Annotated in this window: 54 protein-coding genes, 1 tRNA gene and 1 pseudogene (1 of these 56 only partly in view); 32 read left to right on the top strand and 24 right to left on the bottom strand. The window is 59.0% G+C overall.

Annotation, left to right across the window (positions count from 1 at the left end; translation table 11 throughout):
• Positions 1-422: 422 nt before the first annotated feature.
• The 3 genes from ACP7E0_RS29325 (at position 423) to ACP7E0_RS29335 (ending at position 1,825) form a co-directional block, all read left to right on the top strand.
• A complete protein-coding gene (locus tag ACP7E0_RS29325) occupies positions 423-1,106 on the top strand; it encodes a lysozyme (protein ID WP_426130222.1) in 684 nt (227 codons plus the stop codon).
• Positions 1,103-1,387, top strand: coding sequence for a hypothetical protein (locus tag ACP7E0_RS29330; RefSeq protein ID WP_426130223.1), 285 nt, complete (start codon positions 1,103-1,105; stop codon positions 1,385-1,387). Before ACP7E0_RS29325 ends, ACP7E0_RS29330 begins: the two co-directional genes overlap by 4 nt.
• Before the next feature lie 102 nt (positions 1,388-1,489).
• A complete protein-coding gene (locus ACP7E0_RS29335) occupies positions 1,490-1,825 on the top strand; it encodes a DUF1515 family protein (RefSeq protein WP_426130225.1) in 336 nt (111 codons plus the stop codon).
• Positions 1,826-2,030: 205 nt separating this feature from the next.
• On the opposite strand, the gene ACP7E0_RS29340 is transcribed toward ACP7E0_RS29335, so the two are convergent.
• The 9 genes from ACP7E0_RS29340 to ligD form a co-directional block, all read right to left on the bottom strand.
• Positions 2,031-2,453, bottom strand: coding sequence for a hypothetical protein (locus ACP7E0_RS29340; protein WP_426130227.1), 423 nt, complete (start codon positions 2,451-2,453; stop codon positions 2,031-2,033).
• A 322-nt stretch (positions 2,454-2,775) separates the two neighbouring features.
• The gene (locus ACP7E0_RS29345; RefSeq protein ID WP_426130229.1) at positions 2,776-3,012 is read right to left on the bottom strand and encodes an Arc family DNA-binding protein; all 237 of its coding nucleotides are present in this window, start codon (positions 3,010-3,012) and stop codon (positions 2,776-2,778) included.
• Positions 3,013-3,652: 640 nt separating this feature from the next.
• Complete coding sequence (locus tag ACP7E0_RS29350) at positions 3,653-3,895, bottom strand: hypothetical protein (RefSeq protein WP_426130231.1); 243 nt, start codon at positions 3,893-3,895, stop codon at positions 3,653-3,655.
• Positions 3,892-4,164: a hypothetical protein gene (locus ACP7E0_RS29355; RefSeq protein ID WP_426130233.1), complete on the bottom strand. Its 273-nt coding sequence runs from the start codon at positions 4,162-4,164 to the stop codon at positions 3,892-3,894. Before ACP7E0_RS29355 ends, ACP7E0_RS29350 begins: the two co-directional genes overlap by 4 nt.
• Positions 4,165-4,218: 54 nt before the next feature.
• Complete coding sequence (locus ACP7E0_RS29360; protein ID WP_426130235.1) at positions 4,219-4,422, bottom strand: hypothetical protein; 204 nt, start codon at positions 4,420-4,422, stop codon at positions 4,219-4,221.
• A gap of 9 nt (positions 4,423-4,431) precedes the next feature.
• Complete coding sequence (locus ACP7E0_RS29365) at positions 4,432-4,809, bottom strand: response regulator (protein WP_426130237.1); 378 nt, start codon at positions 4,807-4,809, stop codon at positions 4,432-4,434.
• Positions 4,810-5,139: 330 nt separating this feature from the next.
• Entirely contained in the window at positions 5,140-5,430 is a 291-nt protein-coding gene (locus ACP7E0_RS29370; protein WP_426130239.1) for a hypothetical protein, read from the bottom strand.
• Positions 5,427-5,624, bottom strand: a complete 198-nt coding sequence (locus ACP7E0_RS29375; RefSeq protein ID WP_426130241.1) for a hypothetical protein — start codon at positions 5,622-5,624, stop codon at positions 5,427-5,429. The genes ACP7E0_RS29370 and ACP7E0_RS29375 overlap by 4 nt, the downstream gene beginning before the upstream one ends.
• A 1,112-nt stretch (positions 5,625-6,736) precedes the next feature.
• The gene (ligD, locus tag ACP7E0_RS29380) at positions 6,737-7,777 is read right to left on the bottom strand and encodes a non-homologous end-joining DNA ligase (protein ID WP_426130243.1); all 1,041 of its coding nucleotides are present in this window, start codon (positions 7,775-7,777) and stop codon (positions 6,737-6,739) included.
• A gap of 163 nt (positions 7,778-7,940) precedes the next feature.
• Between ligD and ACP7E0_RS29385 the strand changes: the two genes are divergently transcribed.
• The 3 genes from ACP7E0_RS29385 (at position 7,941) to ACP7E0_RS29395 (ending at position 10,018) form a co-directional block, all read left to right on the top strand.
• Positions 7,941-8,270, top strand: a complete 330-nt coding sequence (locus ACP7E0_RS29385) for a hypothetical protein (RefSeq protein ID WP_426130245.1) — start codon at positions 7,941-7,943, stop codon at positions 8,268-8,270.
• Entirely contained in the window at positions 8,267-8,512 is a 246-nt protein-coding gene (locus ACP7E0_RS29390) for a hypothetical protein (protein WP_426130247.1), read from the top strand. Before ACP7E0_RS29385 ends, ACP7E0_RS29390 begins: the two co-directional genes overlap by 4 nt.
• Before the next feature lie 822 nt (positions 8,513-9,334).
• Positions 9,335-10,018, top strand: coding sequence for an SOS response-associated peptidase (locus ACP7E0_RS29395; RefSeq protein WP_426130248.1), 684 nt, complete (start codon positions 9,335-9,337; stop codon positions 10,016-10,018).
• Between the two features lie 583 nt (positions 10,019-10,601).
• Here the strand turns inward: ACP7E0_RS29395 and ACP7E0_RS29400 are convergent.
• Both ACP7E0_RS29400 and ACP7E0_RS29405 read right to left on the bottom strand, forming a co-directional pair.
• On the bottom strand, positions 10,602-10,907 hold the full coding sequence (locus ACP7E0_RS29400; protein WP_426130250.1) for an XRE family transcriptional regulator: 306 nt from the start codon (positions 10,905-10,907) through the stop codon (positions 10,602-10,604).
• Positions 10,908-10,988: 81 nt separating this feature from the next.
• Complete coding sequence (locus ACP7E0_RS29405; RefSeq protein WP_426130252.1) at positions 10,989-11,141, bottom strand: hypothetical protein; 153 nt, start codon at positions 11,139-11,141, stop codon at positions 10,989-10,991.
• Positions 11,142-11,331: 190 nt separating this feature from the next.
• On the opposite strand from ACP7E0_RS29405, the pseudogene ACP7E0_RS29410 reads away from it, so the two are divergent.
• Positions 11,332-11,543, top strand: a pseudogene (locus ACP7E0_RS29410) (MgtC/SapB family protein); the annotation flags it as partial.
• Positions 11,544-11,828: 285 nt separating this feature from the next.
• Entirely contained in the window at positions 11,829-12,797 is a 969-nt protein-coding gene (locus tag ACP7E0_RS29415) for a GlxA family transcriptional regulator (RefSeq protein WP_426130254.1), read from the top strand.
• Positions 12,798-13,268: 471 nt separating this feature from the next.
• Here the strand turns inward: ACP7E0_RS29415 and ACP7E0_RS29420 are convergent.
• Positions 13,269-13,344 (bottom strand) — tRNA-Lys (locus ACP7E0_RS29420).
• Positions 13,345-13,534: 190 nt separating this feature from the next.
• Between ACP7E0_RS29420 and ACP7E0_RS29425 the strand changes: the two genes are divergently transcribed.
• Complete coding sequence (locus tag ACP7E0_RS29425; RefSeq protein WP_426130360.1) at positions 13,535-14,284, top strand: cytochrome c biogenesis CcdA family protein; 750 nt, start codon at positions 13,535-13,537, stop codon at positions 14,282-14,284.
• Positions 14,285-14,314: 30 nt separating this feature from the next.
• Positions 14,315-15,292: an AEC family transporter gene (locus tag ACP7E0_RS29430; RefSeq protein ID WP_426130256.1), complete on the top strand. Its 978-nt coding sequence runs from the start codon at positions 14,315-14,317 to the stop codon at positions 15,290-15,292.
• Here ACP7E0_RS29430 and ACP7E0_RS29435 read toward each other — a convergent pair.
• Positions 15,260-16,465, bottom strand: coding sequence for a UbiH/UbiF family hydroxylase (locus ACP7E0_RS29435; protein ID WP_426130258.1), 1,206 nt, complete (start codon positions 16,463-16,465; stop codon positions 15,260-15,262). The genes ACP7E0_RS29430 and ACP7E0_RS29435 overlap by 33 nt on opposite strands.
• 278 nt (positions 16,466-16,743) lie before the next feature.
• On the opposite strand from ACP7E0_RS29435, the gene pcsA reads away from it, so the two are divergent.
• The 12 genes from pcsA (at position 16,744) to ACP7E0_RS29495 (ending at position 30,267) form a co-directional block, all read left to right on the top strand.
• The gene (gene pcsA, locus ACP7E0_RS29440) at positions 16,744-17,469 is read left to right on the top strand and encodes a phosphatidylcholine synthase (protein WP_426130260.1); all 726 of its coding nucleotides are present in this window, start codon (positions 16,744-16,746) and stop codon (positions 17,467-17,469) included.
• 9 nt (positions 17,470-17,478) lie between these two features.
• On the top strand, positions 17,479-18,456 hold the full coding sequence (locus ACP7E0_RS29445; RefSeq protein ID WP_426130261.1) for a quinone oxidoreductase family protein: 978 nt from the start codon (positions 17,479-17,481) through the stop codon (positions 18,454-18,456).
• Between the two features lie 52 nt (positions 18,457-18,508).
• Positions 18,509-20,083, top strand: a complete 1,575-nt coding sequence (locus ACP7E0_RS29450; protein ID WP_426130263.1) for an ABC transporter ATP-binding protein — start codon at positions 18,509-18,511, stop codon at positions 20,081-20,083.
• Positions 20,073-21,167: an ABC transporter permease gene (locus tag ACP7E0_RS29455; protein WP_426130264.1), complete on the top strand. Its 1,095-nt coding sequence runs from the start codon at positions 20,073-20,075 to the stop codon at positions 21,165-21,167. The genes ACP7E0_RS29450 and ACP7E0_RS29455 overlap by 11 nt, the downstream gene beginning before the upstream one ends.
• Positions 21,167-22,087, top strand: a complete 921-nt coding sequence (locus ACP7E0_RS29460) for an ABC transporter permease (RefSeq protein ID WP_426130266.1) — start codon at positions 21,167-21,169, stop codon at positions 22,085-22,087. Before ACP7E0_RS29455 ends, ACP7E0_RS29460 begins: the two co-directional genes overlap by 1 nt.
• 38 nt (positions 22,088-22,125) lie before the next feature.
• Complete coding sequence (locus ACP7E0_RS29465; protein WP_426130267.1) at positions 22,126-23,196, top strand: BMP family ABC transporter substrate-binding protein; 1,071 nt, start codon at positions 22,126-22,128, stop codon at positions 23,194-23,196.
• A 163-nt stretch (positions 23,197-23,359) separates the two neighbouring features.
• Positions 23,360-24,322, top strand: coding sequence for a galactofuranose ABC transporter, galactofuranose-binding protein YtfQ (gene ytfQ, locus ACP7E0_RS29470; protein ID WP_426130269.1), 963 nt, complete (start codon positions 23,360-23,362; stop codon positions 24,320-24,322).
• 183 nt (positions 24,323-24,505) lie between these two features.
• Complete coding sequence (ytfR, locus tag ACP7E0_RS29475) at positions 24,506-26,029, top strand: galactofuranose ABC transporter, ATP-binding protein YtfR (protein WP_426130271.1); 1,524 nt, start codon at positions 24,506-24,508, stop codon at positions 26,027-26,029.
• On the top strand, positions 26,026-27,051 hold the full coding sequence (locus tag ACP7E0_RS29480) for an ABC transporter permease (protein ID WP_426130273.1): 1,026 nt from the start codon (positions 26,026-26,028) through the stop codon (positions 27,049-27,051). Before ytfR ends, ACP7E0_RS29480 begins: the two co-directional genes overlap by 4 nt.
• Positions 27,048-28,016: a galactofuranose ABC transporter, permease protein YjfF gene (yjfF, locus tag ACP7E0_RS29485; RefSeq protein ID WP_426130274.1), complete on the top strand. Its 969-nt coding sequence runs from the start codon at positions 27,048-27,050 to the stop codon at positions 28,014-28,016. Before ACP7E0_RS29480 ends, yjfF begins: the two co-directional genes overlap by 4 nt.
• A 12-nt stretch (positions 28,017-28,028) precedes the next feature.
• On the top strand, positions 28,029-28,793 hold the full coding sequence (locus ACP7E0_RS29490) for a FadR/GntR family transcriptional regulator (protein WP_426130276.1): 765 nt from the start codon (positions 28,029-28,031) through the stop codon (positions 28,791-28,793).
• Positions 28,794-28,989: 196 nt separating this feature from the next.
• Positions 28,990-30,267 (top strand): hemolysin family protein, encoded by a 1,278-nt coding sequence (locus tag ACP7E0_RS29495; protein WP_426130278.1) that lies wholly within the window; start codon positions 28,990-28,992, stop codon positions 30,265-30,267.
• Between the two features lie 161 nt (positions 30,268-30,428).
• Here the strand turns inward: ACP7E0_RS29495 and ACP7E0_RS29500 are convergent, their stop codons facing one another.
• The 6 genes from ACP7E0_RS29500 to ACP7E0_RS29525 form a co-directional block, all read right to left on the bottom strand.
• The gene (locus ACP7E0_RS29500; RefSeq protein WP_426130364.1) at positions 30,429-30,581 is read right to left on the bottom strand and encodes a hypothetical protein; all 153 of its coding nucleotides are present in this window, start codon (positions 30,579-30,581) and stop codon (positions 30,429-30,431) included.
• Positions 30,582-30,668: 87 nt separating this feature from the next.
• On the bottom strand, positions 30,669-31,880 hold the full coding sequence (gene glp, locus ACP7E0_RS29505; RefSeq protein WP_426130279.1) for a gephyrin-like molybdotransferase Glp: 1,212 nt from the start codon (positions 31,878-31,880) through the stop codon (positions 30,669-30,671).
• Positions 31,880-32,374, bottom strand: coding sequence for a cyclic pyranopterin monophosphate synthase MoaC (gene moaC / locus ACP7E0_RS29510; protein ID WP_426130281.1), 495 nt, complete (start codon positions 32,372-32,374; stop codon positions 31,880-31,882). Before moaC ends, glp begins: the two co-directional genes overlap by 1 nt.
• Positions 32,374-33,189, bottom strand: a complete 816-nt coding sequence (gene trpC, locus ACP7E0_RS29515; RefSeq protein WP_426130283.1) for an indole-3-glycerol phosphate synthase TrpC — start codon at positions 33,187-33,189, stop codon at positions 32,374-32,376. The genes moaC and trpC overlap by 1 nt, the downstream gene beginning before the upstream one ends.
• An 11-nt stretch (positions 33,190-33,200) precedes the next feature.
• Positions 33,201-34,214: an anthranilate phosphoribosyltransferase gene (gene trpD, locus ACP7E0_RS29520; RefSeq protein WP_426130285.1), complete on the bottom strand. Its 1,014-nt coding sequence runs from the start codon at positions 34,212-34,214 to the stop codon at positions 33,201-33,203.
• Positions 34,215-34,230: 16 nt separating this feature from the next.
• Positions 34,231-36,126: a SurA N-terminal domain-containing protein gene (locus ACP7E0_RS29525; RefSeq protein ID WP_426130287.1), complete on the bottom strand. Its 1,896-nt coding sequence runs from the start codon at positions 36,124-36,126 to the stop codon at positions 34,231-34,233.
• A 383-nt stretch (positions 36,127-36,509) separates the two neighbouring features.
• Here ACP7E0_RS29525 and ACP7E0_RS29530 point away from each other — a divergent pair, with 383 nt between their 5' ends.
• Positions 36,510-38,156, top strand: a complete 1,647-nt coding sequence (locus ACP7E0_RS29530) for a Na/Pi cotransporter family protein (RefSeq protein WP_426130289.1) — start codon at positions 36,510-36,512, stop codon at positions 38,154-38,156.
• 3 nt (positions 38,157-38,159) lie between these two features.
• Here ACP7E0_RS29530 and ACP7E0_RS29535 read toward each other — a convergent pair whose 3' ends face one another.
• Positions 38,160-39,923 (bottom strand): hypothetical protein, encoded by a 1,764-nt coding sequence (locus ACP7E0_RS29535; protein WP_426130291.1) that lies wholly within the window; start codon positions 39,921-39,923, stop codon positions 38,160-38,162.
• 179 nt (positions 39,924-40,102) lie between these two features.
• Here ACP7E0_RS29535 and glmU point away from each other — a divergent pair, with 179 nt between their 5' ends.
• The 4 genes from glmU to ACP7E0_RS29555 all read left to right on the top strand — a co-directional run bounded on the left by glmU (position 40,103) and on the right by ACP7E0_RS29555 (position 44,673).
• On the top strand, positions 40,103-41,461 hold the full coding sequence (glmU, locus tag ACP7E0_RS29540) for a bifunctional UDP-N-acetylglucosamine diphosphorylase/glucosamine-1-phosphate N-acetyltransferase GlmU (RefSeq protein WP_426130293.1): 1,359 nt from the start codon (positions 40,103-40,105) through the stop codon (positions 41,459-41,461).
• 160 nt (positions 41,462-41,621) lie between these two features.
• Complete coding sequence (gene glmS / locus ACP7E0_RS29545; RefSeq protein WP_426130362.1) at positions 41,622-43,448, top strand: glutamine--fructose-6-phosphate transaminase (isomerizing); 1,827 nt, start codon at positions 41,622-41,624, stop codon at positions 43,446-43,448.
• On the top strand, positions 43,445-43,966 hold the full coding sequence (locus ACP7E0_RS29550) for a GNAT family N-acetyltransferase (RefSeq protein WP_426130294.1): 522 nt from the start codon (positions 43,445-43,447) through the stop codon (positions 43,964-43,966). The genes glmS and ACP7E0_RS29550 overlap by 4 nt, the downstream gene beginning before the upstream one ends.
• Positions 43,963-44,673 carry a DUF502 domain-containing protein gene (locus ACP7E0_RS29555; protein ID WP_426130296.1) on the top strand — a complete coding sequence of 237 codons (711 nt, stop codon included), beginning with the start codon at positions 43,963-43,965 and terminating at the stop codon, positions 44,671-44,673. The genes ACP7E0_RS29550 and ACP7E0_RS29555 overlap by 4 nt, the downstream gene beginning before the upstream one ends.
• On the opposite strand, the gene recG is transcribed toward ACP7E0_RS29555, so the two are convergent.
• Positions 44,660-46,762 carry an ATP-dependent DNA helicase RecG gene (recG, locus tag ACP7E0_RS29560; protein ID WP_426130298.1) on the bottom strand — a complete coding sequence of 701 codons (2,103 nt, stop codon included), beginning with the start codon at positions 46,760-46,762 and terminating at the stop codon, positions 44,660-44,662. The two genes, ACP7E0_RS29555 and recG, sit on opposite strands and share 14 nt — an antisense overlap.
• Positions 46,763-46,880: 118 nt before the next feature.
• Here recG and ACP7E0_RS29565 point away from each other — a divergent pair, with 118 nt between their 5' ends.
• Both ACP7E0_RS29565 and mfd read left to right on the top strand, forming a co-directional pair.
• Positions 46,881-47,195, top strand: a complete 315-nt coding sequence (locus ACP7E0_RS29565) for a succinate dehydrogenase assembly factor 2 (protein ID WP_426130300.1) — start codon at positions 46,881-46,883, stop codon at positions 47,193-47,195.
• Positions 47,195-50,701 (top strand): transcription-repair coupling factor, encoded by a 3,507-nt coding sequence (gene mfd / locus ACP7E0_RS29570; protein WP_426130302.1) that lies wholly within the window; start codon positions 47,195-47,197, stop codon positions 50,699-50,701. The genes ACP7E0_RS29565 and mfd overlap by 1 nt, the downstream gene beginning before the upstream one ends.
• A gap of 65 nt (positions 50,702-50,766) precedes the next feature.
• Here the strand turns inward: mfd and ACP7E0_RS29575 are convergent, their stop codons facing one another.
• Positions 50,767-51,432 carry a DsbA family oxidoreductase gene (locus ACP7E0_RS29575; protein WP_426130304.1) on the bottom strand — a complete coding sequence of 222 codons (666 nt, stop codon included), beginning with the start codon at positions 51,430-51,432 and terminating at the stop codon, positions 50,767-50,769.
• Between the two features lie 100 nt (positions 51,433-51,532).
• Positions 51,533-53,407: an extracellular solute-binding protein gene (locus ACP7E0_RS29580; RefSeq protein WP_426130306.1), complete on the bottom strand. Its 1,875-nt coding sequence runs from the start codon at positions 53,405-53,407 to the stop codon at positions 51,533-51,535.
• A 223-nt stretch (positions 53,408-53,630) separates the two neighbouring features.
• Here ACP7E0_RS29580 and ACP7E0_RS29585 point away from each other — a divergent pair, with 223 nt between their 5' ends.
• Positions 53,631-54,266 (top strand): invasion associated locus B family protein, encoded by a 636-nt coding sequence (locus ACP7E0_RS29585; RefSeq protein ID WP_426130308.1) that lies wholly within the window; start codon positions 53,631-53,633, stop codon positions 54,264-54,266.
• Between the two features lie 86 nt (positions 54,267-54,352).
• Here the strand turns inward: ACP7E0_RS29585 and hspQ are convergent, their stop codons facing one another.
• The gene (gene hspQ, locus ACP7E0_RS29590) at positions 54,353-54,682 is read right to left on the bottom strand and encodes a heat shock protein HspQ (protein WP_113312585.1); all 330 of its coding nucleotides are present in this window, start codon (positions 54,680-54,682) and stop codon (positions 54,353-54,355) included.
• A 186-nt stretch (positions 54,683-54,868) separates the two neighbouring features.
• On the opposite strand from hspQ, the gene ACP7E0_RS29595 reads away from it, so the two are divergent.
• Both ACP7E0_RS29595 and ACP7E0_RS29600 read left to right on the top strand, forming a co-directional pair.
• Entirely contained in the window at positions 54,869-55,903 is a 1,035-nt protein-coding gene (locus tag ACP7E0_RS29595) for a hypothetical protein (protein ID WP_426130309.1), read from the top strand.
• A 45-nt stretch (positions 55,904-55,948) separates the two neighbouring features.
• Positions 55,949-56,175: the beginning of a TAXI family TRAP transporter solute-binding subunit gene (locus ACP7E0_RS29600; RefSeq protein ID WP_426130311.1), read on the top strand. Its footprint extends 811 nt past the window's final position; the window shows 227 of its 1,038 coding nt (coding positions 1-227); the start codon lies at positions 55,949-55,951; its stop codon lies beyond the right edge, outside the window.

Raw genomic sequence — 56,175 nt, forward strand, 5'->3', positions numbered from 1 at the left:
GATAGCGATTCTTGCAGTCGCCGCCGTCGCCAATCCGAGAAAATGGCGCCGCGCGAGATTACGCTGATTTTGCAGGTCGTTGCCTGTCATGTCCTCTCCTTCCCGGCGTCGAGCCGGCTAAATGCACGAGGTAGATGTTGCATCCGATTGGACAAACTTGAAATAGCCCATTGGAGCATCCGTCGTAGCTCAATGTAAGTATTTTTGGGGGGGGGCGGCGCCGTCCGGGGCAGCCTGATGCCCGCAAATGCCCGGCGATGGGCAAAGACCGGACGCAAGCGGGGGACCTGCGTCCGGGGAGGCCAAACAACTCAGTGGCACGGGTGGTTTAGGCCTCGGCCGACCGGGGAATCCACTCCGCAAGCCAGCTTTCGTACAAATTACCGCATCAATTCTTTGTTCCAACATCAAAGGACATCATCATGACACGACGCATCAACGCGGCGGGGCTTTCCCACATCAAACAGTGGGAAAGCTGTGAACTCGTCGCCTACAAAGATATTGCTGGGGTCTGGACCATCGGTTTCGGCCACACCTCGGCGGCAGGTACCCCAAACGTCAAACCAGGGATGCGGATCAACGACGTTGAAGCTGAAGGTATCCTTCGCAATGACCTCGAGGTATTCGAGGCCCGCGTTGAACTTCTGGTCAAGGTGCCTCTGACGGACAATCAGTTCGCCGTGCTCGTCTCCTTCGACTTCAATACCGGCGCCCTCCACAAGTCGACGCTGCTCAAGAAGCTCAACACTGGCGACTTCGATGCTGTCCCGACCGAGCTGATGAAGTGGGTCAATGCCGGCGGCAAGAAGTCGAAGGGCTTGGTCAATCGGCGATCGGCTGAAGCTGGCCTGTGGGCCAAGGGCCAGTTCGTAGCCAGCCACACCGTAGCGGTCACGAAGGCCGTCAATAAAAAAGACGTGGCGGTCATCGTCGGCACGGGCGCGGGCGGCGCGGCTACATCGATCGTTCCCGTCCTCCCTGACGTTTTGGATGCTGTGACCAAGCAGCACGACGATTTGACAAGCGGGGAGTGGGCTCGGATCATCGTTGCGCTCGTCATCCTCTCCCTGACGATCTACGGCATCTATCGCAAGGTGCGGTCGTGATCAGCAAGGTCTCGGCCATCATCGGCGGCGTGGGCGGGCTAGTGCTCGGCTTCGTCATCGTCCAGCTCGCGAACACTCTCTGGCTCCTGCCTGCCGCTCGCGACGAGGGCAGGGACCGCATCATTGCCAAGCAGGCTGTTCAATCTCAAAAAAAAGAACTGGAACGGAAGGGCGACGATGCGAAACTTCAGCGTCTGTCTGATTTTGATTTGTGTGTTGCCTATCTTGGCAGGGTGCCCGAGTGCGACAGTCTCCGGCTGCAGCCCGTTTCTGAAAAGTAACCTGTCACCGGCCGGCACAGTTGCACTGCTGACGGCGGATCGACCAGGCGCCGAGCGCGTGATTGGCAACGATCGAGCGGGTGCGCGAAAAGGGTGCTGGGAATGAATGATGCGACGACACACCAGCAACTTGGCATGCTGATTTCGGAGGTCAAGAACCTTCGAGAGGACTTTCGCCGGTCGGAGGACAAGTCGGACGCCAGCCGCGCATCGGTTCATCGACGCATGGATGAGTTGGTTAATCGTGTCGGAAAGGTTGAAGGCGCCGTGGCGCAGGTGAAAGAGGACGTGATGGAGATGAAACCGGTGACAGACGACGTGCGAAAGTGGAAATTGATGGGGATGGGTGCGCTGGCTGTCGTTGGTCTCGGAGGCACAGCGCTGGGCGTCAGCATCGCGGGTTTCTTCGATCAGATTGCAAGGTTCTTCCGGGGGTAGGGGCGTCAAGCCCGTCCAGCCACCACACCACGATTAACAGGGTCGCAGCCACAGCGACCCCGATTGATATAAATGCTTCTGCGTTTTGGCCAACGTCCAAACCCTACCTCGTCAGGTCAGGTGAAATCGTTCTCAATCAACGACATCAGTGTCGCCATCTACCTTCGTCCACTTCCGCGACCACAATGGTGTCGTGCCAGACGTGTCAGGCTGGCAGCAGGTCAACGACCCGCATAACCGCCGCTGTGGTTCCTTTGTTGGTGGCACTTTCGTGCGTGTCCTTCCCGCAGCTGTAGACATCACCACCCTTGCATGTGAATTTCATTTCTCCTTGTGTGATCTCCAACTCTCCTTCGATCACCGTGCAAACCATGTCATTGGCCATCGCTTCATCTGGCCATGTCGATCCCGGTTGGAACACGGTGTCCGACAGTTGAACTTGTTTGTAGGCGGGGATCATGGAGTCCCGTTTGCCCAGCATTACGACCCGAACGCCCGGATGAAATTCCTTTCCGTCCTCAGGGCCATACATTGCTGCCTCGGCTGGAGTTCCGATAGTGATGAGGGGCGCGGCTGCGGCCACTGTCAAACCGAGTGCCATTGCGGACCTGCGATTCATGTCTTCCATAGCTTCCTCCCTTAAACGCGATGCGCAAAAGCACACGCTCACGTGATTCCACGCCCGGATCTTCCTGCTGTCAAATCAATTGCGGCGCGACCTAAACCACCCCGTTGCTCAATTTAGCGGGTGGAGCGCCCCTCCCAATGGCCGCTGGCCAGGTGCTTGGGCTGGTAGTCGGCCATGAGATAGCGCTCAAGGGCGCGGATATCGTGCCGTAAGTGAGCCTGCCTTCACGTTAATCCGGCAGTGGCTCAAAATACCGTGACAAAAAAAAGAGCCTCACCAGCAATGCCGGGAGCGTCCGCACCCGCCGATTACTGTTAGCGGGCTATTTTTGCCGCTTGTGCGATTGGATCAGTCTTTGTTTGAGACTGTCCATGTCGGCCAGAATGCCAAGCAACTCGGCATCATTGACGTCGCCGACGTCTTCAGGGGTAAACGACGCTTCGAGCCGTGCGACGATTTCGGCCGTCATCGATCGGCCGTTGTTCACGCCGGCCGCCCGAACCCTATCCCTGAGACTCTCGGGTATTCTTAGCCGAAAATGTAAGTCTTCTCTCGCCATGTCTTTGAAGTGGCACAAAATCTTATTGACGGATATGCCGCACCAATGCCCCACATTTGCCTATAGCCCGCTCTTAATCCATGTTTACGAATAGATAGCGGTTCGGTTTGCGACGGCGGTCATCGGCCGCTGGGCACCCCAACCATCGGGTCTAAAGGGATGTAAAAGCATGCTGCATGAAAGCGAGCGTGCTGATGGTTAGGCGAAGTCCGCTGGCGTCACTCTCAAGTCTCCGTCCAACTCGAACTTTTCATGTTTCGCTTTATCTACGGCCCTTTGCCTTACGGCATCCAGATCGTGAATAAGTAATAGGTCGGTCGAAGCTCGCACTACAACAGGACGTCCATTTAGCGTGGCTGAGAGGACTAGGTCTTCGCCTAGCCTTTCTTGCTTTCCAGTGAAGTGAAGATTGGCCAAATCTACCTCCGAGGCGGGGTTAGGTAACAACCTCAGTCTCGCCGTCAACCTTTGTCCACGTCAACGACCATTCCTCCATACTGTCGCCTTCGGGGGTAGGGGCGTCAAGCCCGCCCCAGCCACCACACCACGATCAACAGGGCCGCAGCGACAGCGATGATAAAAATATTTCTGCGGATTGGCTAACGTCCAATGCTACCTCCCAAGGTCAGCATAATTGTTCTCACTCAGTACCCTCCGTCTCGCCATCAACCTTGGTCCACGTCAGCGACCACTCGTCCATACTGCCCCCATTATCGCTATAGGTGCCGTGATCATGCACCTCGGCGTCGATCGTGACGAATTCCGGAGGGGCAACACCGTGCAGGTCGACCACACGCAGATAGTCGCGCAGCTCGTCCAGGCCACTGACCTTTTTGATATCCTGTCGGCCGGGCTTTGATATGGTCCATGCGTAAATGGTCATGGATTCGCCCCCGGCCAGTCGTTTGACGGGTCTGGGTCGCCGGAGGGGTGGGGATCGATTTCGTCCATCTCCTCGGCAGGATCAGGGTGTTCGGCATAGGCGATCCGCATATTTTTCAGGACCTCTTCCATCGCGCTGATCGTTTCGATCGTGCCCCATCCGTGTGTGTTCGCCTGATCCAGGATAATCTGCAACGGACCATCAACCTCCTCCTGACAAGCGAGATTGCGATCCTCGTGAGATACGGGATATTTCGGCTCGTTGATCATTGCGGCTCCTCCATTTCGCTGGAACCTGAGTAACGTCCAAAAAGTTCCGCAAACTTATTTTGCCGGTGGTTGAGCGGGGATTTGTTTGGAGCCCTCCGGGGTCGCCTTTCCGGCAAGTCGCAACTCTCGAAGGCGCTGGGTCTTTCGAGCATCCGCTTCGCGACGCTCCTTGATCGCCTCCTCAGCGATGGCTTTGGTCTGGTCGAAGTTTCCGAATGCAGAAGGACCCCGCTTGCGTTTCGGTTTCCGCTCTTCCATTGCAACCTCCTATGCTTGGCTGGCCACCTTTGCTTTGGCCTGTGTGAGTGCTGCGATTAGTTCCTCTGGAATGCAGGGCTTTGACACCCAAGTGGCATGGAGAAAGGCCGGACCCGCGTCCTCCCTACTTGAGCCGGAGCAAACCACGAAGGGTATGCCTCTGTTCGTCAAAACTGTTGCCACCTCGGAACAGGGACCATCCCGTAGGCCAACGTCCAGAAGGACAACGGAAGGGGTATTGGATTTGAGCCATTCGTGAGCGGACGCACAGGTGGAAAAAATCGCTACCTGCGTGAAGCCAGCCTGCCCAACAATTTCGTCATGATCCAAGGCAATGAGTGGCTCGTCTTCTAGGATAAGGATTGATTTGGCTGCTCTTGCGTCCATGAAGGCCTCCCTGATGAAGCAAAAAGTTTCGCCACCGCGAAATTAAAAATCCAAATGTCACTTCTGGCAATAAACTTTTTATATGAAATTTGCCGGGATGCCACCCGATCGGCCGCCAGGTCATTAGAGGTCGTTACCAAACAAGCGGGACCCTCGGACGGATGGGTGCAACGAAGAGCGGTAAGGCACTTCCCCCAAAAAAATCCGAGAATGACCCCGCCGAAGCGGGGCCAAGTTGACCTTGTGCCGAGGAGATATGACCGGCGTGAAAGTGGGTACGGTACAACAGGAGCAAAAAAGAGGCAAAGCGGTTGGTCGTTGCGATGACGTTCAGCCGATCTTCCCATCCAGCACAATCTTCAGCATCCGGATCATGTCGGCCATCTCCAGAAGCACTTTTTGGGCGTCCTGATGAGAGCCCTTTTCAGATTTCAGCGCCGCAATCTCCAAGTCATTGAGCGCGTCCCGCCCAGCGCCGGACCTAATGCCGGTCATGAGCCGCAATTCGCGGATAGTCCGCGCGCCGCGTACCATGAGCTTTGTGCGCTCGGCTGGCGTTAGCCTGCCAATTTCGTTTGCGGCACGGATGAGTTCGGCTATGAAATCGGTGATGGAACTCAATGGATCCTCCCTCCGGCGCGCTTGGCAAATTCAAGATTGAGCCGGGTCACCCATTTCCCAGCCTGAGCTTCGTCGAGCCTGTTCAGGACGATATCGTTCACTGCCGCCGGCTTTCCAGTAAACACGTCAAACACCGTCCAAGTGCCGCTAGGGTTCTTGCGCAGATCGAAGCGTTTTGGAGGACGTAACTTCATTGCTGAATGCTGGGTCAAGGGAGCAACAAACTTGATGTCCCCCGGGAAACGCCGACGGGATTAAGTTGGCGCTCCCCGAGGTGATCCACGCTGAGGCGAGCGAGCCCACGGCGGCGATCAAAATTTCAACTAGCAGACTACGCTAATGTTCCGACGAAAGGCAGGTGACCCAAAGAAAAAGCCGGCATTTGCCGACCTCTCCAAGCGACAGCAAGTGCGATCCGTGGTCAAATGCTGCGGGCGAGTTATGAAATGGGATATGGAGCGACTGTTGGCGGTTTCAAGTAAGGCGTCGGTCGAAGGTCAGCTGTTGCGCTCAACATCGTCTAAGGCAACTAAAAGAAGGCGCCGGAAAGCAGCAAGAAGCCGCCAACGGCCATCAAAACTAAGCCTGGCAAGTTCCTCAACCCCAAGAAACGGACGCCCTGCCGCCGCGGCTCCAATGTCGGGCGATCCTGGCCGAGTTTGTTAGGCTCACTGAGCCGGCGCTGTTCGAGCGCCTTCCAGACCAAAAGCAGCAAACCGCAGATAAATAGAAGTGCGCCAGCTGGAACTGTCCACATCGGGCCGTGCTCCCTACGCCATCTTATCGCAGTTATAACAAATAATGGCCTTCTTGTCTGGTTCCGAGTTTGATCAGCCTATTCAGATATCACCGAAAATTGGGCCTCAGTGCTTAGAGCGCCGCCGCTCCCGCCATTTCGTCGACGACTATTGCGCCGGTGTGTCTATAACTGGCGGAATTAACTCCCCGTCTTTCGGCTGCAATTCAGGATCACTCGTTTCAAACAGCGCTAGGCTAAGTACGATGACAATAAGCCCGCACAGCAAAGCCACGAATATAAGACCTGATTTATCTATCCACTTTCTCATATCTTAGAGGGTGCTGATAGATTGAGAGAAATTTGAGGCGTCGCCTCATCGTTCTCGTCGTCATGTCGCGACAAGGCGGCCTTTCAAGCGCCACACAGCAAGTGCCAGTACATCCGTGGTCAAATGCTGTGGGCGAGTTCTATGACCGAATATGAACCGATGATGTGTTGCTTTCAATCAATCGGAAGTTAGGCCGTTGCTTAAACCCGGACTGCGCTCAATTGTTCCCCTGGCGATAATCATGCGACCTCGTAAATGTCAGACGCGTCAGCCTCGTCCCGCAACCCTTTGAAAGAAGCGTGCCTCAGCTTCCCATCGTTCGTCCAAGCGCGAAACTCGATTTCGGCCACCAGTTCCGGCCTGGCATAGACGACGTTCTTTGCCTTGAGGCGTACTGGCGGATGCTCGATCGGCATTTGGTCGAGCTGCCCTTTGAGCTTTCTGGCCACGCTGTGTTTGAAGCCGGTACCGACCGAACCGACATAAACGAGGCCGTCGCCCTTGCGGCCCGCGAGCAACAGGCTGGCGATGGCGCCCGGCATCGTGGTCGAAGGCTCATATCCCACGACAACGAAGCTCTCGCTCTGGACGCACTTTATCTTAAGCCAGTCGCCTGTCCGGCCTGATCGATAGGGACGATGGCGATGCTTTGCGATGATGCCTTCAAGGCCGTGCTCGCAGGCGCTCTTCAGGAGCATCTCGCCATCGGCCTCGATCTCCTCTGAAAGTCGGATCGTTCCGCCCTTATCCGTCAGGACACTCTCAAGCAGCATCCGGCGCTCGGCCAGATCCATGCGCGTGATATCGTGGCCATCAAGGTAGAGAAGGTCGAAGACATAGAAGATTGCCGCCGCGGCGTTCCTCTTTCCTCCCCGGCCACCCAGCGCGTTCTGCAGCGCTCCGAAATCTGACCGGCCTTGGTCGTCGAGAACGACCGCTTCCCCATCCAAAATCATTGTTGCTGCGCCAAGGTCTTTCGCGGCTTGCTCAATCGCCGAGAACCGCGTCGTCCAGTCGTGCCCGCCTCGGGTTAGTATGCGAACCTTGGTCGGCTCGACATGAAGAGAAAGCCGGTACCCATCCCATTTGATTTCAAATGCCCACTCGTCGCCTTTCGGCGGCTTGGATGCCAGAAGCGCCAGGCAGGGCTCGATCCGGTCCGGCATTGGGTCGAAGGGGAGGCGAGGCTGACGGGGATCGCGCGCGGCCGGCGCCCGGCTCTTCAGCGGCTGATCGGGTTCGGTTCGCAGTCCGAGGGACTTCGGGGGAAGTTTTGCCATCCCGATATTGCGCCACAAGATTATTAAAAAGTCTTGCGAAATAGCGCCGGGAGCGGCGAATCAAAATCGGCTTTTATTATTTGTCTAGAGTCATTTGAACGAATCCACTACATTCGCGTTTGAGGAGTCTGCTTACGCCAATCCAAGATTTGGGGGGGATGCCATGAACGCCAAACTTCATATCGACGGATCATTCCAAGCGATGCGCCAAGCACTCGACGAGGCCAACAGTGCTTTTGAGAGTGGAGGGGCGGATACCCACCGGGACGCGATGCAGCGGCTCGGGCGCGTCGTGATGAATTCGATAGCGGAGATCATTGAAACCGACGGTGGAACGGACGGCTACCTCTATGACGCGGAGGGAATCGCTCAGGATATCGAGTCCTGTTACCACCAGCTTGTTCAGGAGGAGGAAGCGGCGGAGCCGAGCTTCAATCCTCGCCAGTCGACCCACGGAACCATAAATTACCGTCAACAAGGGGTGGGTCGATGATCACAGGCACGGACTTGCTGCAGATTTCACTCGCCCGCGTTAACATGGATCGCACTGACCTGGAGGCGGCCGGCGTAATCGATCGGGGCGAAGCGGGCGATAAAGCTTGGTCGAACTTCGGGCGCGACATGGATACGTTCATCCTGAAGCTCCCAGAATGGCGGCGCGCGGCGCTCGCCGAAGCAATACAAAGGCGAACCGGACAAAGGCAAGCCGGCCACGCGGTCGAGCTATCCCACTAATCCCCCAATTGAGGGATAGCTGAGCTAAACCAAAAGTGGTATCGATTCGGTCGTGAATGCGGCGCGACCTGAACCACCCCGTTGCTCAATTTAGCGGGGTGGAGCGCCCATCCCAATAATCGCTAGCAAGGTGCTCCGTGCAGCGCCATTCGGTGTCGCCGCGGCTACGCTCCTTCCCAAACGACCCCCATTTCGTACACCCGTCGTGACCGCACCAGTGGTCGAAATGCACCGGTGAGTTCGGGTGGGCGTTCGTTTTGTCGTCGGTCATGCTTGCCCCGTCTTCAATCCGTTGTGGGTCATCAGTCGCTCGTAATAGTCTTCGGCTTTTGCCGCAGCCTTTCGTGCTGAGCGCTCGTAGCCCTGATGCGGCGTTAAGCGGCTTTTAATTCCCTTTCGAGGTCCGTGGCCGGTCCACAGCCAAAACCCCTTCTTCGGTCCGTGGGGTTCATAGCGGATCCTTCCGACTGCGATGTCACCATCCCAACCTTGAAAATCCGTCTTATGGCTATCGGCATCTTCCGGATTTGGCCAAGTCGCGCGCCACTTATATCGGGGTACCGGACCTTGGCTAACTTTCACCCCCGCACTGCTTGTAACTGTCGCTTCATTGGTGCGTGTCAGGTCTATCCCACGTCTATGCTTCACCGGATCTCTCCCGTTGTAAGCCCCGATGACATCAGATTGGTGGCCGCCTCGCCGCGAAGTGTTCTTAGTATGTTCTCGTTCGGAGGTGAGTCAAGGCCGCTTCTGATTCCGCATTGAAACTGGTGCGCGGTTGCGAGAGGATGGCCTCGATGTGTGGAGCGAGGGAGAAATGGCATGTGCGGACGCTTTACGGATCTCATGACCTGGGCAGAGTTGCATGCCCTCTACAGCATCCATGAGAAGGGGGCTCCCGCCTCGAACATGCGGCCCGGCTACAATATTGCGCCGACATCGATCATTCCATTCGCCCATAAGGATAAAGGGGGCGATCTCGTGCTTGATACCGGTCGGTGGTGGCTTGTGCCGTTCTTCGTCAAGGAGTTGCCCAAGGCTGCCATGTTCAACGCCCGCATCGAGACAATCGACACGTCGGGCGCCTACCGTGAGCCGTTCAAGTCGAAACGCTGCCTGATTCCTGCCGACGGCTATTTTGAGTGGACGACGAGCGAGGAGGACGGGAAGAAAGACCCGTGGATGCTGCACTTGCCAGAAGGAAAGCCGTTCTCCTTTGCTGGCCTATGGGCGCACAATGCCACGCTCGGCGTCACCAGTTGCACCATCATCACCGCGCCGGCCGTCGATCACATCTCGCACATCCACCCTCGGATGCCGGTCATCCTCGATCCGGACGCTTACGACGAATGGCTTGACCTCGGAGTGCAAGGGAATGCCGCCAAGGCTTTGCTCGTAGAAAACCAGATCGACAGCGATCTTGAGTATTTCAGAGTAGGGCGCGAGGTGAACAATTCTCGTTACGAAGGCACGGACACGAAAAAACCGATCGTCAATTCGCTTTAACTCCGGACAAGGCTATTTGCGGTTGGCCTGCCGCAGAAAGGTAAGACCTGCCGTTGCTGAGATGCCAATAAAATCAATGGGACCGTGTTTGGTCGCACCAAATCCTAAGCGATTGATTTCAGCCGATCCTCATACACCTGCAGGGGTCGCCAATCTTATCCCGAAGAAACTTCTTTTGCGAGGTCATCCGGCAATTTGCCGAAGCCGGCCAAGTGGCAATGCACCTTATTTTAACCGCATGGTTGGGCGGGGCATGACACTGAGAAATAAACCAACCGCCATGCCCCTATGGCGTTCAAGGCCAATAATATTTTCTAGCATTTGAACTTCGCGGTCACCATTACAACAAAAGCAAATGCGCCTACGGCCTTCGGGTGAAGATTGGGACCGGAGTATGCCAAATCTCGCCCGATGGAGGAACGTGGCGTTGCAAGGCATATAAAATCGTAACAGCGGAGGGGCGTTGATTCAGGCAATATCAGCAGTTCTGACAACACGATTGATATGGGTAGGCAAGAGGCTACCCTGGACGGCGGGTTTCATCCGATGATCACGCCATAAAGAGCGCTAATCCTCTCCCGCGCTAGACGCCCGGTACTTCGTCGTCGGCCACAAGGCCGCCTTCGCTTTCGAGAATGGAGAGGCGTCGTGCTTCCGAGCGGGTAAATTTGAGCTGCACGCCGAAACCTCTGTCTCCCTCTGGAATGAAGAAGGCTCCGGCTGATTCGAGCGCGGATTGAAGCTTTAGGATGACCTCCTGTGGCGGCAGATCGAGCTTGCGCTCGAATGCAGCGATCACATATTCACCAATCCCTGAGCGTGTCGCCGAGAGCTGGCGGGATATTTCAACGAGCGCTCTCGCGGCGCGGCATTGGGAACCAGTAACCATGATCATTCTCCGGCAGTAACGGATGACCGAAGGTTGGTTGCCGGTCAATTGCCGGGATGACCAATGGTTGGACTATCGCTGTCAAAGAACAAAGAAGCCTATGACGGCCGCGATCGGTACTGGGACACCGACAAGCCAGATCAGCAATTCGCGGACCATGAACTGCTGATAGTCGGATGCGTGCTTGTCCGGGTGCAAAACCGGCGGCACGGCTGGGGAAGGCGGAATGGCCATGAACTGCCTCCAGCGCTAAAAATAGAACATCCAGATCAGGATGACGACGATCAGGGGAACGCCCATGAACCAGAGAATGCCTGCGCGCAACATATCGAATTCCTCCGTTGAATCGCTTCTGTAACGCGTGGTTGTGCATTTCGTTCCTTCGTCCTGTTGTGCGCTCGCCCGCAGCCCTCTGGAGCGGCATCGCATCGACCCATCGCGTGTCGTCGAGGCGGTAACCACCGGGGTGGCGTTCCTGGTGGCCGGCACAATTGTCCTTTCGCGGGCGAGGTGCGTGGACTGACGACAGGGGCCGGCATCCGGCTTGCGAGGGCCATCGGCCTTTTGCTCGGCTTCGGACACCGGCTTATTTTGACGGCAGGATTGACGGTGCTTTACGTCGTGGGGGAGTTGCAGAGCATCTAGAAATCGACGCCGCACCAGCCTGATGCGACGGCGGCAAATGAAAAAGACCTGGAAAACCAGCTCAATCCTAAGCCGTGATGAGGCCTATACGGCATGGAAAAAACGGGTCGAAAGCATCTCTGCCGTTCGACCCGTCCGGTAAAGTTCGGATAGGGGGAATTTCCAGACATCTGCAGGCAGAAAATCCTGCCGATGGGAGGTCTCTTACAGGTCCATCATGCCCGAACAGCGATAATCCATTTGACATAAAGCGCAGAAGATTTGACATTTCTGCCAATGTCATCCGACCCAGTCTCCAATCGCAGCGTCCAGGTTGTTGTCGTCGTACTGCCGGAATCGTCGATCATGTCGCTCGCTTCGGTCCTAGATCCGATGAGGGCCGCAAACAGGGTCGCCGGCAAGGCATTGTTCGAATGGGAAATACTATCTCCCGCCGGCCAGCCGGTCCTTTTGACATGCGGTGTCTCGATTGCCGCCAACGGGATGTTTTCGGCACGCACGGATGGTGACGTGCTGTTGGTCATCGGCGGCTTCAATCTGGACCGCTATGCGGGAAAATCCTTCATCGCCAGCCTGCAATCCTGTGCCCGGCACTTCTCCGTTGTCGCTGGAATCGAATCGGGCTGCTGGCTTTTGGCGCGCTCGGGTTTGGTCAATGGCCGCGCAGCCACGGCGCATTGGGAGGAACTGGAGGATTTTGCGCTCGCCTTTCCAGACGTGTCCGTCAGGGCCGACCGCTTCGTCACCGACGGTAAATTCTGGACCTCCGGTGGTGCGTCGCCGACGTTCGACATGATGCTGCATATGATTCGCCAAAGATTCGGCTCGGCCGTCGCGCTCGATGTGGCAAGCATCTTCGTGTATGACGAGACGCATGCAGCAACAGATGCCCAGCCTCTGGTCTCGCTTGGACGCATGGAGGCTCTTGATCCGGCACTTGCCCGGGCGATCCGCCTGATGGAGCGCACGCTCGACCGGCCCTTGTCGATCGTAGCGCTTGCGCTTCGCGCCGGGCAATCCCAGCGCAAGCTCGAAATGCGCTTTGCCAAAGCCCTGGGTATCAGTCCTGCCGCCTATTATCTGCGGCTGCGTTTGCAGTCAGCACATCGTCTTGTCGGTGACACGCAGTTGCCGGTACGCGAAATCGCCCTTCGCTGCGGTTTCGACAGTCTGTCGTCGTTCTCGCGTGCCTTCAAACATCTTTATGGCGAGAGCCCGCTGAAATCACGCCGTGCGCGTCAATGACGGCTGCTGACGCGCACGCACTGCAGTATGGAAGTGTGCCATGGTGGAATGTTCAAAGGCAGCAAAGCCGGTTATCGTGACTGTTCAAGCAAGGAAAACACGGTCATGGCTGAGGACCTCAACCATCTGCTCAGAACACTTTACGATGCGGGCGCCGAAAATGTGCCGGCATCCGAGATCGATTGGCATTAAGACCAGATGCCAATTCTGCCGATGGCGCTAAGTATGGGGTATCTGCGTTACCGGGAGCGCGGCGGGATTAAATATTTCTGTCTGACAAATGCTGGATACGATGCGATCGGCGCCGAACGCCTTCTCGCCCTTTGGTCCGTTATCTCGCTGGTTCAGGTCTTTGTCCGGTTGACGTGAAGCGCACTTAAGTGCGAGCAGCTGTACAGCAGGCGCCGCGCACGAAAATGGTGCTGCCGATGGAATCTGGGAGCCGGTAAGATGTTCTTTTCTTTGCGATTATGGTGAGAGCGCAGGGATTCGAACCCTGGACCTACTGATTAAAAGTCAGTTGCTCTACCGACTGAGCTACGCTCTCCCAGGACCGGTCTGTTATGTCCGGCGGAAGTGGGCGGACATATGCACAGTGGGCTTGTTTTGGTCAACCCAAAAAACAGGCAAAAGTGCAAAAACGATGTTTTCCAATGAGATCGCCAAAAGGTGATTGGTTTGGCACCGGCTTCGGCGCTAAGACGGCCGGGCTTGTTGCAGGCTGGAGTTTTAACCTGGTGTCCATCGCTGATATTTCCATCTGGACCGCCGTTCTGGCGGGCGCACTCTCCTTTCTTTCGCCCTGCGTTCTGCCGCTGGTGCCGCCCTATCTCTGTTACATGGCGGGCATATCGGTGGATCAGTTTCGCGGTGGCGAAACGCAGGTCGCCTCCACCGGCACCCGGCGTGCGGTGTTTGGTGCCGCCTTCCTGTTCACGCTCGGCTTTGCCACCGTGTTCGTGGCGCTTGGGGCTGGGGCATCCAGCATCGGCCTTGTGCTGCGCCAGCATATCGACATCTTGTCGCGCATCGGCGGGATCGTCATCATCGTCATGGGCCTGCATTTCCTCGGCGTGTTCCGGATCGGCATCCTCGGGCGCGAGGCGCGTTTCCAAGGAAATGGCAAGCCGGCGACGCTGTCGGGCGCCTATATCATGGGCCTTGCCTTTGCGTTTGGCTGGACGCCCTGCATCGGTCCGGTGCTCGGCACCATTCTCGGTGTTGCGGCTGCGCGTGATACGGTGACGGACGGAGCCATGCTGTTGGCTGTCTATTCGCTGGGGCTGGCCATTCCGTTCTGGATTGCCGCCGGGTTCTCCGGTGCTTTCATGAAATTCCTGTCGCGCTTCCGCCGCCATCTTGGTCTGGTGGAAAAGCTGATGGGGGGTTTCCTGATTCTCGCCGGCCTTGCCTTCGTTTTCGGCTTCATCAGCGCGATGGCCATATGGTTCCAGGAAACCTTTCCAGTCCTGATGCAAATCGGCTAAGCACGAACCTCAAACAGAGGTTTCAAAGCGATGGCAGAAATAGCCGGTTTGGTACTGCCGTTCTTCGGCCTGATCTTCGTCGGCTATCTGGCGGCGAAGCTCGTCCGCAATCCGGCCGCCGAGGGCGCCAGCGATGCCATGGGCTGGCTCAATATCTTCATCATCTACCTGGCGCTGCCGGCTTTGTTCTTCAAGCTGGTCTCCAAGACGCCGATCGAGCAGCTTACCCGTTTCGACTTCGTCCTTTCCTCGATCGGTGCCACCTATACCGTCTTCGCGCTGGTTTTTGGCGTTGGTTACTGGATGCGCCGAAATTCGCTGGCCGAATCGACGGTGCAAGGGCTGGCAGGCGCCTATGGCAATATCGGTTACATGGGGCCGGGACTGGCGCTCCTGGCATTCGGAGAGCCGGCAGCAGTACCGGTTGCCCTGATCTTCTGCTTCGAGAACGTTCTGCATTTCATGGTCGCGCCGGCCATGATGGCGCTGGCTGGTGACGAGAAGAGCTCACCCGGACGGCTTGCACTCGCGATCGCCAGGAAAATCCTGCTGCACCCATTCATCCTGTCGACGATCGCCGGCGTAATCGCCGCATATTTCTCATTCCAGCCGCCGGTGCCGGTGCAGAGGCTGATCGATTATCTGGCGCAGGCAGCCGCTCCCTGCGCCCTGTTTGCCATGGGCGTGACGCTGGCGCTGCGGCCGCTGAAACGCATTCCTGCCGAGATCGCCTATATCGTGCCGGCAAAGCTGATCCTGCACCCGGTTCTGATGTATCTGGTGATGGGGCTCGCCGGCAATTTCGAGCCGGTCTGGGTGCAGACGGCCGTGCTTCTGGCTGCATTACCGACGGCGACCAACGTCTTTGTCATCGGCCAGCAATATGGCGTCTGGCAGGAGCGGGCCTCGGCAACGATCCTGATCACCACCGTTTTCTCGGTGGCGACGGTGACGATGCTGCTCTACCTGATCAGCTCAGGCGCTCTTCCGGCCGATCTTTTCCCGTAAGGTACTGCGCAGGGATTGCAGGGCGCTGCCGGGATTGATCCCCTCGCGCATCATCAGATTGCGCAGCGGCGCGACGCTGGCCAAGGCCTGCAGTCCGGCGGCACGCAGCATCTGCACCGGCAGGAAATCGGACAACAGGGAGCGATTGAGCAGATCGACGCTGACGGTGCGGCTGAAAATATCCGCCCGCCGCTTTCGGTCGTAGCGCGCGCCAAAATCATCGGGGATAGGCGCGGACCCAAGCAGGGATATGGCGGCCATAATGTCGCGCAGGCTGAGGTTGAGCCCCTGTGCGCCGATCGGCGGGAAGGCGTGGGCGGCTTCGCCGATCAGGATCGCCCGGCCCTTGCCGAAGGATTTGGCGGCCATGCCGGACAGCGGAAACGACTGGGGTGCGCCTTCGATGGTGACTTTCCCCAGCATCGACTGCATGCGCTGCTCCACCGCCAAGGCCAGAGCGTCAGGCGCAAGCGCCAACGTTGCTTCGGTATCCTCAGGCTTCTGAACCCAGACAAGGCTGGATCGCAAGCCGCCGGGCAGCGGCACCTGGGTGAAGGGCCCGTGTGGCGTGTGGAATTCCGTCGAGATGTTCTGGTGGGCCACCTGATGGGAAAAGTTGAGAACAAGTGCGCTTTGCGGATAGGACCAATTCCTGACTTCGATCCCGGCTGATGCCCGTACACCGGATTTACGGCCGTCGGCCCCAATCACGAGGCTTGCGGTGACGCTGCGGCCATCATCGAGCGTCAGGATGGTGCGTTCAGGTTCGAATTCGACCTGTGTCAGGCTCGCGACGATACGCATAAGCGACGGCCGTTTCTCGGCTTCCTTGTCCAGCAGGGCCAGAAAGGGCGCATTGGGAATATTGTATCCGAAAGCCTCCAGTCCGACTTCAGCGGCATGAAAGGTCACGGTCGGCGCACGCAGCAGACGGTTCGTCCCGTCGATGATTCGCATGCCGGAAAGCGGCGCCGCCAATGGGGCAATCGCCTGCCAGATGCCAAGGTTGCGCACAAGCCCAAGCGATTGATCCATCAGCGCCGTGGTTCGTCCATCGGCTTTTCCCGCCGCCGGCGCGATCAGCGCGACGCTGCGGCCCGTGTCGGCGAACGCCAGCGCAGCCAGAGATCCGGCCAGCCCTGCACCGACGACTGCGATTTCAAAGTGCTCCATGGCGTCCGCTTCCCGTGCATGTATCTGTTGAGGTCTTAATCTTAACCGTCGGCGGCTGCGAATGAAATGGGGTGAAATGGCGCAGATGCCAGTGGCGTCCACAGCTGATTGCCATGCTTTTGCGGCATCAGGTGATTTTTGCTGGCAGCCAAACTCAAACGGTGCATATTACCGCCAACACCCGTTGGACAATGCGGGGACGGGAGTGTGGCCGTTGAAACAGCCGGTTCAGCATGCTTCCAAGGAAAGCGCAGAGTAAGGACAGGGTGCGTCTGCCGATGAAGTTTTTTAACTACAAGCGCGTGCCCTACGCGGAAATTCGCGCATTTTCCGTTCATATTCTCACCGCATCCGGCGCGTTTCTGGCCTTTTTGGGCGTGGTCGCCGCAGCCGAACACCGATTCGTCGATATGTTCTGGTGGCTGGGCCTGGCGCTCGCCGTAGACGGGATCGATGGTCCGATCGCCCGCAAGGTCCGGGTCAAGGAAGTCCTGCCCAACTGGTCCGGCGATACGCTCGACAACGTCATCGATTACGTCACCTATGTGCTGCTTCCGGCCTTTGCGCTCTATCAGAGCGGCATGATCGGCGAACCGTGGTCGTTTTTTGCCGCCGGCGCCATCGTCATGTCGAGTGCGATCTATTATGCCGACATGGGCATGAAGACGGACGAGTATTTCTTCTCCGGTTTCCCGGTCGTCTGGAACATGGTGGTTTTCACGCTGTTCGTCATCGATGCCAGCGAACTGGCGGCCTCGATCGTCGTGGCCGTCTCGGTCGTTCTGACCTTCATGCCGATCAGCTTCCTGCATCCGGTGCGCGTCAAGCGTCTGAGGCCACTCAACCTGGCTGTCTTTACTGTCTGGTCGGTGCTCAGCGGCTATGCGCTGCTGTTGCATTTCGACACGCCCGCCTGGGTCGTGGCCGGTGTCGTCGGTACCGGCATCTATCTCTATGTCATCGGTTTCGTCTTGCAGATATTTCCCCGGCTTGGACGGGGTTGAGGAGGTTTCATGGCACAGGCCATCATGGTGCGGACGCTTGGCGGACCGGATGTTCTCAAAATCGAAGGGGTCACGCTTTCGGCGCCGGGACCCGGCGAAGTGCAGATCCGCCAGGTCGCGGTCGGCGTGAACTTCATCGACGTCTACTTCCGCACCGGTCTCTACAAGTCGGCTGAAGGGCTTCCCTTCATTCCGGGCAAAGAGGGGGCCGGCATCGTCACGGCGGTCGGTGATAATGTCAGCAGCTTCGCAGTCGGCGACCGGGTGGCCTATGCGTCGTCCGACGGGGCCTATGCGAGCGAGCGCAATATCGAGATCTCGCAGCTGGTGAAGGTGCCGGACGATATCACACTGGAAACCGCAGCGGCGATGATGCTGAAGGGTATGACAGCGCAATACCTGCTCAACCAGACCTTCAAGGTCGGTCCTGAAACCACGCTTCTGTTTCACGCAGCCGCCGGTGGCGTCGGCCTGATCGCCGGCCAATGGGCCAAGGCGCTCGGAGCGACCGTCATCGGAACCGCAGGGTCGCAGGACAAGATCGACCTGGCGCTTGCCCATGGCTATGACCACGTCATCAACTACCGCACCGATGATTTTGTCAGCGCGGTCAAGGAGATCACGGGCGGCAAGGGCGTTGATGTGGTCTATGATTCGGTCGGCAAGGACACCTATCCGGCCTCGCTCGACTGCATCAAGCCGCGCGGACTCTGGGTTAGCTTCGGCAATTCGTCGGGTCCGGTCGAGGGCGTCAACATCGGAATTCTGGCGCAGAAGGGCTCGCTGTTTGCCACGCGGCCGACCTTGTTCAGCTATGTTTCGACGCGGCCGGCACTCGAGGCGTGTGCAAACTCCCTGTTTGATGTTGTGCAAAGCAACAAAGTGCGTATCAATATCAACCAGACGTATGCGCTTGCCAATGCAGGTCAGGCGCACGCAGATCTGGAAGCAAGAAAAACGAGCGGAACAACATTGCTGATTTCTTGAGACAAGCCGGAGAGGCAGCCAAGGCAGCAGAGAATGAGAAAAGAGGGGCGGCGTGTCGGCTGAGGGACAACCCGCCAACAGTCTATTGCTGGCTGTTGGCCAACTGACAAAACTGTTCGGCACATTCGCTGCCTGTAACGGAATCAATCTCGATATCAGGCCGGGCGAAATCCATGCGCTTCTCGGCGAAAACGGCGCCGGTAAGTCGACGCTGGTCAAGATGCTGTTCGGCGTTCTCGCTCCGACCAGCGGCCAGATCGTCTGGCAGGGACAGCCGGTGCGCATCGCCAGCCCCAGTGCCGCGCGCAAGCTCGGCATCGGCATGGTGTTTCAGCATTTTTCGCTGTTCGAGGCCCTGACAGTCGCTGAAAACATTGCCCTGTCGATGGATCCGGGCGTGTCGCTGGCAAGGATCGCCAAGGAGGCGTCCGACCTGTCGCATGCCTATGGCCTTCCGCTCGATCCGCATGCGCATGTGGCCGATCTTTCCGTCGGCGAGCGCCAGCGTATCGAAATCGTCCGCGCACTGCTGCAAAATCCGAAGCTGATCATTCTCGACGAGCCGACCTCGGTGCTGACGCCGCAGGAGGCGGACCGGCTGTTTGAAACATTGAACAAGTTGAAAGCCGAGGGGCGTTCCGTTCTTTATATCAGCCATCGGCTGGAAGAGGTGCAGCGCATCTGCGACCGCGCCACTGTCCTTCGCCACGGCAAGGTGACCGGCGCCTGTGACCCGCGCCAGGAGACCCCGTCGTCGCTGGCCCGTATGATGGTCGGCAGCGATGTTGCGCATGTCAGCGCCGAAGGTACGAATACCAAGGGCGCGATCAAGCTTGAGGCCCGCCATCTGTCTGCCACAGCCAGAACGCCCTTCGCCGTTTCTCTCAAGAATATCTGTCTCAAGGTGCATGCCGGTGAAGTTCTGGCAATCGCCGGCGTCGCGGGCAATGGGCAGGGTGAATTGTTTGATGCCTTGTCCGGCGAATATCCGGTCGCCAGCGACGATGTCATTCTGATATCCGACAAGCCGGTTGGTACCCGCGGCATCAATGCCCGCCGGCTGATGGGCGCGGGTTTTGTGCCCGAAGAACGCCACGGCCATGCCGCCGTTTCGGCGCTGTCGCTCTCCGACAATCTCATCCTTGCCCGCAGCCAATCGGACCGGCGCGCCTTTCTCGGCGGCGGCCCGCTCGGGCTGATCCGACAGGATGCGGTGAAGATGGCGGCAAAGCGTATTTCTGCGGCAATGGACGTGCGCAAGAGCGGCGAGAACCCGCCTGCCGGCTCTTTGTCGGGCGGAAATCTGCAGAAATTCATTGTCGGGCGTGAACTCGACCGCCAGCCGACGGTGCTGATCGTCAACCAGCCCACCTGGGGTGTCGATGCCGGCGCCGCCAGCCGCATCCGCCAAGCGCTGGTCGATCTCGCCAAATCCGGGTCTGCCGTTCTGGTCATCAGCCAGGACCTAGATGAGATTTTTGAGGTCGCAACCGAAATCGCCGTGATCAGCGAAGGCAGGCTTTCCGATATCTATCCGGCCTCGGACCTTTCGCGTGAAAAAATCGGACTGTTGATGGGCGGCATGTATGGCAAGACCGAGACTGCGGAGACGGCGCATGCGCATTGAACTGGAACGGCGCCCGGACGTCTCCAAACTGTTTTCCATCCTGTCGCCGTTCATCGCGCTCGGTCTGACGCTGTTCTTCGGCGGCATCATGTTCATGATGCTCGGCAAGGATCCGTTCGCAGCGCTTTACAGCTTCTTCATCGAGCCGTTGACGGAAGTCTGGTCGCTGCATGAACTGGCGATCAAGGCAGCGCCGCTCATTCTCATCGCCGTCGGCCTGTCGGTCTGCTATCGCTCGAACAACTGGAATATCGGCGCCGAAGGCCAGTTCATCATGGGGGCGATCGCCGGATCGATCCTGCCGGTGGTGTTCTACGAATGGCAATCGCCGCTGGTTCTGCCGCTGATGATGCTGCTCGGCATGGTGGGTGGCGCGCTGTTTGCCGGTATTCCGGCCTTGCTCAAGGCGCATCTGAATACCAACGAAATCCTCACCAGCCTGATGCTGGTCTATGTCGCGCAGCTGTTTCTCGACTGGCTGGTGCGAGGACCCTGGCGCAATCCGGGCGGCATGAATTTTCCGGAAACCCGCACCTTCGACGCAACGGCCATCCTGCCGGAAATGATCGCGTCGGGACGGGCGCATTGGGGCTTCGGGTTTGCGATCATCGCGGCGATCCTGATTTGGTTCATGATGCGCTATACGCTGAAGGGCTTCGAGATTACCGTCCTTGGCCAGTCCCAGCGGGCAGGGCGTTTCGCCGGTTTTTCGTCGCGCAAGATGATCTGGTTTTCCATGCTGCTATCCGGTGCGCTGGCGGGACTTGCCGGCATTGCCGAGGTCAGCGGTGCGATCCAGCAGCTGCGCCCGGTCATTTCGCCCGGTTATGGTTTCACCGCCATCATCGTCGCCTTTCTCGGGCGGCTCAATCCGCTGGGGATCGTCGTTGCCGGGCTCGTGCTGGCACTGACCTATCTCGGCGGTGAGGCGGTGCAGGTGTCGCTGCAGATTTCCGACAAGCCGATACGGGTTTTCCAAGGGCTTCTGCTGTTCTTCGTGCTCTCCTGCGACACGCTCATCCACTATAAGATCCGGATGATGTGGTACGATCTGAACGACACGACCGGCGATGGTGCGCGCTGATGGGTATCTATGAAGCCATCCTTCTGACGGTCATTACGGCGGCAACACCGCTTGTTCTGGCGGCAATCGGCGAACTCATCACCGAGCGTTCCGGCGTTCTCAACCTCGGCGTCGAGGGCATGATCATCATGGGGGCCGCTTGCGCCTTCATCGCCACGCAATTAACCGGGTCGCCCTATATCGGCATTCTCGCCGGCATCGCATCGGGGGCATTGTTTTCGCTGCTGTTCGGCTTTCTGACGTTGACGCTCGTTGCCAATCAGGTAGCGACCGGACTGGCTCTGACCATCCTCGGGCTTGGCGTTTCCAGCATGATCGCCGAGCCCTATCTCGGACAATCCGGCATCAAGCTGCCGCAGATCGTCTTTCCGGTCCTGTCGGATATTCCATTTCTGGGCGCTGTTCTATTCAAGCAGGATCTCATTTTCTATCTGTCGATCGCGCTGGTCGCCGGCGTGAACTGGTTTCTGTTCAAAAGCCGCGCCGGTCTGAAGCTCCGCTCCGTTGGTGACAGCCATGCCTCGGCGCATGCGCTCGGCATCAACGTCATTCGCACCCGTTATCTGGCCGTGATGTTCGGTGGCGCCTGCGCCGGGCTGGCAGGGGCGCAGCTGTCTCTGGTTTACACGCCGCAATGGGCGGAGAACATGTCGGCCGGGCGGGGCTGGATTGCGCTGGCGCTGGTAGTGTTTGCCTCCTGGCGGCCTTGGCGGATTATTGCAGGCGGCTATCTGTTCGGCGCCGTATCGATCAGCCAGCTCTATGTCCAGGCGCGCGGCATCGACATTCCCTCGCAGTTTCTTTCTGCTCTTCCCTATCTGGCGACAATTATCGTACTCATTCTCATCTCGCACAATCGACGCACGACGTTGATCAATACGCCGGCATCGCTTGGCAAGTCCTTTGTGCCGGACAGATAACAAGAACAACAACGCAAACCAAACCTACAGGGGTCAACATGAAAAAATTACTTTTCGCACTCGCCACGACCGCAGCAGTCATCGGCTTTTCCGCCGGCGCCTACGCCGCCGATAAGGCCAAGGTCTGCTTCGTCTATGTCGGCTCGAAAACTGACGGTGGCTGGACGCAGGCGCATGACATCGGCCGTTTGGAGCTTGAAAAGGCGCTGGGCGACAAGATCGAAACCCAGTTCCTCGAAAACGTTCCGGAAGGTCCGGATGCCGAGCGCGCCATCGAGCGTCTGGCCCGTTCGGGCTGCGGACTGATCTACACCACCTCTTTCGGCTTCATGGACGCGACCGTCAAGGTTGCCGCAAAATTCCCCGACGTGAAGTTCGAGCATGCGACCGGCTACAAGTCGGCCCCGAACCTTGCGACTTACAACAGCCGCTTCTACGAAGGCCGTTATATCCAGGGTCAGATCGCCGCGAAAATCTCGCAGAAGGGCGTCGCCGGCTACATCGCGTCCTTCCCGATCCCGGAAGTGGTGATGGGCATCAATGCCTTCGTCACCGGCGCGCGTTCGATCAACCCTGACTTCAAGATCAAGGTCGTATGGGCAAACACCTGGTTCGACCCAGGCAAGGAAGCCGATGCCGCCAAGGCGCTGATCGACCAGGGCGTCGATGTGTTGACGCAGCACACCGACACGACGGCGCCGATGCAGGTTGCTGCCGAGCGCGGCATCAAGGCCTTCGGCCAGGCATCCGACATGATCAAGGCCGGCCCGGAAACGCAGCTGACGGCTATCGTCGATACCTGGGGCGCCTATTACATCAAGCGCACCCAGCTGTTTCTGGATGGCAAGTGGGAGACATCGTCGAGCTGGGACGGCCTGAAGGACGGCATCCTGACCATGGCGCCATACACCAACATGCCGGATGACGTGAAGGCTCTGGCGGAAGCGACCCAGAAGAAGATCGAATCGGGTGAGCTGAAGCCTTTCACCGGCCCGCTGAAGAAGCAGGACGGCTCTGAATGGCTCGCAGCCGGTGCATCCTCGGATGACGGCACGCTGCTCGGCATGAATTTCTACGTCGAAGGCGTTGACGACAAGCTGCCAAAATAAGTTCGGCATTCGATGGTGCAATCAGGAAGGGTGGCCGCAAGGTCGCCCTTTTTTGATTCCGGCTCATGGAAATTTGCCGAGGACGCTCAAAAGCTGTTTACATAAATCATATAGTATGATTTTTTGATTGGGCTGCTGAGGAGCAGCTTTTTGGGAGGAAATCATGAAAATCAAGACTGCACTGAGCTGTGCCACGGTTCTGGCTGCCTGCATGTTCGGTTCGGCCTCTGCCGCCGACCTGACGATCGGCTTTTCGCAGATCGGCTCCGAATCCGGCTGGCGCGCGGCTGAAACCACATTGACCAAGCAACAGGCTGAAAAGCGCGGCATCGACCTGAAATTTGCCGATGCCCAGCAGAAACAGGAAAATCAGATCAAGGCACTACGGTCCTTCATTGCCCAGGGCGTTGATGCCATCTTGATCGCCCCGGTTGTCGCGACCGGCTGGGATGAAGTCCTGACGGAAGCCAAGGATGCCGAAATTCCGGTCATTCTTCTCGATCGTACGGTCGATTCGTCTAAGGACCTCTACCTGACGGCTGTCACGTCCGACCTCGTTCACGAAGGCAATGTTGCCGGCAAGTTCCTGGTCGACACGGTCGGTGGCAAACAATGCAATGTCGTCGAACTGCAGGGCACCACAGGCTCTTCGCCGGCTATCGACCGCAAGAAGGGTTTCGAGGAGGCACTGAAGGGCCACGACAACCTGAAGATCATCCGCAGCCAGACTGGCGACTTCACCCGCACCAAGGGCAAGGAAGTCATGGAAAGCTTCCTGAAGGCGGAAGACGGCGGCAAGAATATCTGCGCGCTTTATGCCCATAATGACGACATGGCCGTCGGCGCCATCCAGGCGATCAAGGAAGCCGGCCTGAAACCGGGCACGGATATCCTCGTCGTCTCGATCGACGCCGTTCCGGATATCTTCCAGGCGATGGCAGCCGGCGAAGCAAACGCCACTGTCGAACTGACCCCGAACATGGCCGGTCCGGCACTCGACGCACTCGACGCGTTCCTGAAGGACGGCACCAAGCCTGCCAAGTGGATCCAGACGGAATCGAAGCTCTATACCCAGGCTGACGATCCGCAGAAGGTCTACGAAGAAAAGAAGGGCCTCGGCTACTGATCGATTGCCGGCATCGCCCGAAGGTCGCGCCTGTTGTCTTCTGACCGCAGTCATCGACAGCAAGGCGATGTCGGCAAATCCTCTTTTCCCACGGTTGTAGCCGTGCCTCCGCGGCGGATGCTGACATGATCGGCGGAAATCCGTAAGCTACGGCTGACCTAGTTTCATTGAAGTATCGGTTTCATGCAAAACAGCTCAAACGATGTTCTTGTCGCCGCCGGGATCGTGAAAACCTTTCCGGGTGCCATCGCCCTCAACAAGGTCGATTTCTCGCTGCGGCGCGGCGAAGTGCATGCGCTGCTGGGGGAAAACGGCGCCGGAAAATCGACGCTGATCAAATGCATGACGGGTGCCTACCGCCGTGACGCCGGTTCGTTGACGCTCGATAGCGCTGAGATCGATCCGCGCGATACACTCAACGCCCAGAAGCTCGGGATTGGCACTGTCTACCAGGAGGTCAACCTGCTTGGAAATCTGAGCGTTGCGGAAAACCTTTTTCTCGGGCGCCAGCCTCGCCGCTTCGGTCTCATCCAGAACGGAGAAATGAAGAGGCGGGCCAACGCGTTGCTGGCGCAATATGGCATCGACATCGATGTCTCCGCAGCACTGGAAAGCTATTCCGTCGCCATCCAGCAGGTGGTGGCCATTGCCCGTGCTGTCGATCTCTCCGGCAAGGTGCTGATCCTTGATGAACCGACCGCCAGCCTCGATGCGCAGGAAGTGGAGATGCTGTTTCGCATCGTTCGCGACCTGAAGGCGAGGGGACTGGGCATCGTCTTCATCACGCATTTTCTCGAGCAGGTCTACGATCTCTCAGACCGCATCACCGTCCTGCGCAACGGACAGCTGGTCGGCACGCGTGATACAGCGTCGCTGCCGCTCCGCGAACTCGTGACCATGATGCTTGGCCACGAACTCCAGTCCGCCGAAAGGGTAGCAGGCGGGGCAGAATCCGGAAGTGGCCCCGTTCATTTCCGATTTTCAAAATATGGCAAGACCGGCAAGATCAAGCCGTTCGATCTGGACGTCCGCAAGGGTGAGGTCGTCGGCATTGCCGGACTTCTCGGCTCCGGGCGCACCGAAACTGCTGAGTTGATGTTTGGCGTGCACAAGGCCGATAGCGGCAGCGCCGATATCGGCGGCAAGACCGCCAATCTGTCATCGCCGCGTGCCGCAATCGCCGAGGGTTTCGGGTTTTGCCCCGAGGATCGCAAGCTGGACGGCATCATCGGCGAACTGTCGGTGCGCGAAAACATCGCTCTGGCCTTGCAGGCGCGGCGCGGCTGGGCAAGGCCACTGTCGGCATACGAACAGAACGCCTTGGCCGATCGCTACATCAAGGCTTTGGACATCCGCACCAGCGACCGGGAAAAGCCGATTCGGCTCTTGTCCGGTGGCAATCAGCAGAAAGCCATTCTGGCGCGCTGGCTGGCGATCAATCCGCAATTCCTCATTCTCGACGAACCCACACGCGGCATCGATGTCGGCGCCCATGCCGAAATCATCCGCCTGATCGGTGAACTCTGCGCGCAGGGCATGTCGCTGATCGTCATTTCCTCCGAGCTTGAGGAACTCGTGGCTTACAGTTCGAGGATCATCGTCCTGCGGGATCGCACCCATGTTGCAGAACTGACCGGTAGCGAGATCACCACCGAACATATCGTCACTGCCATTGCTGCGGCAACGGCTGCAGGAGGCGCACAATGATCGACAACGCAAAACGCCTCGCCCGGCGCCTGCTTCCGCAGTTTATCGCGCTGGCGATGATCCTGGTGCTGATCCGGCTGGTCTTTCCGGACTTTTTCTCGATCGAAATCCAGAACGGACGGCTCTATGGCAGCCTGGTCGATATTCTCAATCGCGGTGCGCCGGTCGCTCTTCTGGCCGTCGGCATGACGGTTGTGATTGCCACCAAAGGTATCGATCTCTCGGTCGGTGCGGTCATGGCCATCTGCGGCGCTGTTGCCGCCGCATCCAGCGTGCGCGGCGATCCACTGATCTTGACCCTCCTGCTGGCGGTCGGAACCGGCCTGATCTGCGGTGTTTGGAATGGTTTTCTGGTGTCTATTCTGAATATTCAGCCGATTATCGCCACGCTGGTGCTGATGGTGGCCGGGCGCGGCATCGCTCAACTGGTGACGGAAGGGGCGATCCTGACCTTCAACGATCCTGGCCTGATCTTCATCGGCAGCGGCTCTTTCCTTGGGCTGCCGATGCCGGTGATCATCTGGCTTGCATTCGGCATCGCCGTTGCGTTGGTCGTGCGGCGCACTGCGCTCGGCATGTTGATCGAGGCCGTCGGCATCAACCGCCGCGCCAGCACGCTGTCGGGGATACAGACGCCTCTGCTGCTGATGGCGGCTTATATGCTATCGGGCTTGTGTGCGGCCATCGCCGGACTGATCGTCACGGCTGACATCAGGGGCGCCGATGCCAACAATGCCGGTCTCTGGCTGGAGCTTGATGCCATTCTCGCTGTCGTCGTCGGCGGCACGTCGCTGCTCGGTGGCCGGTTCAGCATCGTCGCCTCGCTGATCGGAGCGATGATCATCCAGGCGGTCAATACCGGCATCCTGTCGTCGGGCTTTCCGCCGGAATTCAACCTGATCATCAAGGCTGCGATCATTGTCATCATCCTCGTCATCCAGTCGCCGCGGGTGCAGGCCGGATTGACGTTCCTCAGCCGAAAATCCGTCCGTAGAGAGACCGCAGAGCAGTCCGTCCGATGAACCAGAAATATCTCCCACTGATTGCCACCATCGTGATCTTCGTCGTTTCCTATGCGGCGTGTGCCGTGCAGTATCCGAACATCCTGTCGACCCGGGTGATCGGCAACCTTTTGACCGACAACGCCTTTCTCGGCATCGCTGCGGTCGGCATGACATTCGTCATCCTGTCGGGCGGCATCGACCTGTCGATCGGATCGGTCATCGCCTTCACCGGCATATTCCTGGCTGTCCTGATGCAAAATACCGGCATCCACCCGCTCGCAGCTTTCGTGCTTGTGCTTATGATCACCACCGCGTTCGGCGCGATCATGGGGGCGATCATCCACTATCTTGAAATGCCGGCCTTCATCGTGACACTGGCCGGCATGTTCCTCGCCCGTGGCATGGCCTTTGTTTTGTCGATCGATTCCATCCCAATAAAGCATCCGTTTTACGCGACGATGAAGACATTTTACTACAAGCTGCCGGGCGGTGGCCGCATCACGCTGATCGGCGGACTGATGCTTCTGGTCTTCGCAGCCGGCATCCTCATTGCCCAGCGCACCCGCTTCGGCACCAATGTCTATGCACTCGGCGGTGGTGGCCAGACATCCGCCTTGATGGGCGTTCCGGTCGGCCGCACGACAATGATGATCTATGGTCTTTCCGGTTTTCTCGCCGGGCTTTCGGGAATCGTTTATTCCCTATACACCTCGGCAGGTTATTCGCTCGCAACCGTGGGTGTCGAACTGGATGCGATTGCCGCCGTGGTGATCGGAGGAACGCTTCTGACAGGCGGCGCCGGGTTTGTTGGGGGGACACTCGTCGGCGTCTTGATTCAGGGGCTGATCCAGACCTACATCACCTTTGACGGTTCTCTGTCGAGTTGGTGGACGAAAATTCTGATCGGTGCTTTGTTGTTTACGTTTATTCTGATGCAAAAGGCTATCCTGTTTTTGTCGCGGCAAAACAAGAGGTATTCCTGAGGGGGGATTTGCTTGCGTAAGGGACTGCTCGAAACCGTCTTGACCGGTGCGCGAACGCGTACGAGCCACGCGCAGGTGGTTGACGAACTGGGCAAGGCCATTGTGTCGGGTGATTTTCCCGTGGGCTCCATTTTGCCTGGTGACCCGGAACTGGTGATGCGTTTCAAGGTATCGCGCACGGTCTTGCGCGAGGCGATGAAGACGCTGGCGGCCAAGGGGCTGATTGTACCACGAGCCCGCATCGGTACCCGGGTGACGGCGAAAAACCAATGGAACCTGTTCGACGGTGATGTTTTGACATGGCATTTCCATCGTGGTGTCGATGAGGAATTCCTCTATCATCTCAGCGAAGTACGCCTGGCGTTCGAACCTCACTCCGCAGCCCTTGCCGCCGTCAATGCGACGGAAGCCGAGATTAGCGGCATGATGCGGCTGGCGGTTGCAATGGGCGATCCCGAACACACAGCTGAAACGCTGGCCATGGCCGATCTGCGGTTTCATCTGGCGGTCGTCGAGGCTTCGGGAAACCCGTTCATGCGCACTGTCGGTAGCCTGATCGAGGCAGCACTGGTCAGCATCTTCAAGCTGAGTTCGCCCGCATCTGGCCGCGAAGGCATTGACGAGGTGTCGCGTTCGCATATCAAGATCGTCGAGCAGATCAGCCGGCGTGATGAGGCGGGAGCAAGGGCGGCGATGGAGAATGTCATCCGCGTCGGGCGCGAGCGCGTTCGGGTGGCTCTCAAGGAACTTACCGACGTGAAGGCCCCGACCCGGTGACTGCCACCGCTGGTTTTGTGGCATGACCGAAATTACCAGTGCATTTGGTCCTCGATAAAGCAGGACCACCGCCAAAACAGCCGCAATTCGGCAGTTGCTGCCTTGCTGCGACTGCATCTTCCGCCTATTTGATAGAACTGAATCTGACATGCGCCGCCTCCGGCGCGTGTATCTCCATCAACGGTGTCCGAGGGTTATGTCCGAACTGATTGTTATTTTCGTTCTTCTATTGATCAATGCGTTTTTCGCGCTTTCGGAAATGGCAATTGTGTCGGCAAGCCGGCCACTGCTGCGGCAGATGGCAAAACAGGGCAACAGCCGCGCCGAACTGGCGTTACGGCTGGCCGAGGATCCGGGTAAATTTCTGTCCACTGTTCAGGTCGGCATCACCCTCGTCGGCACGCTTGCTGGCGCCTATGGTGGCGCCACTATCGCCGACAAGCTGGCGCCGACGCTCGACACGATCAGCTGGATCAATCCCTACGGCAGCACAGTTGCCGTAGCACTGGTCGTAACGCTCATCACCTATCTCTCCGTGGTGATCGGCGAGCTTATTCCGAAGCAACTGGCACTGAAGAACTCCGAGGGCGTGGCGATGTTCGTCGCCGGCCCGATGTCGGTTCTCTCAAGGCTGGCGGCCCCTGTCGTCTATCTGTTCGAGATGTCGGCATCGCTTTTCATGCGGGCTTTCGGTGTTTCCAGCGACAGCGACCATGTGACCGAAGAGGAAGTGCAGGCGATAATGGCAGAAGGCGTCGAAAGCGGCGCGATCGAGAAGTCGGAGCATGAGATGCTGCGGCGAATCATCCGGCTCGGCGACCGCAACGTCAAATCGATCATGACCCATCGCACCGAAGTCAGCTTCATCGACGTCAACGACACGCTGGACACCATCCGTGCCAAGGTTGAGCAAACCGCTCATTCTCGCTATCCGGTCATGGATGCGACCGGCGAAGTGCTTGGCGCGGTGCAGGTCAAAGAAATTTTGAATGCGCCGGCGAAATCCGGCTTCCAGATCAGAAACTTCGTCAAGGATATCCATACCTTGCCGGAGACCGCGTCCTGCCTGAAAGCGCTTGAGGCCTTCAAGGCATCGCATATCAACATGGCGATGATCGTTGATGAGTACGGCAGTATCGAAGGCATCATCACCATCGCCGACATCCTGGAAGCCATCGTTGGTGTTCTGCCGTCAAACTATGACGACATCGAGCACGCACTGATTCGCCAGCGTGACGATGGATCGTATCTGGTCGATGGACGCACGCCGATCGATGAAATCCATCTGACCATCGGCATCGACGAAATTGATTCTGACGGCAATTACGAAACCATCTCCGGCTTTCTGGTGCAGCAGTTGCGCAAGAACCCGGAGGAGGGTGACGTCACGGAAGCTTATGGATACCGTTTCGAAGTCATCGACATGGATGGCCGCCGCATCGACAAGATCCTCGTCTCGCGCGCCGCGCACTGATACCTGACGATTCAGCTGAAAAACAATAAGGCCGGGAAAACCCGACCTTTTGTCAACTCGTTTGGTGTTTGGCCTGCTAGTACATCCGTAGTCAGGTCAACTGCATGCATTATTCGGCTGTTTTGGTTAATAAATAGTTAATGCAACACGAGGCCGTCAGCTCAGTTTTCTTCGATCGAAATGCCGCCTTCGCCGATTTTCACTTCCACGCCGTCAGGCTTGGATTCCTTGTCGTAGACATAGATGCCCAATCCCACGACCAGAACGACGAGACCTCCGATCAGCATATAGAGCGCATTGCGATTCAACTTCATTTCCTTCCAACAAGGGCTGCCTTTTCCCGACGTGAAATAGGCCTGTATTGGTTTTTTGGAAGGGGGAACGATCAGTTAGAGCGCTGTTTACCGCAGAATCATGACATCGCATGTTGCGCCCGCATCCACCGCCGGCGCATGCGGCGGCCGGATGATCAGGCAATCGGACTGGGCAAAGACCTTCATCATGGAGGAATCCTGGCGCGAGAACGTTTCTGCATGCAAAACGCCATCATCGCCTCGGGTCAACCGGGCGCGAACATAGTCCTGGCGCTTGTCGTTGGCGGGAAGAGCGGTCACGGTTTTTGCCTGGCCGCTGCGATCGCGCCGGGGCAGGGAGCCGAGGTGGCGCAGCAGCGGCTCCAAAAATAGCAGCGCGCAGACCAGGCTGGAAACCGGGTTTCCGGGCAGGCCAAGCACCGTCATACCTTCAAGCGATCCCACCATCAGCGGTTTTCCGGGGCGCATGGCAATTTGCCAGAAGTCGAGCACCATGCCGCTTTCGACCAGCGTCGATTGGACGAGGTCATGATCGCCGACGGAGGCACCGCCAAGCGTCACCAGGACATCTGCGCCGGCGGCCCGCGCCGTGGACACTGCGGCTGCAATGGCCGCCTTGTCGTCGCGCACGATCCCCAGATCGATGACTTCGGCTCCATTGTCCCGCGCGATCGCCGCGACGCCATAGGTGTTAGAGGCAATGATCTGGTCGGGGCCCGGCACGCTGCCGGGCGGCAGCAATTCATCGCCGGTGGCAAGGATGGCCATCTTCGGGCGCACCAAGACCGGCAGTTGCGGATGGTTCATGGCTGCCGCCACCGTCAATCGGCCAGCGTCAAGCACGTCGCCTGCGCGCAATACGATATCCCCGATGGCGAAATCCTGTCCTTTGCGCCGGATATGACGGCCTTTTTCCAAAGCAAACGTGGTGCGGATCCGGCTGTCCGCCAGTTTTTCCGCGTCTTCCTGGATCAGGACCGTATCCGCGCCGGCAGGAACCGGTGCACCGGTAAAGATGCGCACAACCTCACCTCGGCCGACATGACCGGAGAAACCACGCCCAGCCGCCGATTCGCCAATGACGACAAGTTCCGTACCAATGTTGGCAAAATCTTCGTGGCATCCGGCATAGCCGTCCATCGCCGAATTATCGAAGGCGGGATGGGTGACGAGAGCAGTGACATCGTTCGCCAGAACGCGTCCCATCGCCTCGTGCAGGCCAATCATTTCCAAGCGGGTTGCCGGCACCGAGATTTTCAGCAACCGGTCGAGCGCATCTGAAACCGGGAGCAATGCCATCAGTCCTGACTTTCCTGGCGCACATAGTCGCCGGACCGGCCGCCCGATTTCTGGGCAAGCCGGATACCGCCGATCTCCATCTCACGATCGGCTGCCTTGGCCATGTCGTAGATCGTCAGGCAGGCGACGCTGGCAGCGGTTAGTGCTTCCATCTCGACGCCCGTGCGGCCGGTCAGCTTGGCCATCGCCTCGACCCTCAGTCCGGGCAATGTCTCATCGGCGGTGATCTCCACGGAGACTTTCGACAGCATCAGCGGGTGGCAGAGCGGGATGAGGTTGGCCGTCTGCTTTGCTGCCATGATGCCGGCGAGCCGCGCGGTGGCAAGGACGTCGCCCTTCTTGGCATTGCCCTTGAGAATGAGATCGAGCGTCTCCGGCCGCATCCGCACAAAACCCTCGGCAACCGCAATGCGTACAGTCTCCGGCTTATCTGCGACATCGACCATATGGGCCTGGCCATCGGCGCCGACATGGGTGAGGGAGGGCGTGCTCATTATTCGGCGGCCAGGATGGTGGCGGAACCGGTCAGAAGAGAGCGGGTCGCCGCAGTCACATCGTCCTTGCGCATCAGGCTTTCGCCGACGAGAAAAGTCGAAATGCTGCTCTTGGCCAGCCGGACGCAGTCCTCATGGCTGAAGATGCCGCTTTCGCCGACAAGCAACCGGCCGGCCGGAACCAGCGGTGCCAGCTTTTCCGAAAGCGCGATATCGACCTCAAAAGTCTTCAGATTGCGGTTGTTGATGCCAAGCAGCGGCGAACTCAGTTTCAGGGCCCGCTCCAGCTCTTCCTCATCATGCACTTCGACGAGAACGTCCATGCCGAGCGAGAACGCCTCATCCTCGAGCCTCTGTGCATCGCTGTCATTGAGCGACGCCATGATCAGAAGAATGCAGTCCGCACCCCAGGCCCGGGCCTCGTGAACCTGATAGGTCTCGAACATGAAATCCTTGCGCAGGGCCGGAAGCGAACAGGCATTGCGCGCTGCCGTCAGGAACTCCGGCGCGCCCTGAAAACTCGGCCCATCGGTCAAGACGGACAGGCAGGCAGCGCCGCCGATTTCATAGGCCTTCGCCAAGAGCGGGGGATCGAAATCCGGGCGGATCAATCCCTTGGACGGGCTGGCCTTCTTGATTTCGGCAATAAGGCCGAAACGGCCTTCCACTTGCTTGGCCTTCAGTGCGTTAAGAAATCCACGCGGCGCTTCTTGCCTGGCAGCCATCGCTTTCAGGTCTGCGACGCTGACGCGTGATTTTGCTGCGGCGATTTCTTCGCGCTTGTAGATCTCTATCTTCTGCAGAATATCGGCCATGGAGTTTCTCCTTATGCCGCGTTCGAAACGCGGATGAGCCGCTCAAGCGTCGCATCGGCAGCGCCGCTTGTCAGCGACTGGCGGGCAAGCGTCATACCCTCGCGCAGATCGCCGGCGCGTCCTGCTATCACCAGCGAGGCGGCGGCATTGGCAAGGGAGATATCGCGATAGGGTGTTGCATCGCCCTGAAGAACGCCCTTGAGTGCCACGGCATTATGTGCGCCATCGCCGCCCTTGAGGTCGGCAAGCCGAACCGTTTCCAAGCCAAAATCGGACGGTGTCAGTTGAAATGTGCGGATAGCACCGTTTTCGACTGCCGCCACCTGTGTGACGCCGGTCGTGGTAATCTCGTCCAGTCCCTCGCCATGCACAACCCAGACGCTTTTCGAGCCGAGATCGCGCAACACTTCGGCGACAGGTACCACCCAATGCGGCGAATAGACGCCAACAAGCTGCTGTGTCACGCCAGCCGGGTTCGACAGCGGCCCAAGCAGGTTGAAGATCGTCCTTGTTCCCAGCTCGACGCGGGTCGGGCCGACATGGCGCATCGCCGCATGGTGCTGCTGGGCGAACATGAAGCCGAGACCCGCTTCTGAAATGCAGCGCGCAATGGTATCGGGGCCGATGTCGAGTTTGACGCCAAGGCAGGATAGCGCATCGGCGGTTCCGGACTTGGAGCTGAGCGCCCGGTTGCCATGCTTGGCGACAGGGACACCGGCACCAGCGACAATCAGCGCCGCCAGCGTCGAGATGTTGTAGGTTCCAGCACCGTCACCGCCCGTTCCAACGATGTCGATAGCATCGGCCGGTGCTTCAACCGTCAACATACGGGCCCGCATGGCGCCGACGGCGCCGACGATCTCATCGACGGTCTCGCCGCGCACGCGCAGCGCCATCAAGAAGCCGCCGATCTGCGAAGGGGTCGCCTCGCCGGACATGATGATTTCGAAGGCAGCACGGGCATCGTCGCGGTTAAGCGCTTCACCCGCAGCGGCCTTGGCGACGAAAGGCTTCAAGTCCGGCATGCTGATCCCTTTTGCGTTACCGCTGCTGCGACAGAGCGAGCTCGGCGAGTTGCTGGTTGATCGTGACACCGTAGCCCTTCTGCAACTCACTGACCATCTGATCGAGAATGTCGTCGCCGCTGGCCTGGGCGATGGCATTGATCTGCCGATCGTCATTGTCGAGTGCATCGCCGGGGTTGTCGTCATCGACTTCGGTGACCTTCAACAGGATCTGGCCTTCGCCGGCAATACCGGTGGCATTGGCGACCACACCATTAGCGCCGCCAAAGGCAGCGGTCACAGCCGCAGGGCTGAGTGCCGCATCTTCCGCAGACCGGCGCAGTCCCGATTTGGTTTCGACGGCGATACCAAGTTCTGTGGCAATGGCTGCGAGCGTTTCGCCCTTTTCGACCCGGCCCTTCAACTCGACGGCCTTTGCGGCAAGCTCGCTGCGCTGCTGCTCTGCCGTCCAGTCGGCGACGACCCTTTCGCGGGCTTCGTCCAGCGTGCGATCGCGTGCCGGTGTCACTTCATCGACGTCGAACCAGACGTAACCGTCGCGGCCGAGGTTGACCGGCAGTGTTTCTCCGCCGACTTCAGCCTTGAAGGCTTCCTCAAGCAGGGTCTTTTCCTCGGGGATACCGGCAATCTCATCGCCATTCGTATCGTTGCCGCGTGCATCGACCGCATTCAGGACGATAAGCTTGAGGTTAGTCTGTTCGGCAGCTTCCTTCATCGGGGCTCCGGAAACGCGAGCATCCTCGAATTTGTCATGGATACCCATGATTTCGTTGGAGGCATTGGTCAGTGCCAATTCCTTGCGCAGTTCGTCCTTGACCTCATCATAGGCCCGAACAGTTTGCGGCTTGATGTTGGTGACACGCAGGATGACAGCACCGAAGGCGCCGTCGATGACCGGCGTCGTCTGACCATCGGCCACGAGCGCAAAAGCGGCGTCGCCCAGCTTGGCATCAGGCATGCGGTCGCGGGTGAAATCACCCAGCAGCACATCGCTTGCCGTCTTGCCGGAAGCGGTGACCAGAGCGTCGAAGGTCGTGCCGGTAGAAAGCTTGACTGCCGCGGCGTCAGCCTCTGCACGCGAGGGGAAGGAAAGCTGTTCGACGGTCCGCGTTTCCGGCGTGCTGAAGCTGTTCTTGCGCTTGTCGTAATCGGCGCGCACTTCGTCTTCGGTGACCGAGGCCGGATCGGCGATATCGGTTGGTTCCAGCTTCACATAGCTGATCTTGCGGAATTCCGGCGCACGATATTCAGCCTTGTGTGTTTCGAACCAAGGTTTCAACACTTCATCGGACGGCGCCTTGACCGGATCAACATTGGCATTTGACAGAAGCAGATATTCGACCGTACGCGTCTGGTTACGGTAGAGGCGCAGGGCGTCGCCAAGCACCTTCGGCGGCGTGTAGCCGTCCGACAGCGCTTCGACGATCTGCGAGCGCACCGCAACCTGGCTGCGATTGTTGATGTAATCCTGCTCCCGCAGACCCGCATTGCGCAGCACGCTGGAGAAGGTCCCGCGGTCGAACTGGCCGTTGACACCCTTGAACGCTGGGTCTTCGCTGATCAGCGAGGCGAGCCGGTCCTGCGACAGGCCGAGGTTCATGTTCTCGGACAATTGGTCGAGCGTCGCGCCGGCGACGAGCTGCGAGTAGACCTGGGCTTCGACGCCGAAGGCCTTGGCCTGTTCGCGGCTTAGCCGCGTACCAAACTGCCGGGAAAGCTGGGCGAGCTGGCGCTCATAGGCAAGGCGGAAATCGCTCGGAGAGACTTTTACGTCCCCGACCGTCACAACAGCGTCGGCCGCACCTGGTACAAGCGACGTGGACACACCCCAGACACCGAAGGAAAGAACAAGAAGGACCAAGAGCCCTTTGACAACCCAAGTCTGGGCGCCTTTTCTCAGGAATTCAAGCATGGGACTGCATACCTCGTCGCAATTTCGGGACCGCCGGATGGCAGCCGGTGTCGTTCCTTAGAGCAATCCGTAGCGGAATTGAAGGGTTTAACTGCGCAAAAAGTCGAGGAAATCAGCGCGGTGCCGGCATATGAGGCAGCCATGCGGACATTTGTTCGTGATGTCGCGTCAACGTCTACAAGACGGGAGCCAAGCACAGTCCGCGGCCGTGCCGTTCGAAGGCCGAAACATGTCGGAAATGTTAGCCGGCAATCTAAAAATATCTGTCACTATCGATGGTGGAGCGGGTCATATCACCCCTCGAAAATGCTAGCATTAATGCGCCAGAACATGCCGACTCGCTTGATGCGCAGCAATCGTGGCGGGAAAGCCGGAGTGCAGACATGGAATCCATCATCGTCATGGTCAATCTGTTCGGAGCAGTCGCGTTGCTGCTCTTCGGCTTGTCGCAGGTCAAGGATGGTGCGACGCGCGCTTTCGGCATCAAGCTGCGGACCGGATTGGCGCAGGGTACCAGCGGGCCGGTGCGCTCGTTTGTGGGCGGGTTCGTCGCAACCGTCGCTCTTCAAAGCTCGACCGCCACTGCACTGATGATTGCGTCCTTTGTGGAAAAGGGACTGGTTCGTGCACGCATGGCACAAATCGTGCTGCTCGGGGCAAATGTCGGAACAGCCGTTACCGCCTGGATCGTCGCAACCGGAATCGACTGGCTGTCGCCATTGCTCATTCTGGCCGGCGTCATGCTCAACCGGGCAGGGCGGTCAAGTGCGAAGCAGGGCGCAGGCACAGCCCTGGTCGGTATCGGCCTGATGCTGTTGTCGCTGCATCTGCTCGGGCTGGCGACGGAGCCGATGCGCCAGTCGCCGGCGCTCGGCAGCTTCCTCACCATGCTCGACAGCGCCTGGCCCGTCGCCATGATCTTCGCGGCCGCGCTTGCCTTCGTCTCGTCCTCCAGCCTTGCCGTGGTTGTTCTCATCCTGTCGCTCGCAGCCGCCGGTATCCTGTCATCCGGTCTGACGATCGCGCTCGTGCTGGGCGCCAATCTGGGTGGTGCTATCCCGCCGGTCATGGCGACGCTGTCGGCTTCCGCCTCGGCCAAGCGGGTAACGGCTGGCAATCTGGTCGTTCGCACCATCGGTTGCCTGATTGCGCTGTCGGTGGCAGCACCTGCCGCCGCTTTCCTGCAGACGCTGCCGCTATCGCCGGCAAAACTGCCGGTCGATATCCACCTGATCTTCAACGTCGCGCTGGCCATCGTTGCCTGGCCCTTCTCGTCGCTGCTATCGGCCGCCATGCTTCGGCTCATTCCGGATGAGCCGAAGGCCGAGACGGGGCCGCTCTATCTCGACGACCGCGCCCTGACAACGCCGGTCATTGCTCTCTCCGGCGCAACCCGGGAAGTGCTGCGCGTCGGCGACCTGATCGAAAAGATGCTGATCTCGACGATGAATGCGTTCAACAGCAACGATCGTGTTCAGCTACAGGACATCGGAAAGCTGGAAAAACAGGTTGATCTGCTGCAGCAAGAAGTCAAACTCTACCTGTCACGGCTTGGGCGCAGCGGCCTGAGCGACGACAACGGCCGCCGCTCGATCGTGATCATCGATTATGCGATCAACCTCGAACATATCGGCGACATCATCGAAAAAGGCCTGACGGAAGAGGTCAGGAAGAAGATCGAAAATGGTCTTAAATTCTCCGAGGACGGCTATCAGGAACTGACGACGCTGTTTAATCTCACCATCGACAACCTTCGCATTGCTCAGACGATCTTCGTCACCCGCGACGCCGATCTTGCCCGCCACCTGATGGAGGTGAAAGTCGATGTCCGCCACATGGAGAAACGCTCGTCTGAGCGTCATCTCGAGCGCCTGCGCGACGGCCGTACCGATAGCCTGCAGACGAGTTCGCTGCATCTCGACATCCTGCGCGACCTGAAGCGCATCAACGCCCATATCGTTTCCGTCGCGCATCCAATTCTCGATGAAAGCGGACTGTTGACGGAAAGCCGGTTGCGGATGCCGCACTGAGGCTCAAGGCGCCGCCGTGATCCCGTCACGGACGAAGGCATCGAAGCAGGGCGTCAGCGTGATGCGGCGGTGGCCCTCGGCAAGCATGGGCTGATAAAGGTTGAGCAGCGCCAGGCGTGCGGCCGTTGGCGGGCATGTCGGGTAAAGTGCAAGATCGACGGCATCCACAGCCTGCTTGACGTGCGCATCGAGCGGCGGCACGGCCCGGTAGGGGTCGGCGCCGATGGCGATGTATTTCGGCGCATGGCGATCCATCAGCCAGGGGAAGGGATTGGTGAAATCGATTGTCATGATCGTCTCGAACCGCACCTTGTTGGCTGTCTCATAGCTGTGGATCGCCGAGATGACCTCATCGGCACTCCGCAGCCAGAGAGCCTGGAAATCGAAATCGCTATAAAGCAGGAACGACGGCAAAGTGCCCTCAGATGCCAATGCGTCATAGGTTGGGCGGTAGACCACGTAGTTGTTGCGCAGCTTTTCCATGCGCTCTGTAAGAATATCGCGGACGCTGACGGCACCCATGCTCTTCAGGTTTGATTGTTCCAGTGGCATGTTGTTGATACCGCCGATCCAGGCCCTGGCGGCCTTTTGAGTGACGGCAGCAGCCGGCGGCAATGCTGCAAAGAATGAAAGTACGGCAATTGCTACAAACGCGGCCGAAGGACCTTTCAGCCGGTACCTCTCAAGCATGATGCCAAGCAGTAAGGGCCACAGGAAGATGAAGGCCTGACTGCCGGTATTTTGGCTTTCGAACAGCAGGCCAGCGGCGGTGAAACTTCCCAGCCAAAAGAAGGAATGATCGGCGATATCCGCGAAGGCCGTAAAGCCGGGCTTGGCTGCAAACGTGCGAATCGTTCCGAAAAATGCCTTGTAGCTCGTCAGCAGAAGAACCAGGCAGAGGAGGGCGCAAGCCAGGACTGTTTCGAAATTGAGCGAGGCTGCTTGCAGCAGGCGGGGCAGCAGGCTGGTATCGTTGATCAGAACCAGCGATTGGATGTCGGCGATATAGGCGGACACCGAGCCGGTGGTCATTTCGATGAGGGCAATTGCGGCAAGGAAGAACGCACCGGCCACCAAGGCTGCGCGCAGCGGCAGGCGCCCCGCCAGAAAAGCCGTCAGGCAAAGAACAACGCCTGCAACCACGCCCGTAACCTTGACGAACAGCAGAGCCAGCATCGCCAGCGCAGTCACTATCGCCAGTGTCTTCCATCCACGCACGAAGACCAGGCAGGCCGCGAGCACATAGAGAAGCTGGCAGACCTGGCGATTGTAGATGCCGAAGCCTTCCGAGCCCGGATAGGGGTAGAACTCGCCCGTATTGAAGGGGAGCAGCGAGAAAAACAGGAACGGCAACAGCAGCCCGTATGCAATCGCAGCAGAGCGGCTTTGCACGTCGCGGACGACCAGCGCCATCAAGGGGACGGTCACCGTCATCAACGACCAACTGGACAACAGCAACGGGTGTCCATTGGGGAAAAGATAAAGCCAGCCGGCAAAAAGATAGTAGCCGAGGCCGCCGACCGGCGCGAAAAAGTCGATCGAAGGAACCTGACCGTCGAAAATGCGGTTTGCCGCATCGAGATAGATATAGTGGTCCCAATACATCGGACCGATCGGCATCGTCACCGTGGTCAGCAGCGCCAGCGGCATGCAGGCAACCACAAGCGCCAGTATGATCAGCGGCCGGCGGGCGAGGGCGGCTCCGGCGCGGTCGCGCCAAAACGATCTGCGGCGGGAGGAAAGCACTGTATCGGTCGAGGCCTGCATCGTCGGTATCGTTCCCGGCTATCGGAGCGGTCAATCGCGGTTGTCCTGCGTTTATGACAGGCTCGGGTTGTATCCGGGTTAACATGACGGATGATGTTCCTTGCAATATCTTCCTGCTATGAAACAGGCAGAATCGCCCCGGCCTGAAGCGGGGATGCCATCAAAGCGGGAGAACGTGAATGAAGCGCACATGCCTGGCGATCATTTTGGCGGCGGGGGAAAGCACGCGGATGAAGTCATCCACGTCGAAGGTGCTGCACCCGGTCGCGGGGCGGCCGATGATCGCGCATGTGGTCGAGTCGCTCGTCAATGCATCGATCACGTCCGCAGCCCTTGTGCTTGGCCGCGATGCCGATTCCGTCAAGGCCGCTGCAGGCCGCAATGATATTGAACTTTCCGCGTTTCTGCAGACGGAGCGCCTTGGTACGGGGCATGCGGTTCTTGCGGCAAAGGACGCCATTGCCAAGGGTTACGACGACATTCTCGTCGTTTTCGGCGATACGCCACTGATTACTGCAACGCCGCTTCTGGCTGCTCGGAAAGGTCTTGCCGACGGCAATGATGTTGTCGTCATCGGCTTCCAGACCGCCGATCCGACCGGTTATGGCAGGCTTATCGTTGAGGACGGCGCGCTTCTGGCGATCCGCGAGCAGAAGGATACGACCGAGGACGAGCGACAGATCACCTATTGCAATGGTGGCTTGATGGCGATCAACGGCGCCAGGGCGCTGGAACTGCTCGGCAAGATCGGCAATGCCAATGCGAAGGGCGAATATTATCTGACGGATATTGTTGAGATCGTCCGCGCTGAAGGCGGCAAGGCTATCGCCGTCGAGGCGCCGGAGACGGAGCTGACCGGCTGCAACAATCGCGCCGAACTGGCCGCGATCGAAGCGATCTGGCAAAGACGCCGCCGTCACGAACTGATGGTCTCCGGCGTCTCTATGATTGCGCCGGAAACCGTTTTCCTCGCCTTCGATACACAGATTGCCCAGGATGTTCTGATCGAGCCAAATGTTGTTTTCGGACCCGGCGTCATCATCGAAAGCGGCGCGGTCATCCATGCGTTCTCGCATCTGGAAGGCGCCCATGTCGGGACAGAGGCAACCGTCGGCCCCTATGCACGCCTACGACCGGGCGCCAACCTGGGACCAGAATCAAAGGTCGGCAATTTCTGCGAGGTGAAGAAGGCCGAGATCGGCGCCGGAGCCAAGGTCAATCATCTTACCTATATCGGCGACGCCTTCGTCGGCGAAAAAACCAATATCGGGGCCGGCACGATCACCTGCAACTATGATGGCGTCAACAAGCACATCACCCGCATCGGCGCGAACGCCTTCATCGGATCGAACTCGTCACTGGTCGCACCGGTTTCCATCGGCGATGGCGCGCTTGTTGCGTCGGGTAGCGTCGTTACGCAGGACGTGCCGGCAGACGCTGTTGCCTTCGGCAGAGCGCGTCAGGAGATCAAGCCGGGCCGGGCAAAAATCCTGCGTGAAATATACCAGGCGGAAAAAGCCGCGAAACTGAAAAAATAGCCAATCGCCGCGCTGCGGTTAACGGTTGAAATCGAAAGTGAATTTCAGGCCGATTGCGGATTTTTCGAAATTCGATACCAAAGCGGCACCTAACAGATACTATGGGACTGGCTCCGGTTATTTCAGGAGCCGGTCTTTGAACATTGCGGAGAAGAAACATATGTGCGGTATCGTCGGTATTGTTGGAAATCAGCCTGTCGCCGAGCGTCTTGTCGATGCGCTGAAGCGTCTTGAATATCGCGGTTATGACTCCGCCGGTGTCGCGACGATCCATGACGGTCTGCTTGAACGCCGCCGCGCTGAAGGCAAGCTGGTCAATCTGGAAACCAAAGTGCGCGGCGAGCCGCTGGCTGGCCAGATAGGCATTGCCCACACCCGCTGGGCGACGCATGGCGCTCCGACGGAAAATAACGCCCATCCGCACTTCACCGATGGCGTTGCCGTCGTCCACAACGGCATCATCGAGAATTTTTCCGAGCTGAAGGACGAGCTTGCAGCTGCCGGCGCAACCTTCAAGACGCAGACCGACACCGAGGTCGTCGCGCAATTGCTGGCCAAACTGATCCGCGACGGCATGAGCCACAGGGATGCGATGCATGCGATGCTGCGCCGGGTCACCGGTGCCTATGCGCTGGCCGTCATCTTCCAGGATGCACCAAACACGATCATCGCAGCGCGCAGCGGCCCACCGCTCGCCGTTGGTTTCGGCAAGGGCGAAATGTTCCTCGGCTCCGATGCCATCGCGCTGGCGCCGTTCACCAACGAAATCACCTATCTGATCGACGGCGACTGGGCTGTGCTGACCGCCGATAGCATCGAAATCCTCGATCATGACGGTAAACCTGTGTCCCGGCCGCGCCAGATTTCGGTGGCCGCGGCCTATATGGTCGACAAGGGCAATCACCGCCATTTCATGGAAAAGGAAATCTACGAACAGCCGGAAGTGATTTCGCACGCGCTCGGCCATTACGTCGATTTCATCGAGAACACGGTCAATCCGATTGCCGCAGCGATCGATTTCGCCAAGGTACCGAGCCTTGCCATCTCCGCCTGCGGTACCGCCTATCTCGCCGGCCTCGTCGGCAAATACTGGTTCGAGCGCTACGCTCGCCTGCCGGTCGAAATCGACGTCGCATCCGAATTCCGCTACCGCGACATTCCGCTCTCGCCGCAATCCGCAGCGCTGTTCATCTCGCAGTCCGGCGAGACCGCCGACACGCTGGCATCGTTGCGCTATTGCAAGGAACACGGCCTGAAAATCGGCGCCGTCGTCAACGTCAAGGAATCGACCATCGCGCGGGAATCCGACGCGATCTTCCCGATCATGGCCGGCCCTGAAATCGGCGTCGCATCGACCAAGGCCTTCACCTGCCAGCTGTCGGTGCTCGCAGCGCTTGCGATCGGCGCCGGACGTGCACGCGGCACCGTTTCTGAGGTCGAGGAAAAGGTTCTTGTTCGCAGCCTCGCCGAAATGCCTCGCATCATGGGCAAGGTGCTGAACACGATCCAGCCGACGATCGAAAGCCTGGCGCGTGAATTGTCGAAGTGCAAGGACGTGCTCTATCTTGGCCGTGGCACCAGCTATCCGTTGGCCATGGAAGGCGCGCTGAAGCTGAAGGAAATCTCCTATATCCATGCCGAAGGCTATGCAGCCGGTGAATTGAAGCATGGTCCGATCGCCTTGATTGACGAGAACATGCCGGTCATCGTTATCGCGCCGCATGATCGCTTCTTCGAAAAGACCGTGTCGAACATGCAGGAAGTCGCCGCCCGTGGCGGCCGCATCATCTTCATCACCGACGAGAAGGGTGCAGCCGCCTCCAAGCTCGCTACGATGAGCACGATCGTGCTGCCGAATGTCGACGAGATCATTGCCCCAATGATCTTCTCGTTGCCGATCCAACTGCTCGCCTATCACACGGCCGTGATCATGGGCACCGACGTCGATCAGCCGCGCAATCTGGCAAAGTCGGTTACGGTGGAATGATCATACGTCCAGAAAGTCCGGCTGATATCGCAGCGATCCGCGCCGTGACGATCGCCGCCTTCAAGGATCATCCGCACAGCGATCAGACAGAACACCTGATCATCGACCGTTTGCGGCAGGCGGGTGCGCTCAGTCTTTCGCTGGTTGCTGAAGTGAATGGCGATGTGGTCGGCCATATCGCTTTTTCACCTGTCGAACTGTCTGACGGTTCGAAGGATTGGTATGGGCTTGGCCCGGTATCGGTCCTGCCTGCATTTCAGGGGCGGGGTATCGGCAGCGCCCTGATCGGCAAAGGGCTGGAGGTGCTCAGGGAGCAGGCAGCAGCCGGATGCGTCGTGGTGGGCAATCCCGAACTCTATCGCAAGTTCGGATTTCAGAACGATGCCCGGTTGATCTACCCAGATTGTGCACCGCAATATTTTTTGGCGCAGCCCTTGTCGTCCAATGCGGCGTCCGGCACAGTAAGCTATAACGCGGCATTTTTCGCTGGCGGCGACGGACAAGACGGAGCGGCATGACAGACAAATCGGCACGTGGGTTTTTCGCCACGCGGTTGAGGAATTATTTCCTGACCGGCCTGATCATCTGTGCGCCGCTCGCGATCACCGCGTGGATTACCTGGTCGTTCATCCTCTGGGCCGACAGCTGGGTCAAACCCTATCTGCCGTTCGATTACAATCCAGACAATTTCCTGCCCTATCCGGTGCCTGGTTTCGGTCTTTTGACGGCATTGATGCTGATCACCTTGGTCGGTTTTTTCACCGCCAATCTCATCGGAAAGAGCATCGTCGGTTTCGGCGAGTCCCTTCTCGTGCGCACTCCTCTGGTGCGCTCGATCTACAAGGGCCTGAAGCAGATATTCCAGACGGTGCTGCAGGACCAGTCGAACTCGTTCAAGAAGGCGGGCCTGATCGAATATCCAAGCCCGGGTCTCTGGTCTCTGGTGTTCATCGCCACGGACGCCAAGGGCGAGATCGCGGTGAAATTTACCGCGCGCGGTCTGGACATGGTCGCCGTGTTCCTGCCGCCGACACCGGTGCCAACCGCCGGCTTTCTGATTTTCGTGCCGCGTGAAAAGATCGTGCCGCTCGACATGAGCTCCGAGGACGCCGCCAAGCTGCTGCTGTCGGGTGGGCTGGTTACTCCAGACTATCTGCCAAAAACTATCGCAGTCACGCAGGAGACGACACCTGCCAAACGCGGCAAGTCGCTTAGCCGGCCCTGAGAAACCGGATCGCCTCGTCCCGGCGATGCAGATAGAGCAGCGTCCGCAGAGCCTCGCCCCGCGTAGTCGTCAGGTCCGGATCGCGTTCGATGATGTAAGCCGCGTCCTTGCGGGCGATCTCCAGCAGGTCGCCGTGTGCCTCCAGGCTGGCGATGCGGAAACCGGGCGTGCCGGACTGGCGCGTACCCAGCAATTCGCCTTCGCCGCGCAGTTTCAGATCTTCTTCGGCGATAAGAAACCCGTCTTCGGTCTCCCGCAGGATCGACAGCCGCGCCCGGCCGTTTTCACTAAGCGGTCCCTTGTAGAGCAGGATGCAGGTCGAGGCCTCATCGCCCCGCCCGACGCGCCCCCGCAGCTGGTGCAGTTGCGCCAGCCCGAACCGCTCCGCATGCTCGATCACCATGATCGTCGCGTCCGGCACATCGACCCCGACCTCGACGACGGTGGTGGCGACCAGAAGGCGGATGTCGCCATTCTTGAAGGCGAGCATCACTGCGTCTTTTTCCGCGCCGCTCATGCGCCCGTGCACCAGGCCGACATTCGGTCCGAACTGCTTGTCGAGGCTCTGGAAGCGTTCGTCGGCTGACATCAGGTCAGAAGCTTCCGATTCCTCGACCAGCGGGCAGATCCAATAGGCTTTCTTGCCCTCGGCAAGCGCGGTACGAAGCCGCGCGACGATTTCGCCGGTGCGCTCGGTCGATACCGTCACCGTCTGGATCGGTTTGCGGCCGGCCGGTTTCTCTGTGAGTTTCGAAACGTCCATATCGCCGAACGCCGCCAGAACCAGCGTGCGCGGGATCGGCGTCGCAGTCATGACCAGCATATGCGGGGAAATTCCCTTGGCCGTCAGCCGCAGGCGCTGATGCACGCCGAAACGATGCTGCTCATCGACGACGGCCAGCAGGAGATTGTTGTAGACAACGGTATCCTGGAACAGCGCATGGGTTCCGATGACGATCTGTGTTTCGCCGGACGCGATGCGTTCCAGGATGGCGTCGCGCTCGCGGCCCTTGGTGCGACCGGTCAGGACATCGATGGTGACGCCGGCGGGTGCAGCCATCTTCGACAGCGTCGCGAAATGCTGGCGGGCAAGAATTTCCGTCGGCGCCATCAACACGGCCTGACCGCCTGCCTCGACGGCCGCCAGCATCGACATCAGCGCCACTGCCGTCTTTCCCGAGCCGACATCGCCCTGTAGCAGCCGCAGCATCCGCTCGGTACCGGCCATATCCTTCAGCACTTCGTCGATGGCAACCGTTTGGCTGCCGGTCAGCGAAAACGGCAGGGCGGCAAGGACCGGCCTGCTCAGCTTTCCCGTCGCGTGCACCGGTATCCCGGCCACCTTGCGCAGCCTTTGGCGCACCAGCGACAGCGACAGCTGCCCGGCCAGGAATTCGTCATAGGCAAGCCGCCGGCGGGCAGGCGCCTGCGGATCGAGATCGGTTTCGTCGCGCGGGTCGTGCAGAGCCAGGAAACATTCGCGCGCGGACTGAAAACCCTGCTTCTGCATCAGAGCTTCTTCGATCCATTCGGGAAAGTCTGGAATGCGGGGCAGGGCCGCTTCGACCGCCTTGCGCAGGATGCGCGCCGAAAGACCGGCCGTCAGCGGATAGATCGGCTCGACCAGCGGCAGGTTTTCGGCCTCCGTTGCCCGCACCATATAATCGGGATGCACCATCGACGGGCGGCCGTTGAACCAATCGACCTTGCCGCTGACCGTCACGGTCTCATCGACCGGCAGCGCCTTTTCCAGCCAGTTTCCCTTGACCCGGAAGAAGGTCAGCGCCAGTTCGCCGGTATCGTCATGCAGAAAGACGCGGTAGGGCTGGCTGGTGCGTGGCGGTGGCGGCTGGTGCCGGTCGACCCGGCCGGTGATGGTGACGATGACGCCCTGCGGCGTGCGCGCGATGCCCGGCTGGTGGCGCCGGTCGATCAGCGAATGCGGCGCGTGAAAGACGAGGTCGATCACCCGGCAATCGTCGATGCTGTCGCGGCCCAGCAGCCGTGCATAAAGTTCGCCCGCTTTCGGGCCGATGCCGGGAAGCGAGTTGAGCGGGGCAAAAAGAGGGTCGAGAAGGGCAGGGCGCATGCGGGGCAGACTGAAACGAGGATTAGGTCTTTGGCAAGGCTGACAATACTCTTTTCAGCGTTTATAGAGCCATAGCGAAACGCCGCCTTTAGCGACGCGGCGGCAGGAAGGACCTTTCATGACCGGCATCACCCGCACCAGCGCCGATCTCGATCCGCGCCGCAAACGGATTCTTTTCCGCGCCTGGCATCGGGGAGTCCGCGAGATGGATCTGGTTTTCGGACAGTTCGCCGACAATGAGCTTGCTGATCTGGCGGAGACCGATCTCGACGAGCTCGAAACGATCATGGGTGAGGAAGACACCGATCTCCTCAAGTGGGTGCTTGGATCGCAACCAGTACCGGAGCGCTATCGCACACCCTTGTTCAATCGGATCGTGTCCTATCGCCCCGATTTTGATGTGCTGCTTGCCGACAAGGACAAAAACGCCTGATGATTGCCGGTTTTGATCCCAAGAAAGTTGCGCGCGCCACCCGCGAGTTGACCATCGGCCCGGTTCCGGCCGGGGTCGAGCCGCTGATCCTTGCCGAGCTTGCCCGGGCCAACGGACCGGTCGCCTATATTCTCTCGGATGGCCAGCGCATCGCCGATGTCGAACAGATGCTGGGCTTTGCAGCTCCCGATATTCCGGTGTTGACGCTTCCGGGTTGGGATTGCCTGCCCTATGACCGCGTTTCGCCCAGTGCCGATACATCGGCGCGGCGCCTGGCAACGCTGAGCGGTCTGATAGCGCATGAGAAAAAGCCGCATCCGGCCATCGTGCTGGTCACCGTCAACGCCGCCCTGCAGAAAATGGCGCCGCAGGATATCATCGAGAGCCTGGCGTTTTCGGCGCGCCCGGGTGCCAGCATCCGGATGGACGATATTGCGGCGCGCCTCGGTCGCAACGGCTTCGAGCGTGTCGCCACCGTTCGCGAGGTCGGCGAATATGCGGTGCGCGGCGGCATTCTCGATGTTTTTGTGCCCGGCAGTGAGGAACCTGTCCGCCTGGATTTCTTCGGCGATACGCTGGAAAGCATCCGGTCGTTCGATCCGGCCAGCCAGCGCACCACCGGACAGGCCCGCTCGCTCGATCTCAACCCGATGAGCGAAGTTTCGCTGACGCCGGAGACGATCAGCCATTTTCGCACGCAATATCTGTCGATGTTCGGTGCGGCGACCCGTGACGATGCGCTTTATCTGGCGGTCTCCGAAGGCCGGCGTTATGCCGGCATGGAACACTGGCTGCCGCTGTTTTACGACACGCTCGACACGGTGTTCGATTATCTCGCCGGCTTCCATATCGTCACCGACCATGTGGTTCGCGAAGCCGCAGCCGAGCGCTCCAAGCTGGTTCAGGACTATTACGAGGCCCGCCAATCGTCGGTCTCGCCGGGCAAATCGCAGATTTCGCAGGGCACGCCCTACAAGCCGGTGCCGCCGGAGATGCTGTATCTGAGCGTCGAGGCGTTTAATGCGGCTCTGGTGTCGCGCAATGCCGTCCGCCTCTCGCCATTCAGCGAACACGAGGGTGAAGCGCGGCAGGTCATCACCGTCGATGCACGTCTTGGTGTACGCTGGGCGAAAAACGCCACGGAAACGACCAGCGACGCCGAACGTGTCAACGTCTTCGATCTGGCCGTCAAATATATCGCCGATCGCCGCGCCAAGGGCGCCAAGGTGCTGATCTCCGCCTGGTCGGAAGGATCGCTCGACCGCCTGCTTCAGGTGCTGGTTGAACACGGCCTCGCCAACATCAAGCCGGTCAAGGCGCTGTCGGAACTCAACAGCCTGAAATCCGGGGAGGCGGCGTCGGCCGTGCTTAGCCTCGAAAGCGGCTTTGAAACCGGCAATCTCGTCGTCATCGGCGAACAGGACATTCTCGGCGATCGCATGGTCCGCCGCTCCAAACGCCGCAAGCGCGGTGCCGATTTCATCGCTGAAGTCGCGGGGCTGGACGAAGGCAGCATTGTCGTCCACGCCGAGCACGGGATCGGCCGGTTCATCGGCCTCCGCACCATCGAGGCCGCCGGTGCGCCACATGCCTGCCTTGAGCTGGTCTATGCCGATGAGGCAAAGCTGTTTCTGCCGGTCGAAAACATCGAACTTCTCTCCCGCTACGGCTCGGAGGGCAGCGACGCGGTGCTCGACAAGCTCGGCGGCGTCGCCTGGCAGGCGCGCAAGGCCAAGCTGAAGAAGCGCCTGCTCGATATGGCCGGTGGTCTGATCCGTATTGCCGCCGAACGCCTGACGCGTCATGCGCCGGTGCTGACGACGCCGGAAGGCCTCTACGACGAGTTCGCGGCGCGTTTCCCGTATGACGAGACCGAAGACCAGATGACCTCCATCGAGGCCGTCCGGGACGATCTGGGCGCTGGCCGTCCAATGGACCGGCTCGTCTGCGGCGACGTCGGGTTCGGCAAGACCGAAGTGGCCCTGAGAGCCGCCTTCATCGCCGCCATGAACGGTGTCCAGGTGGCCGTTGTCGTGCCCACCACGCTGCTTGCCCGCCAGCATTTCAAGTCGTTCACCGAGCGGTTTCGCGGGCTGCCGGTGCGCATTGCCCAGGCGTCACGTCTCGTCGGCTCCAAGGAGCTGGCACTGACCAAGAAGGAAGTCGCCGAAGGCAAGACCGATATCGTCGTCGGTACGCATGCTCTGCTCGGTACCTCGATCAACTTTGCCAATCTCGGCCTGTTGATCATCGACGAGGAACAGCATTTCGGCGTCAAGCACAAGGAGCGGCTGAAAGAGCTGAAATCCGACGTGCACGTCCTGACGCTGTCGGCAACGCCGATCCCGCGTACGCTGCAACTGGCGCTGACGGGCGTTCGCGAACTGTCGCTGATCACCACAGCACCGGTCGATCGCATGGCGGTGCGCACGTTCATCTCGCCCTTCGATGCGCTTGTCATCCGCGAAACGCTGATGCGCGAACACTATCGCGGCGGTCAGAGTTTCTACGTCTGCCCGCGTCTGGCCGACCTCTCTGAAATCCACGATTTCCTCAGATCCGATGTGCCGGAACTGAAGGTCGCCGTCGCCCACGGCCAGATGCCTGCGACCGAACTCGAAGACATCATGAATGCCTTCTATGAAGGCCGCTACGATGTTCTGCTATCGACGACGATCGTCGAATCCGGCCTCGACGTGCCGACGGCCAACACGCTGATCGTGCATCGTGCCGACATGTTCGGCCTGGCGCAGCTCTATCAGCTCAGGGGCCGCGTCGGCCGTTCCAAGGTCCGCGCTTTTGCGCTGTTCACGCTGCCGGTCAACCGGACGCTGACCGGCATGGCCGAACGCCGCCTCAAGGTGCTGCAATCGCTCGACACGCTGGGCGCCGGCTTCCAGCTGGCAAGCCACGACCTCGATATCCGTGGCGCCGGCAATCTGCTCGGCGACGAGCAGTCGGGTCATATCAAGGAGGTCGGCTTCGAGCTCTACCAGCAGATGTTGGAAGAGGCGGTTGCCGAACTCAAGGGTGACGAGGAGATCGCCGACAGCGGCTGGTCGCCGCAGATTTCCGTTGGTACCCCGGTGATGATCCCGGACGATTATGTGCCGGACCTGCATCTGCGCCTCGGGCTTTACCGTCGTCTGGGCGAGATCACTGAGCTCAGCGATATCGACGCCTTTGGTGCCGAGCTGATCGACCGCTTCGGTCCGCTTCCGCTCGAAGTCCAGCACCTGTTGAAGATCGTCTATATCAAGTCGCTCTGCCGCACCGCCAATGTCGAAAAGCTCGATGCCGGCCCGAAGGGCGTCGTGGTGCAATTCCGCAACCGCGAATTCCCCAATCCGGGCGCGCTGGTCGGCTATATCGCCAAACAGGGCATCATGGCCAAGATCCGCCCGGATCACAGCATCTTCTTCCAGCGCGATTTCCCGACACCGGAAAAGCGGCTGGCGGGTGCTGCCGTCGTCATGACGCAGCTGGCGGGACTGGCAAAGACTTGAATGCGAACGAAAAAAGCCGCGCAGGATTTGCGCGGCTTGCTGGAATTACCGGGTGAGGGAGAGGGTCAATTTATCTGCGACGTGTTCTTCATCTTGGCGATATCGCGCAGGGCATCCTCCAGCACCTCGACCGACTGGGCGCCCATGACGGCGTATTTGCTGTCGATGATGAAGCAGGGAACACCGGTGACGCCCATGCCGCGTGCCATGTCGATTTCCTCGGAAACCGCGTCCTTGTCCGCATCTGAAGCCAACAGCGCGGCAATGACGGTACGGTCAAGACCGGCCTCGGCTGCGATGTCCAGCAGCACCGTGTGATCGCCGATGTTGCGGCCCTCTTCAAAATTTGCCTTGAAAAGCAACGAGGCGACCTCGCTCTGTGTGTCGCCGCCTTCGGTCAAGGCCCAACGAATCAGCCGGTGCGCATCGAGCGTGTTGGGACTGATCTTGACGGCGTCGAAATCAAACGTAATGCCGTCCTGTTCGCCAAGGCCGGCCAGCATCTCATGCGCACGATCGACCGCCGCTTGGCCGCCGAGCTTGGCAGCGAGATGGGCTTTGTGATCGACGCCCTCCGGCGGCAGGTCCGGATTGAGCTGATACGGCCGCCAGTTGACGGTGACGAGGATATCGGCCGCGACATTGGCGATCGCCTGATCGAGCCTCGCCTTGCCGAGATAGCACCAGGGGCAGACGACATCGGAAACGACATCGATATTGACATGGTTCATGGCGCTTGCTCCTCGCGCTGAAAATCGTTGATCAGCGACATAGGCGTCCCGGTTTGCGCTTTCAATGCATTACCAAAAGTATACCGCCGCCAATTCCGGGTTACTGCACAGTTTCATCAAACCATACCGGCAGCTGATAGCCATAGAGCGGCACGACACTCGGGCGGCCAATGCGCTTTTCGCGGGCGACCCATTGCGACCCAACGTTATAGAGCGGCACGAGATAGAAATTGGAGACGAGCAGGCGATCATGCGCCCGAACGGCGGCTGTGAAGTCTTCGACGCTGACGGCGCGCAGGATGTGATCGACAAGCGTATCGACATCCTTGTCGGCAACACCGGCAAAATTCGAGCTGCCTTGCTGATCGCGCGATTGCGATCCCCAATAGGTAATCTGCTCGATACCCGGTGAAAGAGAGGACGGGAACGATTTCATGATGATGTCGTAGTCGAATGACTGGGTGCGCTGCTGGTACTGCGAATCATCGACTGTGCGCACGGACGCGGCAATCCCAAGCGCCGCCAGCGAGCGCTGATAGGTCAGCGCCAGTTTTTCCTGGCCCTCGTTCTGGGTCATGATCTCGAATGCGAGCGGCGTGCCATTGGCGCTGAGCATCTTGCCGTCCTTGATGCCGTAACCGGCTTCACGCAGCAGTGTCACAGCTTCGCGCAGCACGTTGCGGTCGCGGCCCGACGCATCGGTGACGGGCAGGCGGTAACTTCCGTCGAGGACCGACGGATTGATGCGGCTCCTGATGTCACCGAGTATTCCGAGCTCGCGGCCATCGGCGGCAACACCGAGATAGGAAAGACCCGAATTCTGCCAGAAGCTCTGCGTGCGCGTGTAAGCACCGTCAAAGAGGTTCTTGTTTGCCCATTCGAAATCAAAGACCAGCGCCAGCCCCTGGCGCAGCTTCGGGTTCTCGAACATTGGCCGGCGCGTGTTGAAGACAAAACCGAGCATGCCCGAAGGTGTCTTCGGCGTGAACGTCTCCTTGATCACCTTGCCGGACTGGACGGCCGGGAAATTGTAACTGCGCGACCATTTCGTCGGGCTGCCTTCCGGATAGATATCGATCTCACCCTTCTTGAAGGCCTCGAACAAAGAATTGTCCTGCAGGAAATACTCGACGGAAATTTCGTCGTAATTGTCGAAGCCGATCTTGGTCGGCAAATCCTTTGCCCAATAGTCGGGATTGCGCTTGTAAACGATCCGTTCTCCCGGCCTGACCTCGGCAACGCGATAAGGCCCTGACCCAAGCGGAAATTTGAGCGAGGTCTGATCGAATGTCGCCACGTCGATCGCATGTTTCGGCAGGATCGGCGTCATGGCGATCAAAAGCGGGAATTCGCGGTCGGCTTTATCGTTGAATATAAAGCGGACGCTGCGGTCGCCGATTTTTTCTACCTTGTCGACCTTTGCCAGCCGCGTGCTGAACGGAACGCGGCCCTTGTCGCGAAACAGTTCGAACGTGAAGATCACATCTTCCGGTGTCACCGGCTGACCATCGGCCCATTTCGCCTTCGGATTGAGGTTGAACTGGATAAAGGTGCGATCGTCATCCCACCCCACCGTCTCGGCCAGCAGGCCATAGAGCGAAAAGGCTTCGTCGCGTGAGCGCTGCATCAGCGAATCATAAACGAGATTGCCGTATTCCGGATCGAGCATGCCACGCGCCGTGGTGCGCATGCTCTTCAGGATGAATGGGTTGAGACTGTCGAAAGTGCCGACCACACCATAGGAGACGCGGCCGCCCTTCTTGACGTCCGGCTTGACGTAAGGGAAGTTCTTAAAATCGGCGGGCAGGGCGGGTTGGCCGTGCATGGCGATGCCGTGAACCGGCTCCGCCTGTGCAGTTACATCGGTGCCAAGCGTGGCCAGCGCCGCAATCAAACCCAAAAACAATGCGCGCAAAGCCCGCCTCCTGCTGTCGTCGTCTCGTGAATCACGGCAAATTAACACGTTGACCAGCATTTCCAACCAACCGATACTTTAAAAGCAAATGCTGACCCAACAACGGAACGCAAAAAAATGGCGGGGAGGGTGGATATCCGTCGCCGCTCCCTGTAACAGGTGTTCCCGGAGACGAGGGTCATGCAATTGCCTCATTTGCCCAACAGGAGAGCGGGCAGCTGACCATTGATCACGAGCGTCTTTAGACTGCTCAGACACCGGAATTCAGGAGACGGGTATCATTATGATCTTCAAGTCGAACTTCACCAAAAAGGCTGCTTTGTCGGCATTTGCCGGCGCAGTTGCTGTTGCCGCGATGCCGGCCGCGTCGTTTGCACAGCAGGCCACTGGTGCCGGCCGTCCGCCCCAGGGTTGGTTCAAGGTCTGCACCAAGCAGGAAGACAACGATGTCTGCATCGTGCAGAACCTGTTGACGGCCAGCAACGGTCAGTTGATCACCGCAATCGGCCTGATCAGTGTTCAGGGCAAGGTCAACCGCAAGGTCCTGCAGGTTTCGGTTCCGTCGGCACGCCTCATTCCGCCAGGCATCCAGATGCAGATCGACGGCGGCAAGGGCTCCAAGCTCGATTACGCCATCTGCATGCCGGACAAGTGCGTTGCCGAAGTGCCGCTTAGCGATGCCGTTCTTGCCAGCCTGAAAAAGGGCAGCGAAGTGGTGTTCACATCGGTCAACTTCCAGCGTGCGCCGAACCCGATCAAGATTTCGCTCGGTGGCTTCACCGGCGTCTTCGACGGCGAGCCGATCGAACAGTCCAAGCTCGAAGAGCGCCAGCGCCTGCTGCAGGAAGAAATGCAGAAGAAGGCCGAAGATGCCCGCAAGAAGCTTGAAGAAGCCCAGAAGGCTGCCAAGGCGAACTGATTGCCTGTCTCCTCAACAAAAAGCCGCCGCGATCATCTCGCGGCGGCTTTTGCGTTTCAGGCCAAAGTCATCATCAATGACTGGTCTCAGTGCTGAACAACCGCTTTCGGCTTGTACTGACCGACAGTCTCCGGATCGAAAAAGGCGTTCACCTGCGAATGACGCACCGGCTTTCCGCTTTCATCCGAAATGAGGTTCTGTTCGGAGACATAGGCGACATATTCCGTTTCCTCATTCTCGGCGAGCAGATGGTAAAACGGCTGGTCCCTGGTCGGTCGGACTTCAGCGGGTATTGAATTCCACCATTCCTCGGTGTTGGCATATTCCGGATCGACGTCGAATATAACGCCGCGAAATGGAAACACGCGATGGCGAACAACCTGTCCAATCTGAAATTTTGCGTCTCTTTGTTTCATCATGTGAGGTTCCTTTCGCTGTAGTATGTGGTGGTTTTTCCTCAAACATCAAGTGTGAAGCTCCGGCAGCAGATGGGCGCTCAACAGCGCGGATCGACAGAGACAGAGTTGCTGTACGCCGTTGCTTGCCTCTCCGGGAAAATCGTCGTACCTCCCATATGAGGAGTTCTTGATGGCGGATATGGCATGAGCAATCAATGGGGTAGGGACCAACAGGTGACGCGTGGCCGCAGTTCGTCCGGTCTGCTGCTGCCGGCCGTGCTCTGCCTCGCGCTGATCGGGGCCGGTGGCTATTTCTGGTTTGCCCGGCAGGCGATGCAGACGGACATTGCCGCTTTGACGTCCGAGACTGCTTCGCTGACAGCCGAACTTGCCAAGGTCACGGGGGAAAAGGACAAGGCGACCAGCGATCTCGTCAAATTCAAAAAGAATTCCGGGAACTGGGCCGAGGAACTGGAAAAGGACTATGCCGAGCTGAAGCTGAACGAGGTTCCAAAGCTCACCCGGCTCCTGGACAAGCGCGACGCCGATATTTCAGCGCTTGAAAAGCTGCTTTCGACCGAAAAATCTGCGGCGAAATCGGCCGCTGATGATTTTACGGCAACGATTGCCCGGCTCAACGATCAGCTGAGCATGGCCAAGGCCGATTCCGCCGATGCCCGAACGCAGGCGCAAAATCTTGGCACCGAAAAGCTTACCCTGAACAAGCAGATAGCCAGCTTGAAGGCGGCCCTTGAGCGGGCAACAGCCGATACGGTGGCCGCGCAAAAAGCCCTGGAGCAGAAGGTCACTGAAGCCGGGAAAAAGCCTCCGACCTTCAAGTCTGCGCTCGATCTGGCGCGTGACGTTCAGATCACCACGCTGGAGCAAAGTCTCAGCGAGGAGCGTGGGAAAGTGGAGGCCCTGCAGAAGCAGCTTAAGGATCAGGCTCAAGCCGCTGCCAGAATTGCACCAGAAACGCAATCCGATACAGCTGTTATCGATAAGCCGGTATCAGAAACTGGCCCGGGTGCAGGACTGCTGCCGCGTGACCGGCTGATGGTGGACAAGATCATCGGCAAGACGCGCGGCGTCGGCTTTCTGGATGATGAGAAGAAACAGCGGCTGAAGGACCAACTGGCATCAGGTGCTTGTGTCACCGATGCGCTTGAGAGTGTCTTTGACAAAGTGCCGCTGATCCTGATGCGCAACCTGATGCGCGATTTCAAGAGTGATTGCTGACAACCGGTATCCGCCTGCCTAGCCGATACCATATGTGGAGAAAACATGATGTTCCGACAGGCTTTTGTGGCTGCTACGATCCTGACGGCGCTTGCGCTCAATCCGGTATCGGCAGCCGAGTTCGAAAAAAACATCATGACCGGAGGGCCGCAGGGCACCTATATCCAGATCGGACGGGATGTTGCCGCGCTCGGCAAGACGTGTGGCCTGACACTCAACGTCAAGGAATCCGCAGGATCGCTGGAGAATTTCGTCGGCGTCCGCAACAGCAA

The sequence above is a fragment of the Pararhizobium sp. PWRC1-1 genome, assembly GCF_049897905.1.
GTDB lineage: Bacteria > Pseudomonadota > Alphaproteobacteria > Rhizobiales > Rhizobiaceae > Pararhizobium.

Excerpts from the sequence above, each read along its gene's own strand:
- ACP7E0_RS29480 (WP_426130273.1), top strand. The coding sequence starts at position 26,026 with ATGATCGACAACGCAAAACGCCTCGCCCGGCGCCTGCTTCCGCAGTTT.
- ytfR (WP_426130271.1), top strand. The coding sequence starts at position 24,506 with ATGCAAAACAGCTCAAACGATGTTCTTGTCGCCGCCGGGATCGTGAAA.
- ytfQ (WP_426130269.1), top strand. The coding sequence starts at position 23,360 with ATGAAAATCAAGACTGCACTGAGCTGTGCCACGGTTCTGGCTGCCTGC.
- ACP7E0_RS29495 (WP_426130278.1), top strand. The coding sequence starts at position 28,990 with ATGTCCGAACTGATTGTTATTTTCGTTCTTCTATTGATCAATGCGTTT.
- ACP7E0_RS29405 (WP_426130252.1), bottom strand. The coding sequence starts at position 11,141 with ATGGCCATTCCGCCTTCCCCAGCCGTGCCGCCGGTTTTGCACCCGGAC.
- ACP7E0_RS29580 (WP_426130306.1), bottom strand. The coding sequence starts at position 53,407 with ATGCTGGTCAACGTGTTAATTTGCCGTGATTCACGAGACGACGACAGC.
- recG (WP_426130298.1), bottom strand. The coding sequence starts at position 46,762 with ATGCGCCCTGCCCTTCTCGACCCTCTTTTTGCCCCGCTCAACTCGCTT.
- hspQ (WP_113312585.1), bottom strand. The coding sequence starts at position 54,682 with ATGAAACAAAGAGACGCAAAATTTCAGATTGGACAGGTTGTTCGCCAT.
- ACP7E0_RS29385 (WP_426130245.1), top strand. The coding sequence starts at position 7,941 with ATGAACGCCAAACTTCATATCGACGGATCATTCCAAGCGATGCGCCAA.
- glmS (WP_426130362.1), top strand. The coding sequence starts at position 41,622 with ATGTGCGGTATCGTCGGTATTGTTGGAAATCAGCCTGTCGCCGAGCGT.
- ACP7E0_RS29500 (WP_426130364.1), bottom strand. The coding sequence starts at position 30,581 with ATGAAGTTGAATCGCAATGCGCTCTATATGCTGATCGGAGGTCTCGTC.
- trpC (WP_426130283.1), bottom strand. The coding sequence starts at position 33,189 with ATGGCCGATATTCTGCAGAAGATAGAGATCTACAAGCGCGAAGAAATC.
- ACP7E0_RS29585 (WP_426130308.1), top strand. The coding sequence starts at position 53,631 with ATGATCTTCAAGTCGAACTTCACCAAAAAGGCTGCTTTGTCGGCATTT.
- ACP7E0_RS29400 (WP_426130250.1), bottom strand. The coding sequence starts at position 10,907 with ATGGTTACTGGTTCCCAATGCCGCGCCGCGAGAGCGCTCGTTGAAATA.
- ACP7E0_RS29525 (WP_426130287.1), bottom strand. The coding sequence starts at position 36,126 with ATGCTTGAATTCCTGAGAAAAGGCGCCCAGACTTGGGTTGTCAAAGGG.
- ACP7E0_RS29565 (WP_426130300.1), top strand. The coding sequence starts at position 46,881 with ATGACCGGCATCACCCGCACCAGCGCCGATCTCGATCCGCGCCGCAAA.
- glmU (WP_426130293.1), top strand. The coding sequence starts at position 40,103 with ATGAAGCGCACATGCCTGGCGATCATTTTGGCGGCGGGGGAAAGCACG.
- trpD (WP_426130285.1), bottom strand. The coding sequence starts at position 34,214 with ATGCCGGACTTGAAGCCTTTCGTCGCCAAGGCCGCTGCGGGTGAAGCG.
- ACP7E0_RS29390 (WP_426130247.1), top strand. The coding sequence starts at position 8,267 with ATGATCACAGGCACGGACTTGCTGCAGATTTCACTCGCCCGCGTTAAC.
- ACP7E0_RS29595 (WP_426130309.1), top strand. The coding sequence starts at position 54,869 with ATGAGCAATCAATGGGGTAGGGACCAACAGGTGACGCGTGGCCGCAGT.
- ACP7E0_RS29435 (WP_426130258.1), bottom strand. The coding sequence starts at position 16,465 with ATGGAGCACTTTGAAATCGCAGTCGTCGGTGCAGGGCTGGCCGGATCT.
- ACP7E0_RS29375 (WP_426130241.1), bottom strand. The coding sequence starts at position 5,624 with ATGAAGTTACGTCCTCCAAAACGCTTCGATCTGCGCAAGAACCCTAGC.
- ACP7E0_RS29360 (WP_426130235.1), bottom strand. The coding sequence starts at position 4,422 with ATGGAAGAGCGGAAACCGAAACGCAAGCGGGGTCCTTCTGCATTCGGA.
- ACP7E0_RS29575 (WP_426130304.1), bottom strand. The coding sequence starts at position 51,432 with ATGAACCATGTCAATATCGATGTCGTTTCCGATGTCGTCTGCCCCTGG.
- ACP7E0_RS29465 (WP_426130267.1), top strand. The coding sequence starts at position 22,126 with ATGAAAAAATTACTTTTCGCACTCGCCACGACCGCAGCAGTCATCGGC.
- moaC (WP_426130281.1), bottom strand. The coding sequence starts at position 32,374 with ATGAGCACGCCCTCCCTCACCCATGTCGGCGCCGATGGCCAGGCCCAT.
- ACP7E0_RS29335 (WP_426130225.1), top strand. The coding sequence starts at position 1,490 with ATGAATGATGCGACGACACACCAGCAACTTGGCATGCTGATTTCGGAG.
- ACP7E0_RS29395 (WP_426130248.1), top strand. The coding sequence starts at position 9,335 with ATGTGCGGACGCTTTACGGATCTCATGACCTGGGCAGAGTTGCATGCC.
- ACP7E0_RS29365 (WP_426130237.1), bottom strand. The coding sequence starts at position 4,809 with ATGGACGCAAGAGCAGCCAAATCAATCCTTATCCTAGAAGACGAGCCA.
- pcsA (WP_426130260.1), top strand. The coding sequence starts at position 16,744 with ATGAAGTTTTTTAACTACAAGCGCGTGCCCTACGCGGAAATTCGCGCA.
- ACP7E0_RS29445 (WP_426130261.1), top strand. The coding sequence starts at position 17,479 with ATGGCACAGGCCATCATGGTGCGGACGCTTGGCGGACCGGATGTTCTC.
- ACP7E0_RS29350 (WP_426130231.1), bottom strand. The coding sequence starts at position 3,895 with ATGACCATTTACGCATGGACCATATCAAAGCCCGGCCGACAGGATATC.
- ACP7E0_RS29415 (WP_426130254.1), top strand. The coding sequence starts at position 11,829 with ATGTCATCCGACCCAGTCTCCAATCGCAGCGTCCAGGTTGTTGTCGTC.
- ACP7E0_RS29345 (WP_426130229.1), bottom strand. The coding sequence starts at position 3,012 with ATGGCGAGAGAAGACTTACATTTTCGGCTAAGAATACCCGAGAGTCTC.
- ACP7E0_RS29535 (WP_426130291.1), bottom strand. The coding sequence starts at position 39,923 with ATGCAGGCCTCGACCGATACAGTGCTTTCCTCCCGCCGCAGATCGTTT.
- ACP7E0_RS29325 (WP_426130222.1), top strand. The coding sequence starts at position 423 with ATGACACGACGCATCAACGCGGCGGGGCTTTCCCACATCAAACAGTGG.
- ACP7E0_RS29550 (WP_426130294.1), top strand. The coding sequence starts at position 43,445 with ATGATCATACGTCCAGAAAGTCCGGCTGATATCGCAGCGATCCGCGCC.
- ACP7E0_RS29355 (WP_426130233.1), bottom strand. The coding sequence starts at position 4,164 with ATGATCAACGAGCCGAAATATCCCGTATCTCACGAGGATCGCAATCTC.
- ACP7E0_RS29530 (WP_426130289.1), top strand. The coding sequence starts at position 36,510 with ATGGAATCCATCATCGTCATGGTCAATCTGTTCGGAGCAGTCGCGTTG.
- ACP7E0_RS29555 (WP_426130296.1), top strand. The coding sequence starts at position 43,963 with ATGACAGACAAATCGGCACGTGGGTTTTTCGCCACGCGGTTGAGGAAT.
- mfd (WP_426130302.1), top strand. The coding sequence starts at position 47,195 with ATGATTGCCGGTTTTGATCCCAAGAAAGTTGCGCGCGCCACCCGCGAG.
- ACP7E0_RS29460 (WP_426130266.1), top strand. The coding sequence starts at position 21,167 with ATGGGTATCTATGAAGCCATCCTTCTGACGGTCATTACGGCGGCAACA.
- glp (WP_426130279.1), bottom strand. The coding sequence starts at position 31,880 with ATGGCATTGCTCCCGGTTTCAGATGCGCTCGACCGGTTGCTGAAAATC.
- ACP7E0_RS29430 (WP_426130256.1), top strand. The coding sequence starts at position 14,315 with ATGGCAGAAATAGCCGGTTTGGTACTGCCGTTCTTCGGCCTGATCTTC.
- ACP7E0_RS29340 (WP_426130227.1), bottom strand. The coding sequence starts at position 2,453 with ATGGAAGACATGAATCGCAGGTCCGCAATGGCACTCGGTTTGACAGTG.
- ligD (WP_426130243.1), bottom strand. The coding sequence starts at position 7,777 with ATGGCAAAACTTCCCCCGAAGTCCCTCGGACTGCGAACCGAACCCGAT.
- yjfF (WP_426130274.1), top strand. The coding sequence starts at position 27,048 with ATGAACCAGAAATATCTCCCACTGATTGCCACCATCGTGATCTTCGTC.
- ACP7E0_RS29455 (WP_426130264.1), top strand. The coding sequence starts at position 20,073 with ATGCGCATTGAACTGGAACGGCGCCCGGACGTCTCCAAACTGTTTTCC.